Origin of the sequence: Cellvibrio mixtus subsp. mixtus J3-8 (assembly GCF_000766945.1) — a bacterium.
In the GTDB taxonomy this organism is placed as follows: domain Bacteria; phylum Pseudomonadota; class Gammaproteobacteria; order Pseudomonadales; family Cellvibrionaceae; genus Cellvibrio; species Cellvibrio mixtus_A.
The window spans coordinates 459405-517075 of record NZ_KN266207.1 but is presented as its reverse complement, the minus strand read 5'-3'; the positions used below and the strand labels follow the sequence as shown (position 1 = coordinate 517075).

The 57671-nt window shown below is 46.0% G+C and carries 43 protein-coding genes and 2 tRNA genes (2 of these 45 cut by a window edge); 16 read left to right on the top strand and 29 right to left on the bottom strand.

Annotated elements, in window-relative coordinates; translation table 11 throughout:
* A protein-coding gene (locus A596_RS07195; protein WP_039913443.1) for a methyl-accepting chemotaxis protein crosses the window boundary here: on the bottom strand, window positions 1-1085 show its 5' portion. 928 nt of this gene lie to the left of the window's left edge; 1085 of the gene's 2013 nt are visible here — the first part of the coding sequence; the start codon lies at window positions 1083-1085; its stop codon lies beyond the left edge, outside the window.
* 39 nt (window positions 1086-1124) lie between these two features.
* The gene (locus tag A596_RS07190) at window positions 1125-6020 is read right to left on the bottom strand and encodes an NAD-glutamate dehydrogenase (RefSeq protein WP_039913442.1); all 4896 of its coding nucleotides are present in this window, start codon (window positions 6018-6020) and stop codon (window positions 1125-1127) included.
* A 252-nt stretch (window positions 6021-6272) separates the two neighbouring features.
* Here A596_RS07190 and A596_RS07185 point away from each other — a divergent pair, with 252 nt between their 5' ends.
* The 6 genes from A596_RS07185 to A596_RS22010 are packed head-to-tail and all read left to right on the top strand — an operon-like array spanning window position 6273 to window position 13610.
* Window positions 6273-7232, top strand: coding sequence for an AAA family ATPase (locus tag A596_RS07185; protein WP_039914419.1), 960 nt, complete (start codon window positions 6273-6275; stop codon window positions 7230-7232).
* A 54-nt stretch (window positions 7233-7286) separates the two neighbouring features.
* Entirely contained in the window at window positions 7287-8240 is a 954-nt protein-coding gene (locus A596_RS07180) for a DUF58 domain-containing protein (RefSeq protein ID WP_039913441.1), read from the top strand.
* A gap of 27 nt (window positions 8241-8267) precedes the next feature.
* Window positions 8268-8822, top strand: coding sequence for a DUF4381 domain-containing protein (locus tag A596_RS22015; protein WP_160280104.1), 555 nt, complete (start codon window positions 8268-8270; stop codon window positions 8820-8822).
* Complete coding sequence (locus A596_RS07170; protein WP_052417324.1) at window positions 8815-9834, top strand: vWA domain-containing protein; 1020 nt, start codon at window positions 8815-8817, stop codon at window positions 9832-9834. The genes A596_RS22015 and A596_RS07170 overlap by 8 nt, the downstream gene beginning before the upstream one ends.
* Window positions 9834-11822 (top strand): vWA domain-containing protein, encoded by a 1989-nt coding sequence (locus A596_RS07165; protein ID WP_039913440.1) that lies wholly within the window; start codon window positions 9834-9836, stop codon window positions 11820-11822. The genes A596_RS07170 and A596_RS07165 overlap by 1 nt, the downstream gene beginning before the upstream one ends.
* Window positions 11823-11852: 30 nt before the next feature.
* The gene (locus A596_RS22010; RefSeq protein WP_152600122.1) at window positions 11853-13610 is read left to right on the top strand and encodes a BatD family protein; all 1758 of its coding nucleotides are present in this window, start codon (window positions 11853-11855) and stop codon (window positions 13608-13610) included.
* 49 nt (window positions 13611-13659) lie between these two features.
* Here A596_RS22010 and A596_RS07155 read toward each other — a convergent pair whose 3' ends face one another.
* The 7 genes from A596_RS07155 to A596_RS07125 form a co-directional block, all read right to left on the bottom strand.
* Window positions 13660-14451 (bottom strand): nitrate- and nitrite sensing domain-containing protein, encoded by a 792-nt coding sequence (locus A596_RS07155; RefSeq protein ID WP_235425637.1) that lies wholly within the window; start codon window positions 14449-14451, stop codon window positions 13660-13662.
* Between the two features lie 16 nt (window positions 14452-14467).
* Window positions 14468-15601 (bottom strand): methyl-accepting chemotaxis protein, encoded by a 1134-nt coding sequence (locus tag A596_RS07150; RefSeq protein ID WP_039913437.1) that lies wholly within the window; start codon window positions 15599-15601, stop codon window positions 14468-14470.
* Between the two features lie 300 nt (window positions 15602-15901).
* The gene (gene pepN, locus A596_RS07145; RefSeq protein ID WP_052417322.1) at window positions 15902-18637 is read right to left on the bottom strand and encodes an aminopeptidase N; all 2736 of its coding nucleotides are present in this window, start codon (window positions 18635-18637) and stop codon (window positions 15902-15904) included.
* A gap of 33 nt (window positions 18638-18670) precedes the next feature.
* Complete coding sequence (locus tag A596_RS07140) at window positions 18671-18943, bottom strand: YeaC family protein (RefSeq protein ID WP_039913436.1); 273 nt, start codon at window positions 18941-18943, stop codon at window positions 18671-18673.
* 23 nt (window positions 18944-18966) lie between these two features.
* Entirely contained in the window at window positions 18967-19836 is an 870-nt protein-coding gene (locus tag A596_RS07135; RefSeq protein WP_235425636.1) for a rhomboid family intramembrane serine protease, read from the bottom strand.
* Window positions 19815-20825 carry a metallophosphoesterase gene (locus A596_RS07130; RefSeq protein ID WP_052417321.1) on the bottom strand — a complete coding sequence of 337 codons (1011 nt, stop codon included), beginning with the start codon at window positions 20823-20825 and terminating at the stop codon, window positions 19815-19817. Before A596_RS07130 ends, A596_RS07135 begins: the two co-directional genes overlap by 22 nt.
* A 1-nt stretch (window position 20826) precedes the next feature.
* Window positions 20827-21726, bottom strand: coding sequence for an NAD(+) kinase (locus A596_RS07125; RefSeq protein WP_039913434.1), 900 nt, complete (start codon window positions 21724-21726; stop codon window positions 20827-20829).
* Window positions 21727-21833: 107 nt separating this feature from the next.
* Here A596_RS07125 and A596_RS07120 point away from each other — a divergent pair, with 107 nt between their 5' ends.
* Window positions 21834-22841: a DUF1853 family protein gene (locus tag A596_RS07120; protein WP_039913433.1), complete on the top strand. Its 1008-nt coding sequence runs from the start codon at window positions 21834-21836 to the stop codon at window positions 22839-22841.
* Here A596_RS07120 and A596_RS07115 read toward each other — a convergent pair.
* The 5 genes from A596_RS07115 to A596_RS07095 all read right to left on the bottom strand — a co-directional run bounded on the left by A596_RS07115 (window position 22796) and on the right by A596_RS07095 (window position 27203).
* On the bottom strand, window positions 22796-23932 hold the full coding sequence (locus tag A596_RS07115; protein ID WP_039913432.1) for a cyclic nucleotide-binding domain-containing protein: 1137 nt from the start codon (window positions 23930-23932) through the stop codon (window positions 22796-22798). The two genes, A596_RS07120 and A596_RS07115, sit on opposite strands and share 46 nt — an antisense overlap.
* 109 nt (window positions 23933-24041) lie before the next feature.
* Complete coding sequence (locus A596_RS07110; RefSeq protein WP_052417320.1) at window positions 24042-25022, bottom strand: 1-aminocyclopropane-1-carboxylate deaminase/D-cysteine desulfhydrase; 981 nt, start codon at window positions 25020-25022, stop codon at window positions 24042-24044.
* Between the two features lie 67 nt (window positions 25023-25089).
* Window positions 25090-26457 carry a hypothetical protein gene (locus tag A596_RS07105; RefSeq protein WP_039913431.1) on the bottom strand — a complete coding sequence of 456 codons (1368 nt, stop codon included), beginning with the start codon at window positions 26455-26457 and terminating at the stop codon, window positions 25090-25092.
* A gap of 557 nt (window positions 26458-27014) precedes the next feature.
* Window positions 27015-27091: transfer RNA gene (locus A596_RS07100), tRNA-Asp, on the bottom strand.
* Window positions 27092-27127: 36 nt separating this feature from the next.
* A tRNA-Val gene (locus tag A596_RS07095) sits at window positions 27128-27203 on the bottom strand.
* A gap of 229 nt (window positions 27204-27432) precedes the next feature.
* Between A596_RS07095 and A596_RS07090 the strand changes: the two genes are divergently transcribed.
* Genes A596_RS07090 through trmA form a run of 3 tightly spaced genes read left to right on the top strand, consistent with a single transcriptional unit; the run spans window position 27433 to window position 30755 of the window.
* Window positions 27433-28848: a two-component system sensor histidine kinase NtrB gene (locus A596_RS07090; RefSeq protein ID WP_052417319.1), complete on the top strand. Its 1416-nt coding sequence runs from the start codon at window positions 27433-27435 to the stop codon at window positions 28846-28848.
* Window positions 28849-28889: 41 nt separating this feature from the next.
* Window positions 28890-29615: a hypothetical protein gene (locus tag A596_RS07085; protein ID WP_039913430.1), complete on the top strand. Its 726-nt coding sequence runs from the start codon at window positions 28890-28892 to the stop codon at window positions 29613-29615.
* Window positions 29616-29672: 57 nt separating this feature from the next.
* Window positions 29673-30755, top strand: a complete 1083-nt coding sequence (trmA, locus tag A596_RS07080) for a tRNA (uridine(54)-C5)-methyltransferase TrmA (RefSeq protein WP_039913429.1) — start codon at window positions 29673-29675, stop codon at window positions 30753-30755.
* An 8-nt stretch (window positions 30756-30763) separates the two neighbouring features.
* Here the strand turns inward: trmA and A596_RS07075 are convergent, their stop codons facing one another.
* Together A596_RS07075 and A596_RS07070 are read right to left on the bottom strand one after the other, a co-directional pair.
* Entirely contained in the window at window positions 30764-31273 is a 510-nt protein-coding gene (locus tag A596_RS07075) for a GNAT family N-acetyltransferase (RefSeq protein WP_235425635.1), read from the bottom strand.
* 42 nt (window positions 31274-31315) lie between these two features.
* The gene (locus A596_RS07070) at window positions 31316-32839 is read right to left on the bottom strand and encodes a DNA recombination protein RmuC (protein ID WP_039913428.1); all 1524 of its coding nucleotides are present in this window, start codon (window positions 32837-32839) and stop codon (window positions 31316-31318) included.
* A 128-nt stretch (window positions 32840-32967) separates the two neighbouring features.
* Here A596_RS07070 and murI point away from each other — a divergent pair, with 128 nt between their 5' ends.
* Entirely contained in the window at window positions 32968-33837 is an 870-nt protein-coding gene (gene murI, locus A596_RS07065; RefSeq protein ID WP_084128119.1) for a glutamate racemase, read from the top strand.
* A 104-nt stretch (window positions 33838-33941) separates the two neighbouring features.
* On the opposite strand, the gene A596_RS07060 is transcribed toward murI, so the two are convergent.
* The 5 genes from A596_RS07060 to A596_RS07040 all read right to left on the bottom strand — a co-directional run bounded on the left by A596_RS07060 (window position 33942) and on the right by A596_RS07040 (window position 37767).
* Window positions 33942-34253, bottom strand: a complete 312-nt coding sequence (locus tag A596_RS07060) for a BON domain-containing protein (protein WP_039913426.1) — start codon at window positions 34251-34253, stop codon at window positions 33942-33944.
* A 58-nt stretch (window positions 34254-34311) separates the two neighbouring features.
* Entirely contained in the window at window positions 34312-34470 is a 159-nt protein-coding gene (locus A596_RS22640; protein ID WP_039913425.1) for a DUF3309 family protein, read from the bottom strand.
* 82 nt (window positions 34471-34552) lie between these two features.
* Window positions 34553-35311, bottom strand: a complete 759-nt coding sequence (locus A596_RS07050; RefSeq protein WP_039913424.1) for an OmpA family protein — start codon at window positions 35309-35311, stop codon at window positions 34553-34555.
* On the bottom strand, window positions 35308-35715 hold the full coding sequence (locus tag A596_RS07045) for a DUF4398 domain-containing protein (RefSeq protein WP_052417317.1): 408 nt from the start codon (window positions 35713-35715) through the stop codon (window positions 35308-35310). The genes A596_RS07050 and A596_RS07045 overlap by 4 nt, the downstream gene beginning before the upstream one ends.
* A 630-nt stretch (window positions 35716-36345) precedes the next feature.
* Window positions 36346-37767, bottom strand: coding sequence for an MFS transporter (locus A596_RS07040; protein WP_039913422.1), 1422 nt, complete (start codon window positions 37765-37767; stop codon window positions 36346-36348).
* A 392-nt stretch (window positions 37768-38159) separates the two neighbouring features.
* Here A596_RS07040 and A596_RS07035 point away from each other — a divergent pair, with 392 nt between their 5' ends.
* Both A596_RS07035 and A596_RS07030 read left to right on the top strand, forming a co-directional pair.
* On the top strand, window positions 38160-40877 hold the full coding sequence (locus tag A596_RS07035) for a PD-(D/E)XK nuclease family protein (RefSeq protein WP_039913421.1): 2718 nt from the start codon (window positions 38160-38162) through the stop codon (window positions 40875-40877).
* The gene (locus tag A596_RS07030; RefSeq protein ID WP_084128117.1) at window positions 40877-44476 is read left to right on the top strand and encodes a UvrD-helicase domain-containing protein; all 3600 of its coding nucleotides are present in this window, start codon (window positions 40877-40879) and stop codon (window positions 44474-44476) included. Before A596_RS07035 ends, A596_RS07030 begins: the two co-directional genes overlap by 1 nt.
* A 26-nt stretch (window positions 44477-44502) precedes the next feature.
* Here A596_RS07030 and A596_RS07025 read toward each other — a convergent pair whose 3' ends face one another.
* The 6 genes from A596_RS07025 to A596_RS07000 form a co-directional block, all read right to left on the bottom strand.
* Window positions 44503-45339, bottom strand: coding sequence for a lipase family alpha/beta hydrolase (locus tag A596_RS07025; protein WP_039913420.1), 837 nt, complete (start codon window positions 45337-45339; stop codon window positions 44503-44505).
* Window positions 45340-45580: 241 nt separating this feature from the next.
* The gene (locus A596_RS07020; protein WP_039913419.1) at window positions 45581-46165 is read right to left on the bottom strand and encodes an acyl carrier protein phosphodiesterase; all 585 of its coding nucleotides are present in this window, start codon (window positions 46163-46165) and stop codon (window positions 45581-45583) included.
* A 132-nt stretch (window positions 46166-46297) separates the two neighbouring features.
* Window positions 46298-46855, bottom strand: coding sequence for a gluconate 2-dehydrogenase subunit 3 family protein (locus tag A596_RS07015; RefSeq protein ID WP_039913418.1), 558 nt, complete (start codon window positions 46853-46855; stop codon window positions 46298-46300).
* Window positions 46852-48543: a GMC oxidoreductase gene (locus A596_RS07010; protein WP_039913417.1), complete on the bottom strand. Its 1692-nt coding sequence runs from the start codon at window positions 48541-48543 to the stop codon at window positions 46852-46854. The genes A596_RS07015 and A596_RS07010 overlap by 4 nt, the downstream gene beginning before the upstream one ends.
* Window positions 48544-48581: 38 nt before the next feature.
* Entirely contained in the window at window positions 48582-49490 is a 909-nt protein-coding gene (locus tag A596_RS07005; protein WP_039913416.1) for a hydroxypyruvate isomerase family protein, read from the bottom strand.
* Window positions 49491-49738: 248 nt separating this feature from the next.
* The gene (locus tag A596_RS07000) at window positions 49739-51895 is read right to left on the bottom strand and encodes an outer membrane protein assembly factor BamB family protein (protein WP_200882882.1); all 2157 of its coding nucleotides are present in this window, start codon (window positions 51893-51895) and stop codon (window positions 49739-49741) included.
* A gap of 312 nt (window positions 51896-52207) precedes the next feature.
* On the opposite strand from A596_RS07000, the gene A596_RS06995 reads away from it, so the two are divergent.
* Window positions 52208-53836, top strand: coding sequence for a methyl-accepting chemotaxis protein (locus tag A596_RS06995; RefSeq protein WP_039913415.1), 1629 nt, complete (start codon window positions 52208-52210; stop codon window positions 53834-53836).
* Window positions 53837-54052: 216 nt separating this feature from the next.
* Here A596_RS06995 and A596_RS06990 read toward each other — a convergent pair whose 3' ends face one another.
* The gene (locus A596_RS06990) at window positions 54053-54427 is read right to left on the bottom strand and encodes an MAPEG family protein (RefSeq protein WP_152600121.1); all 375 of its coding nucleotides are present in this window, start codon (window positions 54425-54427) and stop codon (window positions 54053-54055) included.
* Between the two features lie 230 nt (window positions 54428-54657).
* On the opposite strand from A596_RS06990, the gene A596_RS06985 reads away from it, so the two are divergent.
* Complete coding sequence (locus A596_RS06985) at window positions 54658-54885, top strand: hypothetical protein (RefSeq protein WP_039913413.1); 228 nt, start codon at window positions 54658-54660, stop codon at window positions 54883-54885.
* Here the strand turns inward: A596_RS06985 and A596_RS06980 are convergent.
* The gene (locus A596_RS06980) at window positions 54867-55679 is read right to left on the bottom strand and encodes an AadA family aminoglycoside 3''-O-nucleotidyltransferase (protein WP_039914398.1); all 813 of its coding nucleotides are present in this window, start codon (window positions 55677-55679) and stop codon (window positions 54867-54869) included. The genes A596_RS06985 and A596_RS06980 overlap by 19 nt on opposite strands.
* Window positions 55680-55995: 316 nt before the next feature.
* On the opposite strand from A596_RS06980, the gene A596_RS06975 reads away from it, so the two are divergent.
* A protein-coding gene (locus A596_RS06975) for a TonB-dependent receptor family protein (protein ID WP_039913412.1) crosses the window boundary here: on the top strand, window positions 55996-57671 show its 5' portion. It continues 394 nt past the right edge of the window; the window shows 1676 of its 2070 coding nt (coding positions 1-1676); it begins with the start codon at window positions 55996-55998; its stop codon lies beyond the right edge, outside the window.

Below are 57671 nucleotides of genomic sequence, written 5' to 3'. Positions count from 1 at the left end.
AAATCCCCTGCCTTCAGCTGCTGGGCCGCACTATTGACTTGCTGCACACTAATATTCAGCGCACGCAAAATACCAAATGCCATGTAACAACCCAACACAATACAAATTAAAGAAAAAATAATAATCAACCACATCCCGTGCAGCTCGTCAGAACGGGATTGTTCCACTTTTTTCAATAACAACTGGCTCGCTTGCTGATCAAAAATACCTAATGCATCGATAACTTCCGTTACGCTGTTGAAAAACAGGGTATTATCAGTCGTGGGCTGATCAACTGTAAGCAATTGTTGATTAAGCACTACATCCAGAGACTGCATGCTGTGCTCAAACGCGGAATAGGAAGTGGAAAAATAATTCTTCAGTAAAGGATCACTGTACAGCATATCCACTTGCTGTTTAACACTCCCCTCAATATTCAATATGCCATAACGCAACCCGGTTAATGTTGCCCGTTCTTCAGGGGTAATATTTTTATCAATTAGCGCACCAGCGCCCTTACCTCGCAATTGGCCCAACAGTTCCTGCAGTTCCGGGACCTGAAATAACACCAACTGCATTAAATAATACTGATCGCGGGTTTCCAGCAATTCAATATCATAATAGTCTGCAACCTGCACCAGAGCTTGATGGACCTCTTCAATTAATTCTGTGTGGGCACTGAAACTTTTTTCCGCATCCGGTGCAACAACAGTTAATTTCAACGGCTGCCAATTGCTATTGATGGTAGCAAATATCCTGGCAGTATCGCCGAGGGATTCTACTTCGGCAGACACCTGTTGCAATTGTTTATCCAGGGCAGTTTCTATCGCACGTAAACTATCCGCTTTATCAGTTGCACCATTTAAATATTGCGCCATCGCCCCCCGGTGCCTGGCTAGATCCAGCGCCAGGGGTTTGATAGCCAATGCCAGAGTCACTCCGTATTCAACACCTTCAGCAGTATCAATTGCTTGCTTGTGTTGGTGTAACTGTTTAATGAGCAGCCATAAAAAAGGCAATAAAAAAATCAATACCACACAAGTGAGTTTGGCCGAAAAAGACATACGGTTTGCCAGGCTAATCGCTGGCTGCAATAACATTGACATACATTAAATCCTTCAAAGAATGAAAAATATTAACCATGCTTATTCGATTGGACATGAGTCCAACCCTTCACAATGCTGGGTCGCTTGCGCGAGATCCAGCAAATCGCGCAAGGCAACGGCAATCATCGCAAAATCGGTTCCATTAACAGCTTGCAACTCGTTGACCATGGATTTCCAGCGCGCAATTAATAATTTATGTTGCTCGCTCCAACGCTGGATTAATTCGTCCAGATTCAGCGTTTCATCTTTAAAGCGTATCAGCGACACACTCAAACTGCGCAATTGCGATTCCAGATCACCAAGATAAGTTTCGCGTGCCATCGCTTGCCAGAAATTATCCACCGGCAAATTGGAAATCTGATTCGCAAACCACGGCAAACTCAAATAATTGCCCAGCGCAAAATAAATTTGCGCTAGCTGGTTGATATCCTGATTAGCAATGCGCGCTGCCTCCACTACGCTCAAACCGGAATATAGGTCGGCAGGATGCGCGACGCGTTTTACCAGCTCATCGGGCAAACCCAAATTGCGTAATTTTTGCGAGTTTGCTAGCCACTCCTCCAATGCATCTCCCACCAACAATTGCGGTAAATGTTCATTAATATGGCGCATACCCGGTGCAAACAATTCCACTTCACTCGCCGGGTTTAAATAACTGCGGCGATTACGCAAAAACCAGCGTGTCGCACGGCGAATTTTGCGCATCATGTCGTTGATTAATTGCAACTGCAATTCACCGGGAATGCGGGTAGCATCATCCAGCGCCCCCAAAAATGCAGGCATCGCATAAATATCGCGCGCGATGACATAAGCCTTGGCAACATCAGCCGCACTGGCACCGGTGGACTCCATCAACCGCTGTGCAAAAGTGATCCCCATGGTATTCACCATATCATTGGCGATTTGTGTCGCGACAATTTCGCGGCGTAAACGGTGGTTACGCAATGCCAGGGGGAAAAGCTGGGCAATTTTGTGGGGAAAGGCAGTTTCAATAAAACTCACCATATATTCATCATCAACCAAATCTGAATTGGTTAGGTCTTCTTTCAACACCGCTTTTGCGTAAGAAATTAAAATGGCTAATTCGGGGCGTGTCAGTCCTTTATTGTGAGTTTGCCGCTCCAGCAAAACATCATCATTGGGTAAAAATTCAAGCTTGCGATCTAACCTTCCCGACGATTGCAACGCATTCATAAACCGGCGATATTCAGCACTGCGTTTTAAGGCTTCCGTTTGCGCCACACTAATCGCCTGGGTTTGTCGCAAATTATTATGCAACACTAACTGCGCAACGTTATCAGTCATATCGAATAAAAGCTGGTTGCGTTGCTTTTGGGTAAGATCACCGTTGGCAACGATTTCATTCAATAAAATTTTGACATTGACTTCATGGTCCGAACAATCGACACCACCGGCGTTATCAATAAAGTCTGTGTTACAAGCACCGCCATTCAAACAATATTCGATGCGGCCGCGCTGGGTCATACCCAGGTTTCCCCCCTCCCCGAATACTTTGCAACGCAACTCATTGCCGTTAACCCGTAGACCGTCATTTGCTTTATCACCAACATCTGCATTGGTTTCCGTGCCAGCTTTTACATAGGTACCAATACCGCCATTCCAAATTAAATCAACCGGTGATTTTAATAATTCATTAATTAATTCGGTCGGTGTGAGGCTGGCTGCATCCAGCGCAAAACGCGTGCGCATTTGCGGGGTGAGAACGATTGATTTAGCGTTGCGATTAAACACACCACCACCTTCGCTGATTAACGATTTATCGTAATCATCCCACGTAGATTTAGGTAGTTTAAACAGTCGTTGACGCTCCGCGAAGCTGGCAACAGGATCAGGATTGGGATCAATAAAAATATGTTGGTGATTAAACGCGGCAACCACTTGAATAGAATTGGACAGCAACATGCCGTTGCCAAACACATCACCGGCCATATCGCCAATTCCCAATACCGAAATAGATTGGGTTTGCACATCAATATCTTTTTCACGGAAATGGCGCTGCACAGAAATCCAGCCGCCACGCGCAGTAATGCCCATGCCTTTATGGTCATAACCCTGGCTACCGCCAGAAGCAAACGCATCTCCCAACCAATGGTTATATTCCGCAGAAATGCTGTTGGCGATATCCGAAAAGCTCGCTGTGCCTTTATCGGCAGCTACAACAAGGTAAGGATCATCATCGTCATAACGCACCACTTTTTCCGGGGCGCGAATGCTGCCATCAATTAAATTGTCGGTTAGGTCCAGCAACCCGCGAATGAATAATTGATAGCAGGCAATACCTTCCGTTTGTTGCTGTTCCCGTGTTGCATTTGCCGGCATTTTTTTACAAACGAACCCACCTTTGGCGCCGCTCGGCACTATCACTGCATTTTTTACTTGCTGGGCTTTCACTAAACCCAGGACTTCAGTTCGATAATCCTGCAAGCGATCTGACCACCGCAAACCGCCGCGCGCCACCTTACTGGTACGCAGATGGACACCTTCCATTCGAGGGGAATAGACAAATATTTCAAATAGAGGCCTTGGTGCGGGTATTTCATTTAATTGACGTGGAGAAAACTTGAGGGACAAATAGGGTTTTGCTTGCCCTTGCACATCGTGCTGATAAAAGTTGGTGCGCAACGTATTGTCGATCAACGCTAAAAAGCGGCGAATAATACGGTCATCATTTAAATTCACTACGGCATCCAGGCGCTGCACAATATCGGCACGCAATTTTTCAATGCGTTCCGGTGTAGTGTCATCCACTAATTCAGGATCAAATTTAAGCCCGAACAATTCCACCAGTTTGTGGGTGAGCGCAGCCTGGTTAGTCAGTGCTACAGCCATGTAACCCGCGCTAAATGGAAACAGGGTTTGGTGCATGTAGCCAGCGTAAGCGCGCAACATAACCACTTCACGCCAATCCAGGCCGGCAGTAGTAATTAATGCATTAAATGCATCGCTATCCGCATACCCATTCCAGATCGCAGCAAAAGCGCTCATAAACTGGTTTTTAATCGCATGCAAATCGATAGTGCTGGAAAATTGGTGCACGAGTTTAAAATCGTGCAACCAGATAACAGCATCTTTTTTCGTGCGAATATCATAGGCACTTTCACTAACAACCCTAAAACCCAGATTTTCCAATACCGGAATCACATCAGACAATGCCAGGGTATGTGTGCGATGAAAAATTTTAAACTGGATAAATGATGCTTTCTCAGTGGTGAGTGAATGGTAAACACTTAATGCAATCGATTGTTGCCCGGATAATTCCGCAATAGAGTGGATGTCTTGCACAGCCGTACGGGCATCGTATTTTTCCTGGTAAGACGGTGAAAATGCGTCGCGGTAGTCACGCAATAATTGCGAACTGACTTCTTCCCCATGCGCTTCCAGCAGCGCCGTGTGTAAATAATCTTCCCATGAGCGGGTGATATTAACGATGCCCGCCTGCAGGGTTTCCACATCAACTTGCGATGGCATGGCACCATCGATTTTAAATACCAGATATACCCGAGCGAGGATGGATTCGGAAAAATACGTCGTGAACTCACACTCATGAGAACCGATCACATCTCCAATTAATTCCTGGATTTGCAAACGTACTTTGGTAGAAAAATAATCCCGCGGAACATAGATAATAAAATTGATGAATTTTCCAAATGGATCGCGCCGCATAAACAATCGCACCATGGAGCGCTCATTAATGCTTGCGGCACCCACCAAGGTTTCATAAAGCTCGGCACCATTACTTAAAAATAACTCGTTACGAGGAAATGTTTCCAGCAATTGACGGAAATTTTTGCCGTCATGGCTGCTTTCATCCAGACCGGTACGAGCAAAGACATTAGCCACTTTAGTTGAAATCAACGGGATATCGCTGGTGTTCATCAAATAGACAGCTGATGTATAGAGCCCGAGAAAACGCGCTTCACCTATCACTTCACCTGCCGGATTAAAGCGTTTGACAATAACATAATCAGAATACGCATAACGATGAACGCGTGCGCGATTGGAAGATTTGGAAAAGGTAATTACCTGCGGCACCAAATGAAAACGCGCCATCCCTTCATTAAAAAATTCTGCCGCTAGTTTTGGCGCCGAACTTGTGCGCAATGAAAATATTCCCAAACGTTGCCCAGGAATTTCAAACAAGGTTTTTTTACCGTCAACTTCACGAAACTCGTATTCCGAATAACCTAAAAAGGTAAAATTATCTTCCGTGAGCCAATGTAAAAACGTTTTGCTTTCCTGAATCGTTGCCGCTGCCGGGGCATGAGCCGCATAATTTAAATTTTGCTCGGCTGCCAATGCCGCAGCACGCATCGGCTGATAATCAGCAACCACGCGCTCTACTTCACGTAAGATTCCACGTAAGCTGGTACTGATAGCCGCTAATTCTTGTGGATTGCTATGTGCACCAATCTCCATCACGATTAACGCTTCTTTGCACGCAACCTGCGCAGAATCCAGTTCGATTCCTTTATCACCATTACCTAATTCAACTAATTGATGGTTAGTATCACGGGCTAAAGTCAGAACAGTGCTTTTGATGCTGTAGATAGCGATATTGCGACGATTTAATTCAATACGAATGGAGTCAACCAGAAACGGCATATCTTTTTGCAACACCACCAACACCGTATGCGGACATACCCACGAATCTTCCGCAAGCGAAGGATTGAACAGGCGCAATTTTGGTTCCTGCCCATCGTAATCCCGGATAAATTGCCACCATTGGTAAAGCGCCCCGAATACATCACTCAAGCGCCGCCCGATTAATTCCTCTAATGGATAATGGCTAAAAAACCGGCGAGCCAGTGTGTGTACCTGCCCAAGTTCCACGGCGGATAATTTTTGTGCCGCATAGCTGTGAAATTCGTCCAAAAATTCGGCAAGTTTGTGCTGGCTGACCAGGGGGCTATTCATCGCCGTGTCTCCTTAGGGAAGAGAAACTCTTTTTTATCGGAACTGATATAAAGATTAGTCGAAAATTTCCGCTAAACAGTTGAAACTACAAGGAACTGACACCAGATTGGGCAGTCTATCCAGCGCACTTTCGCTACCGTTGCAATAGCAAGGCAGCAACGAGTGAAGGTGGGTACCACCAATAATTCAATGACACCGGTGAATCCATTCAATTCATTGCCGGTTTATCAGCTAAAGGGGAATTGCGCGAATATGCAGGCTTACCAACAAATTCAATCGCTTAACACCTGGCTTAACGATCAAATTATCGGCCAGGAGCATTTGATCCAACGCCTGTTGATCGCCCTGCTCGCCGATGGCCACTTGCTGGTTGAGGGTGCTCCCGGCCTGGCCAAAACCAAAGCGATTAAAACCCTGTCGCAAGCCATTGAAGGGAATTTCCACCGCATCCAGTTCACGCCTGACTTGCTACCTTCCGATGTAACTGGCACTGATATCTATCGCCCCGAGCAAAACCGCTTTGAATTCCAGCCCGGTCCTATTTTCCACAATCTGGTCTTGGCCGACGAAATCAACCGCGCGCCTGCGAAAGTACAATCCGCACTGCTGGAAGCCATGGCCGAACGCCAGGTGAGTGTGGGCAGCAAAACTTATCCCCTGCCCGGTCTGTTTATGGTGATGGCGACCCAGAATCCGATTGAACAAGAAGGCACCTATCCATTACCTGAAGCGCAACTTGACCGTTTTTTGCTCCATGTGATTGTGGATTATCCCAGCCTTGATGCCGAACGCCGTATCCTGCAACTCGCCCGCAATGAAGCGGCGGCGATTGCAGTCAGTAAACCTGAAATCATTAGTCAGGCTACTATCGATGCAGCCCGCAAAGAAATTCTTGCTATTCACATGGCGGAATCCGTAGAGGATTACATCGTCCATTTAATTAATGCGACCCGCCGCCCCGGCCAATATTCTGAAGACCTCGACCAACTTATCGAATACGGCGCAAGCCCACGGGCAACTATTGCGCTGGACCGTTGCGCGCGCGCGCATGCATGGTTAAACGGCCGCGATTTTGTGAGCCCCGACGATGTGCAAGCAGTTGCGCACGATGTATTACGCCATCGCCTGATTTTAAGTTTTGAAGCAGAAGCAACCGGCACCACACCGAATCATGCAATTGATAAATTGCTAGCAGCAGTTCCCTTGAGCTGATTTCATTGATGCGGATATCCGATTCAATTGCAAATGAAGGGCGGGCCAATAGCCATGAGTGAATTGCAACAAGATTTAAATCCACGCGGTGCCTACACCGATTTGAGCGCGCTCTTGCGCTGTCGATTTGCCGCGCAGGATTTAAAACTCTTTGCCCATCAACCCGCGCGCAGTTTGTTATCCGGTGGTGACCGCACACGTTTTCGTGGACGCGGAATGGATTTTGAAGAAGTGCGGCTTTATCAACCGGGTGACGATATTCGCTCTATCGATTGGCGAGTGACTGCACGCACACAAGTTGCCCATACCAAAATTTTTCGGGAAGAGCGCGAGCGTCCGGTATTTATGCTGGTGGACCAGCGCTCATCATTATTCTTTGGCAGCCATCGCTGTTTTAAATCCGTGTTGGCAGCGCACATCGCCACGTTATTAAGTTGGGCCGCACTGGCGAATGGTGACCGTTTGGGCGCGCTGGTCTTTGGCGATTACGATCAACGCGATGTGCGTCCTCGCCGCAGCAAACATGCCGTATTGGAATTAATGCATCAGCTGCAGGACTATAACCACCGTTTGAAATCACCGATAGCACCGGACCCCGCAACAAATCAACGCAGTAATGAATTGCATAAAATCCTGGCTGATGCACGCCGCATTGCCAAACCCGGGTGCGCATTATTTATTATCAGCGATTTCCACGATATGAGCGCCGCTTGCGAACAACAACTGTTTGAGCTCGCACGCCACACCGATGTCACGCTCATCCATATTTATGATCCACTCGAGCGCCAATTAATCAGCAATGCACCACTGACCATCAGCAACGGTCGCGAACGTTTGCAATTAGCAGCCAACGAAAAAACTTTTCAACAAGCCTACAAACTGCAATTCGACCAACATCTGAATGAACTGACGCAGGTATGCAAACGCTTGCGCATTCCATTGCTCAGCTACGCAACTGACGATGATATTCAGGATGGGTTACGCAAAGCCTTTGGTCGAAAAAAATAACTCGAATTCCGGATGCAAGAATCATTTATGCAACCCACGCAATCACCATTAGATCAGCTCGCTGATATTCATTTACCAAATACTGTCAGCTGGTGGCCACTGGCACCGGGCTGGTGGGCATTACTGGCACTATTAGCTATCGCGCTCAGCGTATTTTTTTTATGGCGTTATCGCACAAAGAAAAATCATTACCGCAAATTGGCGCAACAGGAACTGGATAGTGCTTATTCCAATTATCAAAATACACAAAATGCCACAGCATTTTTGCATGATGTTAGTGTACTTTTGCGTCGTACCGCATTAACGGCCCATCCAAAAACTTTCAATGCCAGTATTAAAGGTCAGGCATGGCTGGATTGGCTGGATGGGGTTTGTCCACATAAACAAACAAGTACTGCATTGCGATTTAATAGCGAATGCGGACAGCAATTGTTAACCGCAAGCTATCAAAAAAACCCGACGATTGATGCCAATGCGCTTTACGCTGTGTGCAGTTACTGGTTTGCGCAACATCGTAATCACCGCCAGAAATTACCAACGCGTAAACCCATAAAAACCGTTGTGGAGGCCAATCATGTTTGAAATGCAATGGCCTTATTTATTATTGCTGGCCCCCTTACCGTTGGTGATGAAATTTATCGCCCCTAAAAAACGCGTTGAAGCCGCATTACGTGTGCCTTTCTATCAACACGCCAGCCAACTGGAACAACACAACCGTTTAAGCATTGGTAGACGCCCGGCAAAATTATTTGCATTGTGGGCCATTTGGTTAAGCTGTTTATTGGCCGCAACTAATCCACAATGGGTTGGCGAGCCCATGAGCATGCCGTCCAGTGGCCGCGATTTATTAATGGCAGTGGATATTTCCGGCAGTATGGAACAAATGGATATGGCCTTGAATGGCCATCGCATTAATCGCTTGATGGCAGTAAAAAAAGTTATTGGCGATTTTGTGGTTCGCCGCAATGCTGACCGTTTGGGTTTAATTTTATTTGGCGCCCAGGCTTATTTGCAGGCACCGCTCACTTATGATCGCCAAACGGTTAATGAATTATTGCAGGAGGCGCAAATTGGTTTTGCCGGGCGTGAAACAGCGATTGGTGATGCGATTGCACTTGCGGTAAAACGATTGCGCGACCGCCCCAATGCCAGCCGCGTTTTAATTGTACTTACCGATGGTGCTAATACTGCTGGTGCACTCACACCGGATAAAGCCACCGAGCTTGCACAAAAAGCCAATATTAAAATTTATACGATCGCCTTTGGTGCTGAATCCATGGAAGTGCCCGGCTTGTTTGGTTCGCGCACAGTCAACCCGTCGCGCGACCTGGATGAGCCTACGATGATTGCTATCGCCGAAAAAACCGGTGGTAAATATTTCCGCGCGCGCAACCTGGAAGAGCTGGACCAAATCCACCGCGAGCTGGACAAACTTGAACCTATCGAAATTGAAGCGGAAAAATTTCGTCCGGTACAAACCTTATTTTATTGGCCACTGGGATTGGCATTTTTGTTGAGTGTGGCAATTGCAGCCTTGCATTGGTGGCAAGGTCGTATAACCGGACAGCTAACAAATAATGCGGAGGTGAAGTAATGAACAGCCTCAACTTCATCAATAACCAGTTTCATTTTCTGCGCCCCGAGTGGCTATTTGCGTTAATTCCCGTAATCGCTCTCACATTATTGCTGTGGTATCAAAAACACACCGCCCGCCAATGGCAGCAAATGGTCGCCCCCGAATTATTAAAATATCTTTTGGACGGCCAAACTACGCGCATCAAACCCTGGCAATTAATTGCGTTATTGTTCAGCTGGATTATCGGTTGCGTTGCATTGGCTGGCCCCACCTGGGAAAAGTTGCCCGTCTCTGTTGAAAAAAATCAACAGGCATTAGTGATAATGCTGGACCTTTCACCATCCATGATGAGCGAAGATCTAAAACCTTCACGTCTCGTGCGCGCACGTTTAAAAATGATTGATTTGTTGCGCGAACGAAAAGATGGCCAAACTGCATTGCTAGTATATGCCGGTGATGTGCATGTAGTAACACCACTAACAGATGATGTGGAAACTATCATTAATATTATCCCTGCGTTGCACCCCAACGTGATGCCCGCAGAAGGAAGCAATACAGAAGCTGCTGTAGATCGCGGATTAAAATTATTAAAAGATGCTGGAATAACACAAGGCGATTTATTACTGATTACCGATGGCGTCATTGCGGCAGCACAATCCAGCATTATCGATACAATGAATAAAAACAGCCAATATCGCTTGTCGGTAATGGGTATTGGAAGCACAGAGCCTACACCGATTCCCAGTACCAAAGGCGGCTTTGTACGCGACGGCAATCGCAATATTGTTACTACCCAACTTAATGTCAGTGAACTGCAAGCATTTGCCAAACAAACTCGCGGCCGTTATCGCACATTAACGAACAACGCTGGCGATATTGATTACCTGATGGACTTGCCTGCGCCGGAAAAGCAGGAAACCCAAAAAGTAGACCGCGAGTTTGACAGCTGGTATGACCGCGGCCACTGGTTGGTGTTGCTGTTATTACCTATAGTGCTTTATTGCTTCCGTCGCGGTGTGCTATTGAGTTTATTATTGTTACCGCTGCTCGGTTTAACACCATCCAAAAGTTATGCGTTAGGTTGGGATGATTTATGGAAAAATAAAAACCAGCAAGCTTATGAGCAACTGCAACAACAAAACGCTACCGAAGCCGCACAGAATTTTGACGATCCGGAATGGAAAGCGAGTGCCCAATATCGCGCCGGTGATTATGAAGGCGCCGCTCAAAACTTTGCGCGATTCGATACTGCAGATGCCCATTACAATCGCGGCAATGCCTTGGCCAAGGCCAAAAAATTGCCCGAGGCACTCAAGGCTTACGATGAGGCCCTGAAAAAACAACCGGATATGGCCGACGCCAAAAAGAATCGCCAATTGGTTGATGATTTAATCAAGCAACAAAAAGAACAAAACCAGGACCAGCAAAACCAGGATCAAAACGCTGATCAAAATAAACAGGATCAGCAAAACAAAGACCAACAAAATAAAGACAAGCAAGATCAATCGCAACAAGATCAGGACAATCAACAGAATCAGGATGCGAACGATCAAAACCGGGACGATCAAAATAACCAGGATCAACAAAACCAGGCGCAGCAAGATCAGGAACAACAAAAGCAGGATATGAAAAACCAGGCGCAGAAGGATCAGCAAAACGAGCAGCAAGATCAGAGTCAACAATCTGATGAGCAGCAACAAGCTGAACAACAAAAGGACCCGGAAGAGAAAAGCGAGCAGGAAAAAGCAGCGCAAGCAGCCAAACAGGCCGAAGATGACCAACAACAGGAGCAGGCCGAGCACCAGCAAGTGCAGGAAGTAACACCAAAAGACGATAATTTAACCGATGAAGAACGCCAGGCAATGGAACAATGGTTAAGGCGAGTGCCAGATGATCCAGGTGGTTTATTGCGCAACAAATTCAATTACGAGCATTACAAACGTAATCAGGAAATCCTGAATGGCGAATGGTCCGCACCTGAAAATGGTGCAGAGAATCGGTGGTAATTACTCGATGGAAAGTATTCGGTGAAAATTATGAAGCTGACAGATTCAACACTTAAATTGTGGTTAAGCCGCTGCATTGGTTTCCTGCTGGTGGTGACAGGCCTTAATGCGTTCGCCGGCAACCTGACTGCCAGCGTTGATCGAGATACGCTGGGGCTTGAGGAAACCTTTACGCTGGTATTGCGGTATGACGAGCAAATCAACACCACACCCGACTACGAATTGCTGCAAAAAGATTTTGACATTCTGAACACCCAAAGCGGGACGCAGATGAGCATCATCAACGGCAGCATGGAAGCCTCTACCGAATGGAAAATTGCATTAGCGCCAAAACGTATCGGAAAATTATTAATTCCATCATTCAATATTGATGGGGCAGTAAGTGATGCCATTGAAATCACCGTCGAAGGCAAAAGCCGCAAACCAAAAGATAGCGACAATAATGTCAGTGTAGAAATAGAAACCAGCACTGATGCAGCCTACGTTCAACAGCAAATTATTGTTACTTTGCGGTTGTACACGACTGTGGGTTTATCCGGTATTGATTTACAACCGCTGCAAGTAAAAGATGCATTGGTAGTGCAACTTGATGAAAAACAGTACCAGACCAAAATCAATAATCGCCCCGGCGCTGTAGTGGAAACCCGCTATGCAATTTTTCCGCAACAGAGTGGTGAGCTGGTTATTCCCAGCATGCTCTATCAAGTGTCAGTAAGCAGCGGCTCACGAGACATTTGGGATAGGTTTTATGGCAATAATCAAAATAATCTTTTGCGTTTGCGCACGGATGAGCAACGCATCAATGTACTCCCTGCCCCTGCAACCGCCGCCGGTAGTAGCTGGATGCCCGCTAAAAGCCTGGAATTAAGTGAACACTGGAGCACCGATATTAATTCGCTGAAAGTCGGTGAACCTATTACTCGCACTATTACGCTAAAAGCGGATGGCCTAACTGCCGGGCAAATCAGCCCGCTGGAAGTGAGCAATGTCGATGGCATTACTTTCTATAAAGACCAACCGCAAACGGATGACCAGAAATCGCCAAATGGTGTTGTAGGCACGCGCACCGAAACGATTGCAATAGTTCCAACAAAAGAAGGGACATTTACCCTGCCCCAAACAGAGGTACGTTGGTGGAACACGCATAGCCAGATGATGGAAACAGCCTATTTAAATGCAGTTACGTTGAAAGTTGGTGGCGGTGCAGCCAGCACGCAAACACCTCACTCGGCAGCCGCTGCAAACATTGACGAAAATATCAGTGAAGAACCAACAGGCACTACCGTAAACATTGATCCGGCAAATAACCCCGCGCAAATCCAGGTAGTGGAAAAAATACCTGTATGGCTATATGTCACAAACGTTATTTCCCTATTAATTGCAGCATTTTTTGCTTTTAAATTCTTGCAGCAATCGCGCACAAAAGAATCAAGCGGCCTCTCACGCAATGACAAGATCCATTCACAACAAGAAACAGAAACCAATGCCTGGGCGAACGTAAAGCGCCAGCTTGCCGAAAAATCCCTCACAGGGTTACGCAAGGGGATAATTGAGTGGGCCAGAGTTTATTGGCACGCACCGGCAATAAATGGTTTACAGGCAGTGGCAGAGCGCGCAAAAAATATCGAACTCAGCGATGAATTGCAAAAATTGGACGAAGCCATTTTTGGCAACCAAAATGCCATTCCTGACCTTGATAAGCTCCTGCAAATCCTTGCCAACCTTCGCCGTGACAAGCAACAGCAAAGCAATGAAGATGAGTTACTAAAACCGCTCTATCCTTACTGATGTTATGAATAAAAATGCCGGCAAACGCCGGCATTTTTTGCGCTAAGTATTAATTCCGGTAGTACTGTAAACGATCAATTTGCCGATCAAATTGTTCAAGTACATGTTCGATACAACGAGTGGCCAATTTGAAATATTCGCTTGCATCAATGCTAGGCTTATCCACAATTAATTGCGACTCAATACAACGCAATAAATAATGAATTTCAACACGTGATTTTTCCGGCCAGGATGCATCCACACTGGAGGCGATTTTATTGCGCAGATGATTTAATTGAATACGCAACACACTGGAACATTCACCTTTTGCTGCAACGCCGGTCCCCAATGCCCGGGCTTGTCCAATATATTCGGCGATGGACAATAAATATCGCCAATCGGTATCCATTGCATCCCCGGTGAGTTTGGATAAATGATGAGCATCAGCAACATCATCAATTAGATACAATAAATTTGCGATGAGAATATTATGCTGCTTAAAATTTTTGTCCGCATCACCTTGTAAATACCCCATTCCCAGGCGGGCCCAATGATCGATAAGGCTCGACCATTTAACATTTTCTGCCATCCATTCGCCAGTAGTTTCTACGTCGGCAATAACATGTTTGATACGCGCTCCCAAGGCCTCAATATCCGGCTTGGCGGAAAAATTGCCGTTGATAAAGCCGGTAGTTAATCCCCGATGTTGCTGTACATATGTCAGGAGGCTGCGCAGCAATTTAATGTATTCAATTCCGCGCGCAAACAACCTTGTGGCCTGACGTTTTTTATGGCGCAACGAGAACATCAGGAATAATAAAAAACCTACCGGAAAAGCGAGCAAAATTATCATTAAAGACATTGGAGTTTCCATAGTGTTACTCCGTGCTGTAGGTCAATCTGTGCAGGTGTTCGGCAATTTCTGCCGCTTGCCCGGCGCGAAAGCTATTTTGGTTCGCCAGGTCTGCAACTGTTTCTATGTGTTTTGAAATTTCCCTTGCCGCAATACTTTGCTGCCCTGCGGCCACGGCAATTTCGTCGATCAATCCAAAAACATCATCCGTTGTAGTTAAAATTGCTGTTAATGATTCATCGGCAATAGCAACACCCTGCATGGATTTTTCCGTCTTTTCCACTACCTTTGTCATACTGAGCAACACTTGCTGCATGCTCTCCTGCACACGTGCAATATTCGTTGCAATTTCACTGGCGGAGCCCTGGCTGCGTGCAGAAAGGGCACGAACTTCATCGGCTACCACTGCAAAACCTCGCCCATGTTCGCCGGCGCGCGCAGCTTCAATAGCAGCATTCAATGCAAGCAAGTTGGTTTGCCCCGCGATGTCGCTAATGACTTGCGACATTGCAGTAACATTCCGCATTAAATTTTCCAATTGACTCACCCGCTCTTCAGTTTCGCGCGCAAGACTCGCCACCGTATTTACTTCCTTGCCAGCTTCATTTAATGCACTTCCACCTTGTTTGCTTAAATCGCAGGATCTTGTCGCAGCATCGCGTGCCGCTACGATACGACTACTAATATCATCAATGCTGTGACTTATTTCCGTGATCGCCGCCGCGCTGGATTGTGTTGCGTTGGATTGATAAGCTGCACTTTTGGAAACCTCTTTCGCATTGGCTGCCAATTCAAATGAAGAATGCCCCATTTCTTTAACAGCATCCCTATATTCAGCATTACGCCGTTGCCGCGCTTTGAATACATCGGTGAATGTATTATGCAAACAATGCAATGGCCCATACACCAAACGGTTCCAATCAACTACCGTGTCTTTATCGACTGCGGCTAAATAAAGTTTTATTCCCTCAATATCCCTGCTGATACCACCAATAATGCCTAATACTAAAATGACAACCAGCGCTAATGGCATCACCAGCCAATAACTAATGACTTGCAGTAAAATTGCAATAGTGACCAATAACAAACTGCAAAAAATCGCGGTTAGCAATACCCACAATTTCACCGAGGCAACTGCTTGCCCCAAAAAACGCACCATTGCTAAACCTCCATCCTGGTCAAAAAAAATTGACCAGCAAAATAGCGCACAAAATCAGTGCATCTAAAAAACCACAACAGGAATCAAGCAGTAAAAGAGTGCACAACCAAGAGTGATTATTCATTTTCATTCATCCTGTATTACAACTATCAACTTTCATGCCACAGAACAAACACATGAATGGCCAAACCCATGATTGCTTTATCAATAAAAATGGATAGGGCATGGCAAATAATTGCCAAAATAAAAAACCCGGCGATAGCGCCGGGTTTTAGTGGGGTTAAGGTAATTGTTTTAACGTTAGACCAAACTTTTACTTACCACTTCAAATACATCTTTGGATAAATCCGGTTCAGCCAGGATTCTCTCCAATTGTTTTTTCATTAGCGCCTGGCGCTGCGGACCGTATTTTTTCCATTTAGTTAACGGTGTTAGCAAGCGGGAAGCAATTTGCGGATTTTGAGTATTGAGGTGAATAATTTGATCCGCAAGGAATTGATAACCTGCACCGTCATCCGCATGGAAATTAATTGGATTGTTATTGCAAAAAGCGGCAATCAGCGCACGAATCTTATTAGGATTCTTGCCATCAAATGCCGCATGGGATTGCAACGCCTTTACTTTCTCCAGGGTGCGCGGTAATACACACATGGCTTGTACACTGAGCCATTGGTTAACAACCAATGATTCTCCCTGCCAGCGCTGATAAAAATCTTCAAGGGCAGATGCGGCATATTGTTGCGCAAGCGGCGCATCGCTATTCACTAATTGAGTTAAAGCGGCCATCACATCCGTCATGTTATTTGCAGTGCGATATTGCTGCTCACAACGTTTGATCAGGGTCTCATCATTTAATAGCGTTAAATAACCCAAAGCCACATTTTTCAAACTGCGTGCTGCAATTCCATCGGCTGTTGCAGCATACGCTTGTTGATGATTGTACGCGCGATAAAGAGTTTCAAATTCATTGCGCAATGCATTAGCCAATGCCCTACGCACAGCAACACGCCCATAGTGAATTGCTTCCACGTCAACAATATCAGCCAACTCACTTAAATATGCTTCTGATGGCAGGCTAAGCATATAAGCGACCATAGCTTTATCGAGGCTTTCGTTTTGCAACACACTGCGATAAGCCTCAACCAACTCAGCATCAACTTGCCAATTACTGAGCGAGTTGCCTTGCTGGTAAGCTTCCATCGCCTGCTCGATCGCTTGCAAACCTAATTGCTGGCTTGCTTCCCAGCGATTAAAACCATCGCTATCACGGCTCATCAACAGGATTAAATCGTCGCGCGTATAATCGTAATCCCATTTCACCGGCGCAGAAAAACCGCGCAATAAACTTGGCACCGGCTTTTCCTGTACGCGACCAAACACAAACGTTTGTTCGGTTTCAGTTAGTTCCAGGACTTTATAAGTGTTGTCGCTGGTTTCAAAATCCGGCTCCGCATTTTGCAACACTAGTGGCAAATCCCCTGCACTGCCGATTAACCCCACGGCTACAGGAATATGGAATGGCAACTTATTTTCACACTCCGGTGTCGGAGGGCAAGTTTGTTTAATGGTCAGGGAATATTCCTGCGCGTCTTCATCATAGGAATCGGTAATGTGTAAACGCGGTGTGCCGGCTTGCGAATACCAACGCTTGAATTGCGTAAGGTCGCGCCCCGATGCATCTTCCAATGCTTTTACAAAATCCTCGGTGGTCACTGCCTGCCCATCGTGGCGATCAAAATATAAATCAGTACCTTTACGGAAATTTTCCTTGCCAAGCAAGGTCGCAAGCATGCGAATAATTTCTGCACCTTTTTCATAAATAGTCATGGTGTAGAAATTGGAAATTTCGATATAGGATTCCGGGCGAATGGGATGCGCCATAGGACCTGCATCTTCCGCAAATTGCGCAGTGCGCAGCAGGGTAACATCCTCAACGCGTTTTACGGTGCGTGAGCCCATATCCGCTGAAAATTCAGAATCGCGGTATACCGTAAAACCTTCTTTTAAACTTAACTGGAACCAATCGCGGCAGGTAACACGGTTGCCACTCCAGTTGTGGAAATATTCGTGGGCAACAACACCCTCAACACGCTGGAACCCCGCGTCGGTGGTAGTTTCCGGTTTAGCGAGCACGCAGGAGGTGTTGAAAATATTCAGGCCCTTATTTTCCATAGCGCCCATGTTGAAATCATCCACAGCGACAATCATAAAAATATTCAAATCGTATTCGCGGCCGTAAACTTCTTCATCCCAACGCATGGAATTTTTCAGCGATTCCATCGCGTGGTCACATTTATCAAGATCTTTGGGCTCTACAAAAATTTTCAGGGCGACATCACGACCAGAGCGGGTGGTGAATTTATCTTCAATATGCGCAAGATCACCAGCAACCAACGCAAACAGGTATGCGGGTTTTTTAAACGGATCATGCCAGGTTGCGTAATGGCGATTACCATCTAATTCGCCCTGGTCAATAAGGTTTCCGTTCGATAACAAAACCGGGTATTTTTTATCAGCAACCACAGTGGTGGTAAATTCACTCATCACATCCGGGCGGTCCAGATAATAAGTGATTTTGCGAAAGCCTTCGGCTTCACACTGGGTGCAATACATAGTGCGCGAGCGATACAAACCTTCCAGGGACGTATTTTGTTCAGGTTTTATTTTAGTGATAGTAATCAGGGTAAATTCTTCCGGCGTATTAAAAATGGTGATGGACTCTTCACCAAATTGATAATCGCCTTCGCCCAGCACTTTTCCATTTAGCGCAATAGAAACCAATTCCAAATCAGCACCGTGCAAGGTTAATTGCGTGACTGCATCAGTTGCTGCAGGGTTGCGATAAAACTGCAACATTGCACTGACAATTGTTTCACCATCGCGCCCCTCGCTTTTTTCATCCTTTTCATTTCTATCATAAATGTCAAAACGCAAATCTGTCGTTTTGATTAAATAATCCGGTACGCGATAATCCTTGAGGTAAATTGTTTTTGGTGCGCTATCTTTGGCAGGCAAATTTTGTTCTACGGCTGTCATGGCGAAATCCTGATTCACTAAAAGGAAAAATAATTACTCGACCCACTTGATGGGTTTGTCGGTATGCGCATGATCGTGGTCGTGATCATCATCGCCGCAATAAGTGTGAGGCTCAGGCGGGATATAACCTGTGTGTTGGTCAGGCGGTAAATTCTTATGTTCGTAGGCGATAACAGCTTGCATACATAACTGGCGTTGCTCCGCCGATAAACGATTGCCATCCGGCCATTTACCCAGCTCTACAGCGCGTTTTAAATTCTGGTAAATTTCCGGCGTGAGGCTGGAAAGCAATTGTTGTAAATCCATAGTGCTACCTAAATCAATAAAACTTAATGGCGATAAAAATGTTTGGTGGCGAGCGCATAAACAGCACCGGCAATTAATCCCCCCAAATGCGCAGCATTCGCTACCGAGCCGTCAATAAAATAATCCACGGCACCGCTCATACAGAGCACCAGCCAAAACAACATAAAACCGATTAATGCACGCGGGACTTGCATTAACGGGTGATGATCAAATTGTTGACGCACGGCAATAAACCCGACCAGTGCGTAAATAAATCCTGACATGCCACCAAAATTGATAGTGCCACTCCACGCAAATTCAGCGAGGTTCGCTGCAACCGAGGTGATTACAAAAAAGATCAGGAAGTGTAATTTTCCCTGGAAATATTCCATGCGTCTTCCCAAGTCCCACAACCAAAGGCAATTGAATAACACATGGAAAATAGTGAAATGCAAAAATGCCGGCGTTAATAATCGCCAGATTTCCCCACTGCTCAGGGCAAATTTCAATGGTGTAAATTTGAATTCATTAAATAATGCCTGGCCGAAATAACCATCTACCAGAAAATACCCGAATACACTCAATGCAATCAGGCATAACACGATGGGAACTTGAATTGCCTGCTGGAGCAACGAGGGTGGCGAATAACTAACCACGCCTGCTGCAGGTGCAATCTCCAGATTAACAGCGCCTTGGGAATACTGCGCAAGGAATTCCTGTAATGCGGGAATTACCGCTTCATCCAATACCCAGAGACACTGTTGGCCCTGTTCTTCAGTAATACGGTGTTGCAAACCGCGCGCGCGCAAATAATTGCTCAACTCGCGCAAATCCTGATCCAGGGAAAAATATTTAACGGCTATCCAGTTCAAAATAACGTGACCATGATTAGTTAAGGATCTACATAGACCCATACAAATTTATCCGGTTGCAATTGTGCCTCACCGTCCATGCGATAAGCCACCAATCGCCCGAATTTAACCGCACTATAATCCAGGCAAGCCAGGTTGTGGGCCAAAGGGCTGGGAGTGCCTTTCAACCAATAATGGCCGATAAACAACGGCGGCTGGGAGCTGTCGTAATACACCATTTGCGCGCGATGTTCAGCGCTGATCGGCGACCTGGCGATGTGATCAGGAATGGGATCAGGCTGGAATAGCAGTTGACCGTAAGTTTCAGCGGTATGCCCCCAGAATTTGGTGCGAAATGCACGCCGCTGGTAGCCATCGGCCGAGACCATGATTTCGCCTTCCGGCAATGGCAAATCTACACCACCGGTCAAGCGCTGTTTGGTAATGGCTTCGAGACTGCCTTTTTGTGCCGAGTTGATGACGAAGGGCCAATCGATATGCCCATCGCCATAACGGCGGCGATGCTGGTCGATCAAGGCATGATCCCAACAGGCGTGGACCGCGCGAAAAACCTGGCGGGTGAGCGGATGTTCAATCTCAAGAAAAAGCGGCAATTCAACAAACCACCGCACGAATGCCAGCCACTCTTGCAAGTTGTTACTAAATTGTTCGAGGGTTTCAGCGATCTGGCGCGCGTTGCCAGGCGTATGGGGCCGCAGATATTCGCAGGAACCGGGGCCAGCGGGTGTTGTGTAGGTAATCGCATTGAATTCATGGTTGCCCAGAACCATCAGCGCGCTGCGCGCTTCCACCATATCGCGCGCCAAATGCAGGGCTTCGCGAATACGGGGGCCGCGATCTACCACATCCCCCAGGAAAATAACCTGACGCCGGGGGTGGCGATAGGTACCGCGCTGCTTTTTGTAGCCCATTTGCTGCAGCAAGCGCTCCAGGGTTTGGGCGCAACCGTGAACGTCACCAATTAAATCGTAGCCGTAAGCCTCGCCGGGTTGCGGCTGGAGGATCGATTTAAAGGGTGAAATTTCGGTCATATCATTCCTTTAACAGGTGACCACCCCACCCCAATTTGGAGCGGCAGCGCTCATAAAAGTTGTAATCCTGTGGATGCAACAATTGCAACAACTGCGGCTTTTTACGGATACGGATTTCGTCACCGGTTTGCACATCCACATGGGAATGACCATCGCAGGTAACCATAGGTTCAGCACGGTTATGCTCGCCGACGAGAATGGTGATTTCGCTATCTCCCGCAACCACAATCGGGCGACTGCTGAGGGTGTGCGGGTTCATAGGCACCACGACGATGGCATCCAGCGTCGGGTGTAACAACGGCCCGCCACCACTTAATGAGTAAGCGGTAGAACCTGTGGGTGTAGACACAATCACCCCGTCAGAGCGTTGGCTGGTAACGAATACGCCGTCGACACAAATTTCAAATTGCAGCATGTGGATGAATTGGCCAGGGTGAAGCACAACATCATTAAATGCATCGGCGGTAGCAATAATAGCGCCGTTACGTTTCACTTCCATATCCAGCAGGAAACGCAATTCCGCTTTGTAGTTTCCGGACAGTACCTCATCGACTTTGAGTTCAATATCTTCCGGGGTAATGTCGGTTAAAAAACCCAAGCGACCGCGGTTAACCCCCAACAATGGCACATGGTATTTCGCCAGTGCACGTGCCGCACGCAGCAAGCTGCCATCGCCACCGACGACAATCACCAGATCGCACACCTGCCCTATGCTGTCCATATCCATAATACGCCGGGCGGCTTTCACCATGCTCGCATCGCGAATGAGCGCGGCAGTTTCAGCCTCCAGTACAAAGTTCTTGCCGCGTTGCTGCAAGAAACGAATGAGGAGTTTAATGGAGTAAACCGCGCGCTCGTTATTGAGATGGCCAATCAGGCCAATCGTTGAAAAATGAGTCATAAATCATCCACTGCGTCTGCGGTTGCATTTTTTGGTTGCGGTCATTTGCCTGACCACCCTTTGTTTCAGGCTATTATAGCCAGCGAAGCTTGCAAGGATTTAACTTTATGCAACCAATCCCCCCTCATGATGACAAGATTGCCCTGCATCAACTGCAGCATCAAGCAGTTCGCGATTTGGCCTGGTGCTGTTTTAGCGCGCCAATGATGAATGAGCTACCTGGTACATCAATCACCATCCTGCCCTTTGACAACCATTCATGGTGGCCGTGGTTGCACGCACTGGATCAGGATCCGCAAAAATTACTGGATCATCTCAGCCAAATCAAAAGCACACGCCTTGGAATTTATTACGAAGCATTGTGGCATTTTTATTTTTCCCATCATCCTGATTGGGAGCTTTTGCACCATAACCTGCAAATAGATCGCAATGGCATTACATTGGGGGCATTTGATTTTTTGTGTCGTAAAGGCGATGAATATTGGCATATAGAAACAGCGGTGAAATTTTATTTATCCAATGCTGCCAACCCATTGGCCGCGCACGACTGGAAATTTTGGGTAGGGCCTGAAGGTAAGGATCGCCTGGATTTAAAACTGAATCATCTACGCCAGCATCAATTGCCGTTGCATCAAACCGACGAAGCAAAACTACAATTAAACCAGCACTATCCCCAGGTTAAGACCTGGCAGACAGGGCTGTGTATGCAGGGCTATTTGTTTTCACCTTCACACCTTCAGCATCAACCCGCCTTTAGCAATGCACAACATGGTCGCGGCACTTGGTGGCATTTGGGTGAGTTTTTGCAAGGCGCCTTAAACTCGGCTGATCAACGCTGGCTGGTTCTTGAACGCCAACACTGGCTGTCTCCTGCGCAGCGAACTGGTGAAGATGAATTACTGACAACAGAACAATTAGCAGAAAAATTATTGCGGGAAATTACAGAAACAAAAAGGCCGTTATTAATCGCGGCCATGAAGAAAAAATTGCTTCCGATAAATAGCAAAAATCGACGTGAAATCTGGATGGAATCCGCACGTACATTTATTGTTGCCGATGATTGGCTGGATCACCCGGTGCGCCCCGGCAATGCGGCACCGTCACGCAAAACATAATTTCGCCGATCCACCATCAATTCCTTACCCGCGTTACCGAACAGGCTGGCGCAATTTTCCAGCGCCAGGGTTTTATAACCATGTTCCGCCAATAAATAGGCGGCAGCCCGACTGCGACGACCGGTATCACAATAGAAAATATACAGGTTATCTTTATTTAATAAACGGGATTTGATCGCCAGAATATTCAATGGAATATTCACCGCTTTGGGAAGGTGGACCTCACTGTATTCGTCTTCGCTGCGCACATCGACCGTAACCACACCTTTCGCGATCTTTGCTTCCAGCTCATTAAAGTGCAATGTGGAAACGCTTGGCTCTTTCAGCAAACGATAAAAATCCTGCTTCTCCAGACGCATGAGCACACCATCGGTGCGCATCATTACCGTCGCATTGCGCACAGTTTCATTTACCAATGCATCCTCACCGAAACAGCGGCCTACGCCAATTGTTGCCAAATGTTGCCGTTTATTGTCAGAGTGACTGGTTACATCCGCCTCACCTTCTTTAATGAAATAACACTGCTCCCCCATCTCACCTTGACGAATAATGACATCGCCGGCATAAACGACTTGCGGTGTTAAGCGCGAAAAAATTTGCTCGACATTCAACGGCGGCACTTTGAAAAACAGGTTGGATTTCAATACCGTCATCATCCAATCGACGTCTTCATCCAGATCCCGTTCGCGGGAAATAATCAATTGTAAATAATCAGCTACCTGGCTCCAGGTGAGCATTTTATCCAGGCGCTCACTATCGATGCGCAACACACTGCAATCTGTTTCAGCGATAGCAGTCACCTGGCGCGGCTGTTGATGAGCAATGGGAAAGAGTGAGCTACGACCCTTAATACGGGTGCGATTACCCGCACCATCAACCAATGCAACATCACCATGCAGCAGATAGACATGCCGGGCATCATATGAGCCGGCATTGAATACGGTTTGTCCTGCGCAAACGACTTCAATCAAAGCATCGTCAAGCAGCGCTAATAAATGGCTTTCACTCATATCCTTCAAAGGAACGAGAGTGCGTGTCAAATTCAAATCAAATTCAACCGGTGCGATTTGAACACTTTTTTGAGCTTGCATAACCACTTCCTTCAAGGAGAGAGCCGATTCCGGGGTTTGGTAAAGGCGAGATAAGCAATACCAACACACCAACAACTTTTATTTTCCAGCTATTCATCCATGAGCCTGATCAAGGGCAAACAAAACCTCTTCGCCCCTGCAAACCACCGCTGTGAATAGCAACAATACGTGAACCGCGAGACCAATATCCTTGTTGTGCCAAACAGTGAATTCCCCAGATCATTTTCAAGGTATATACCGGGTCCAACGGAATTCCGGTCTCACGCTCAAATGATCGCCAGAAATCAAACAAGTAAGCCGGGTGCTTTTTGCCATAACCACCGGCATGGAACCCAGAAATCAGACGCCAATTAGCAGCAGATTTCACACTCTCAGCCTCGCCTAATCCCCTGCTGGCACATAAATCCGTATAAGTCTTTGCAATGCCCGTACCTAAATCACCATCACCTTTAAGCACCGAGAAACCAAGTGCCGGTTTATCGCTACGGCCGGCAGCAACCAAACCGGCAGCTAAACCTGCGAGGCTGGTTCCAGTACCGCAAGCGACGCATACCCCAGTATAGCCACCCTTAAGTTGAGCCTCTAAGGCTTGCGTGGCCAGGCTCATACCGCGCGCACCGAGCAAACCCGCACCACCCTCGGGAATTAGATAGAAATCGCCAAATTGGCGACGCCAATCGCCCAGCAAATGGGTCAGTGTTTTTTGGCGATACTCATCGCGACCAATAAATACCAGTTGCATCCCGGCCTGTTCTGCATCAATCAGGGTGGGACTCAACAGCGTCGGACGCGCCCCACGGACAATACCAACGGTAGAAAAACTGTAACGTGCACCCGCCATTGCCAGCGCGTACAAATGGTTGGAATAAGCACCACCGAAACTCAGCAATCGGGTATGCCCTGCCTCGCGGGCTGCACGCAGGTTATAAAACAATTTGTAGGCCTTGTTACCCGATAACCCGTCATCAATCAGATCATCGCGACGCACCAGCAACTCTATACCACGGTTCGCCAGCTCCGCAGTGGTCCCAATATGCAGTGGGACTGCACATGCAAGCCTATAAAAATCACTATCAGAATCAATTACCACTACTTACAAAGCCTGTCTCATTACTGCATATTTGCGGACAACTTTACATCAGATCACCAACCTGTCTTTAGCGGCGTTCAGCGACACGAGAATAAACCATAGACTGATGCTGGCTACAACGATCGCTTTCACCAGGGTGAAATTCAAAAGGGGTCTCAATCAACGATATACTGCGCCCGCAAGCATGTCCTTTAGGATCAACCGCATTGCAACATGGCGATTGATGATGTTCCAACCAGGCCAAATAAATGGCTTCACTGACACCAGCCTTATTCGCCGCATAGCCCTGGGGATCTTCCAGATAAACTCCAATATCATCCAGCGGAACTGCCGCCTCACCCAACCCTGGCATGAAGGTCACCAGATTAACGCCGGCTTTGGTCAGGCGCGCAAGCAATTGATCACCACTGTTTTTCAACATTTGCTGTTGTTCGCGCTTTAAATTAACAATTTCTTCTTTAAGGGCAGTTTCATTTTGGTGTCGATAAAATAATTCCACCTCACGCATATCCAGCATTTCGCGCAGCTCAGCAGTGGCCGCTCGAATTTTAGCATCCATTTCCAGCGCAAAATTCTCCTGCAGCATCTGGATTTGATTGGACTCGCCCGATTGCGCCGCTTTCAATTTATGTGCGAAATATTCGCGCATACCTTCTATCTTATTCGCTTGCGCATCCAACCCCTCCTTGAAAGTGCGGTTACGCTCTTCCAAATCGCGATTTATTTGCTCATATTCCTGGCATTTTTGCTGATAGGCCAATACCCGCTGCTGGTGTTCATGCTGCATCCCGTGGACTTTGGCCTGATGCTGGTTCATCAAAGTAGCAATACGCAAACGCTGCTCCTTGATTAACAGCGCCATCTTGTCACGCAACTCCTGGGTGTAATGGTCATGGAGCTTTTTCTCAAGCACCGCCTGTTCACGCGCGTGATCCACTACCGGTTTTGCTGGTTGCTTGCCAGCTTTGGCTTTTTCAACGTTTGCAGGCTGCTTTACTACCAATCCCAGGCGATTACTTTTGGCGGCTTTGCGCAGGGCAACAAAACTACTGCCACCACTCTCCATAATCGGATCCCACAGATTTTTCTGATGCCAGGCAATAGGACATTGACTGTAACAAGCCAGCTTAATCGCTCCGGCCCCCATATCAGGACCAGTCCCAGTAGCATCTATTAACTGGCGCAAAGGCACATTCCAGCGGCGATCCACCATACCGGCAGCATCAAAGGAAATCAGAAAAAACACAGCACCAGTGACGCGCAGCGACTGGTCAATCTGCACATATACCGCCCTGGCAGTGGCACTGGCGAAATCGGGAAAAGGGATGAAACCATCCAGAACGGCCTCAAATTCGGGGTAGAGTAACTCGCGGGAAATCTGTGCATCCTGAAACAGGAAAACCGCTTCATGTAGTTCTGCGGTAGGGTTGGGCATAAGTAATCATCTCAAGCCAAGCGGAAGAATACTGTCAGTATAAAAAAGCACTTAAGATGAAAACGTGAACAACTACCAGCAATGATGACTTTCGCGCAAATTTGCGGTCCATTCGACGAAAAGATAATCAAACCATACAGATATCAAAACCTATGGTTATCAATTTTTGAAAAAATTTACAGGGGAGTTATGAAAAATGAAGGTTAATCAGAGGGAAAGCACCACGAGCCTGCAGCAAATTGCTGCATAAGCCCGGGTTAGATATCAGAATAATCATCAACGGCGTCATCATCGCTATCGTCGTACAGATCATCCAGCAGGTCTTCAACATAGTCTTGCATAGCATTACTCCTTTAAGTTAATAGAGAGGAAATAAACCTCTTCTCGACAGACAATCTAATTGACCTGTCGTTCCGGAACTTTACTCCCTGATTCCTAAATTACCAATCGCAGATGACAATTTTATGTATATCGTTTTTTATTAGCTAATGCCCCAAAAGCCAACCAAAAAATATATGCAAATAAAAAAGCCCGCACAAGTGCGGGCTTTTGAATAGTGGCGGACCGGACGGGGCTCGAACCCGCGACCTCCGGCGTGACAGGCCGGCATTCTAACCGACTGAACTACCGGTCCGCGAATGACTCTCTACAACGAATAACCAAAAATAATTGGTGGGCGGTACAAGACTCGAACTTGTGACCCATGCCTTGTAAGGGCATTGCTCTACCAACTGAGCTAACCGCCCCTCGTTGAGAGGTGCGCATTCTAACGAATCTGGCTGATGTGTCAAACATTTTTTAGCGAGAAATTTAAACTTTTTCGAAATTGCCTAAACCTTCAGCAATATCGGACAAAAAGCCAACAAAAATGCGAGCAATCAACTAAAAATTTAGCGGTACCGTCAATCAATCGATATATTGCGTTATAGCGACTACATTATTAATCCAACAAAAAATCGTCTCACTGAATCTGGTATGGCCCCAAACACTGTCACCGAAACCCTGGCTACCACCCTGCCACCTAACGAGCCGGGCTCATGGATGGGAATGCTGGTAATTTTTTTGCTGATCCTGCAAACCGTATTAATTATCGGCTTGCAGCGCAGCCGTTTGAGCAACAAACGAGCACGCAAAGCCCTCAAGGAATCACAAAAAGCACTCGAAGAAAAAATTCAGGACCGCACCAAAAGTTTGCATCGCATCAATGATTTATTAATTGATGAAGTCGCCCGGCATGAACAAACCGGTCGTCAATTACGCGAAACCAAGCTCTATTTACAAAGCATGATTAACTCCATGCCCTCAATTATTATCGGTGTAACACTGGATGGAGAAGTTACTCACTGGAACGCCGCCGCCGAAAATACTTTCGAAATTTTTTCCAATGAAGCATTGGGCCGCAACATCACCGAGCTCCTTCCGTTATTTCCGGTGACGATTAATGTCATTCGCGGTTCAATTCGTGGGGGTGAGCCTTACTCCATTCAGCACACACAACATCAGGAAGATGAAAAAAAACGCTACTTTGAAATCACGATTTATCCGCTCATCTCCAGCAGCGAACAAGGAGCTGTAATTCGCGTTGATGATGTCACCATGAAAGTCACGATTGAAAATTTAATGATCCAGAATGAAAAAATGTATTCGCTGGGTGAAGTCGCCGCAGGCATCGCACATGAAATTAATAACCCTCTCAGTGTTATTTTGCAAAATGTACAGAATATAGTGCGCCGCACTGATAGCCATTTTGGAACCAATCGCGAACGTGCCAATGAATTGGGAATTGATGTTGAAAATATTGATCGTTATCTAAAAGCGCGCGAGATTCCAGCCATGCTCGATTCAATTCGCGAAGCGGGTGAGCGTTCAGCAACGATAGTGCGCAATATGCTGGAGTTCTCACACAATTCACAACGCAAAACCAGCCTGATAGATGTAAAACATTTAATAGAGCAAACCATCGCCCTTAGCCGCAGTATTCAACTTAAAAATTCAGAAAAAATGGGGCTGCAAGTCATCACGGAGTTCAGCGAGTCCTTGCCTGCTATCAGCGCGTCTGCACCTGAATTGCAACAGGTGTTACTCAATTTATTGCGCAATGCAAAACAGGCATTACAAGGCCATAATACTGAAAATCCCAGCATATGGGTTCGCACTTATGCGCAGGACAATCAACTTGTGATCGAAGTACAGGACAATGGGCCAGGTATGAACGATACTATTCGGCAGCACATCTTTGAACCTTTTTTTACTACTAAGGATGTGGGCTCGGGAACAGGCTTGGGACTCTCCGTTTCTTATTTCATTATTACTGAACGCCACCAAGGAACGATTGATGTAAAAACCGCCCCCGGTAAAGGTAGCAATTTTATTATCAAACTACCCATTTAGCCGGCACAGGCCATTAACAATTTTCAATCGGAAAAAAATAAATGAAAACCAAGGTAATTTTATTATTAGGCAGTGCCCTATTAATTCAGGGATGCGCAACACAAACACCAGTAGCCGATAAAAATAGCCTGGAAAAAGCAGCAACCCAGGTGTTAAGCGAAACCGTTTATTACTCGCATCTGTTTTCGAGTTGTGCTGCACTGGGTGGCGAGATAGAAGTTGACGCCATCAGCAAACAACAGGATTGGCTCAACACCAATAACCAACTTATATTGGCAGCAGATCAATACTACAGCCAGCAACAAGCGGCCAGTACTTTTGATTACCAGGGAAAAACACTTGCACCTGCCGCAATTAAACTTGCATTGGAATCAAGAAAACGCGCAATTGATGAGCTATCCCTTGCGCAACGTACGCCCGCGAACAAAGTCAAAACCTGTGAATTCCGGTTAAATAAAATAAATAACCAAACGATCAAGCTAACGCAAAATCCAGCCATAGCGGCCACGGAAGCGGAACTATTAAAACACCTTCCATTGAATCAATCGCCCGGCGATATACCAACCCTTGCCGGAGGTATTTCCGAAGTCACTCCTGGCGCCACCTATTTTCAATTGGTAAAAGCCCATGAATCAGCCTGCGCTGCCCCCTACACCCTCACCATTGCAAACCAATGGCCGCGGGAAGCCTATGCTTATTTTTGCGGGGATGCAGCCATGGAAGTATTGACCTGTGAATGGGGCAAATGCGAGTCGAAGAAGTTATAATGGGCGCAAACGGGCTATGCTGATGCGTAGCCCGACTTGCTATCTGATGAGCCCGCTATGACCGTTAATGATTTTTCCGCTGCAAGCTACCAACAACAACTCCACGACAAACTTTCCCGTATCCAGAAAGATTTTGCCGAATTTTCCCTGCCTGAAATCCAGGTATATCCCTCTGCGGAAAAGCACTATCGCATGCGTGCCGAATTTCGCGTATGGCATCAGCAAGACGTTACCAATTACGTCATGTTCGATGAAGCCAAGCGGCCCTACGCTATCCACGAATTCCCAGTTGGCTCTGCCTTGATGAATCAATTAATGCCTAATCTGCTTGCGGAGATTAACGCGAGCGAATTGCTTCGCCACAAACTTTATCAGGTGGATTTCCTGACCACTCAACGCGGTGAAGCATTAATCACATTGATTTATCACAAACCATTAACCGACGAATGGCTTGCAAAAGCAAAGTCAATCAAACAAAAACTTGATGTCGATATTATTGGCCGCAGTCGTAAACAACGCTTGCTGGTAGAACGCGATCACGTCATTGAACGCATGCACGTGTTGGGGCGCGATTATTTGTATCAGCAGGTAGAAGCGAGTTTTACCCAACCCAATGCCGGTGTGTGTGAGTCCATGTTGAGCTGGGCAGTTAACAACAGTAAAAATAATGGTGGGGATTTATTGGAACTTTATTGCGGCAATGGCAACTTCACGCTGCCGCTATCGCAAAATTTTTCCAAAGTGTTAGCGACCGAAGTGGCAAAAACGTCTGTGGAATCAGCCCAATTCAATATTGCAAAAAACAATATTGAAAACATCCAGATCGCACGTATGTCGAGCGAAGAATTTTCGCAAGCAATGGATGGTGTACGCGAATTTAATCGTTTACGCCATGTCAACCTGGCGGATTATCACTTTTCAACGATTTTTGTAGATCCCCCGCGCGCTGGCCTTGACCCTCATACAACCAGCATTACCCAACGCTTCGACAATATTATTTATATCTCCTGCAACCCGGCAACACTACGTGAAAATTTGCGAACAATAACCGAAACTCACACCATCAAGGCATTTGCGCTTTTTGATCAATTTCCCTATACACATCACGCCGAGTGCGGCGTGATATTGCAGAAAAAATAATTGTTATTTCACACAAAATCTTGTGTCATATAAAACGCCGGCCCGGCATAGGTAGCCAAATGCTGCTGTTGGGCTGGCGTCAACATCAGAAATTCCCTGAACCCCAATTTTTGCCAAAACCCTTTTGAATCCTGTACCGAGACCAGAGTTGCACCGCGTAACGCGCGCCGTTGTGCTTGCTCTAACGCATATTTCACCAACCTGGGACCGAGGCCAAAACCCGCAGCGGTTGTGCTGATTGCCAAATCATGCAGATACAAATGGTCAGCATTTAACTTATGCGAAAAAGTTTCACCCCACGGCGTTACATAACCATGATGAGATAAATAACCTACCAAATAACCGCACACGCCTTGTTTACCCTCTACAACCCAGGAGGTATCCGGCACTGCATTAAAACGTTCAATGATTACATCGTCAGTTTCCAGAATCTCATCAACATACGCCTCTGCTTGAATACGTATTACGCAAGCAAGATCACTGTATTGCATAGCGCGGCAAAAAAAATCGTTACTCATTACTGCATTGTCCGGGTTTGATAACATGAGGCGTTAAGGTTTTCACGGATTAGGATCTTCAGGGCTCTCATCCGGTAATAACTCTTCGGATTCAACACCTGCATCGTCCAACAAATGACTGGCAATGGATTTTTTTGTTTTTGCACCTAATCGGCGAATATCATCCACACGCTTCACCAAATTACCACGGCCGGAATGTAATCGTTCACGTGCCTTGGTATAAGCTTCCTGGGTTTTATTAAGGGAATTGCCAATCGCGTCCAATGAATCCAGCAGCAATACAAATTGATCATGCAAAGCCCCTGCTTCTTTGGCGATGCGCTCGGCATTTTTATTCTGCTTTTCATAACGCCAGATATTTTCCACGGTGCGCAACGTCGCCAACAAGGTGGTCGGGCTTACCAGTACGATATGGCGATCATAGGCTTCGCGATACAACGCAGGTTCATGCTGTAATGCCAGCATGAACGCAGCTTCAATAGGGATAAAAATAAATACAAAATCGAGCGCCTTGATACCTTCGATTCTTTCATAATCTTTAATGCTCAAACTTTTGATATGATTGCGCAGCGACTGAATATGTGCGGCCAGATATTGTTTGCGCTCGACCTCATCGTCGCTACTGCAATATTTTTCGTAATCCACCAGAGAACATTTGGCATCAATCACAATGTCTTTGTTTTCAGGCAAATGGATAATAACGTCCGGCATTAAGCGGCTGCCATCAAAACGGGTAAAGTTCACCTGGGTATCGTACTCACGGCCTTTTTGTAACCCGGATTCCTCCAGTAAGCGTTCCAGCACCACCTCACCCCAATTGCCCTGGGCTTTGGTGTTTCCTTTTAATGCCTGGGCAAGATTCACCGCATCTTCACCAATTTTTTGTGCTTGTTTTTGCAGCTCCTGTACTTGCCCTGCCAGGCGGTTACGTTCTGCATTTTCTTTTTCGTAAACGTCTTCCACTTTTTTTCTGAATTCATTGAGCTGGAGCTTTAATGGGTCCAATGTGCCATCCAGCAGGGTTTTACTATTCGCGCTAAATTGTTGTTGTTTATTTTCAAAAATCCTATTGGCGAGATTTTCAAATTCTTTCGCCAAATCCGCTTTGGCATTTTGCAACAGCGCAAGCTGCTCGGCAAAATTTTTACGCTCCTGCTCAAGGCGGGTCTGTAAACCGGTTGCATTTTTTTCCAACACAGTGAGTTGTTCATCTTTACGCAAGGATTGTTGTTGTAACAATTCGAAATGACGGGTTTTCTCGCGCAAGCTTGCAGCCTCCTGGCGAGCATCGCCCAATGCATGTTGCAACTCCTGCACTTGTTGCTGGCTGCTGTGAAATTGATTTTTAAGCTCAGCAATATTCAGCTTTAGCTGGCCATTCTCATGTTGCAATACGGATTCACGTAGCTCATTGGCATGCTGTAACTGTTGGTGCGAAGCCTCCAATTGGTAGGTCTTGGCCAAGATCGCTTGATCCTGGCGACGCCCAAGCAACCAATAGACGATAAGCGCCCCAACCACCAACCCTGCCAGACCGGCAACAAGCACGATAAAAGATGAATTCACAAGCACATTCTCCCGCTCAATCACAAAGCAGCTAGGCATTATCAGGCCGGGCCGTTAAAATCGCGGCCATTTTAGCAATAGTTGCTGACTTACAGGCTATTGGATTCCCCTTTTCCATGAGTAAACCCATGAGTAGTGCTACTCAAACGAACAAACCGCGCGTTTTGGTATTTGATTCAGGTGTGGGCGGCTTAAGTGTTGCCCGTGAAATCCAGCAACGATTGCCCGGGTTACCGCTTGTTTATGCCTCGGATAATGGCTTTTTTCCTTATGGCACCAAAGGGGAAGCCGAGTTGATTGCGCGGGTGGATCTGGTCATTCGCTCATTACTGCAACGATATCCAGTCGATATCCTTGTAATCGCCTGCAACACTGCTAGTACCCTTGCTTTGCCCTATTTGCGCAGCCACTTGGATTTACCCATTGTAGGCGTTGTGCCGGCGATAAAACCTGCAGCAAAATTGAGTCGATCCGGTGTGATTGGCTTGTTAGCAACACCGGCAACAGTAGCACGGCCTTATACCCATGAATTAATTCGCGAATATGCACCACAATGCGATGTAATTTCTTTAGGGAGCAGTGAGCTGGTACAAATTGCAGAACAAAAATTACGCGGCGAAATTATTGACCATAAACGTATTGCACACATAACACTGCAATTAATGGAACATGAAAAAGCAACACAGATGGATGTTCTGGTTCTGGCTTGCACTCATTTCCCACTGCTTAAAGAGGAATTATCAGTTTACTTGCCGGAGACGGTTCAATTGATCGATTCGGGGGAAGCCATTGCCCGCCGGGTAGAATCATTATTAGGGAATACTGTTCCTAACGATAATCACTTTATCGAAAATGACTTTCCTGAAAACAATTCCATTGAAAATACCTCCATTGAAAACATTGCCGTTTTCACAAAAAAGACAACTGAAGCTACACGCCTTGTGCCAGCGCTCATTCATTTCAATATTCATCAGATAGATTATCTGGACCTTCAATAAAACAAAGAGTCGCCATATCCTATGACGACTCTTTGCGGGTGAATTCCTTCTACGGATTAACTCCTTTGCATGACAACCTACAACGGTATTGTGTTAAATCAATATCACTTCACACGAATATCATTTTTTACTGATTTCACACCTCTGACATCGCGTGCAACTTGCTCCGCTTTGCCAATATGTGAACGATCGGCAACAAAACCACTCAGTTGCACCACACCTTTAAACGTTTCCACCTGGATTTCAGTCGCTTTAAGCTCATCATCTTCAACAAATGCTGCTTTCACTTTGGTAGTGATTACCGCATCGTCAAAAATTTCCCCAGTACTTTTTTCTTTGGAAGTTGACGCACAGCCCGTAACAGCCAATATAAAAGCCAGGAAAATAGCAGTGATAGAATAATTAATTGCTTTCATAATAAACTCCTTATTACCCATAGATGGTTTAACAATAAAATATAAAAATTAGTTTATGTCAGACATACCCCAGTAGGACCAGTATCAACAAGATGACCACCACCAAGCCTAAACCGCCACTTGGACCGTAACCCCAATTTCGGCTGTGCGGCCATGCCGGGATGGCACCAATCAGAATGAGGATTAAAACAATTAATAAAATTGTACCTAGTGTCATGACAATCTCCTTCGCTCAATTAAAGGTTAAAACCATTTTTCAAAAAATCCTTTTAGGATTACTACCTTGTTAAACATCAGGATTAATTTGCAATAACAATTTCAACCCTTCTATTCATCTGACGCCCGGAAGACGTGTCATTACTGGCAACAGGTAAACCTTCACCCTTACCAACGGCGGTGATTCTGGTGGGGGATACACCCGCGCTAATTAAAAACGCTTTCACTGAATCAGCGCGACGTTGTGACAATTCCTGGTTATAACTATCACTACCCACACTATCGGTGTGCCCCTCAATAACTAGCGCGCGTTCAGGCTGCTGATTAAGAAATGCGGCCAATTTTGAGAGGTTTGCACTGGCACTGCTTTTTAAATCGGATTTGCCCGTTTCAAACAGTACGTCCCCCAATGTCACAATCAAACCGCGTTCAGTTTGTTTTGCATTGAGCTCTGCAATCTGACGACGCAATGCTTCTGCTTCCTGCGTACGCGCATCCAATTGTGCAGCGGTAGCCTTTTCACCTAATCCTTTGCGTTGGTCTTCCAGGTAGCGCGCTTGTGCCAATGCTTTAGCAGTATCCACCTTGCGATCAGCCAGGTAAACAAAATGCTTACTCAGTTCTTTGTCATCGAGTGGTTCTTCCGCTAAGCGCACAGCGGCGTCTGCATCTTTAATAGCAACAGGGGCACGCGTGGCCAGCTGTGGATCCGACTGCAATTGCGTCAACTTGCTACGCACTTGGGCTGCACCATCGGGCACTTTTGGCCCGGCACATCCAACGATTAACATTGCCGAGAACAACAGTGAAATTGGCGCTGCAAACGAATTTAGCGGTTTCATAGTGTGCCTCCTGAAGTAGAGTTGCGTTGCAATTCCTGCTGAAGTGTGTTGATGTTTTTATTCAACTCATCATTCACTTCCTGTGCTTTTGCTGCCTGCGCCTTGGCGCTTGCCAACTCAGCATCTACACGTGCTTGCTCCGCTAACCGCGCTGCACGCACCATTTCTTTTTCCACTACTGCTACACGAGCTGCTGTTAGCTTTTCGCGTGCTTCACCTAATTCCGGTGAGGCATAATCGGCAACACGTGCTTGCTCCGCATTGGCAATTGCTGATTCAGCAGCTTGCAATGCTTCATTAGGTGCCTTGGGAGTGGAGGCACAACCAGCTAAAACACCGCAAAAAACAACTGCGGAAAGCAATGGTAGATATCCTCTGTTCCCATGAGTAGAAAATTTATTCATGGTGATATTCCTCTTGAAATTAACCTGCTCAGTAGAATGACAGTCGTGTTTTACGCGAGTTCCAGCGACTAATGGCTCGAAAGCAAGCTCCGGAGACATACGAAAATGCAAAATAAACAAAGCGACATGAAAATATTTATTTTTATTGAGTCAACGCACTGAATAACGCTATTTTTTGAAATGTAATTTTTACAAGGATAATAGGACGCACCAAAAAAAATACGCAAAAAAAATTTCGCGGACTTTGTGCTTTCAGGAAAATAATTTGAAGGAAATGGTAATCGCGAGCATTTGAGGTTATCCCAATAAACGCAATTCATTCTCGCAAAGCCGGGGAATAGTCCACTCCTCGTATGCGCCCGGCAGGGTTTTACCCATCATGGTTTTGGCAGTCATCTTGTTATTATTACTTAACGAAATATCACGCTCGTCATATAAGAAATGAAAATGCCTGTTAATTATTGAGCTGGTTAATAAAGCGAAAAACTGAATTGCACAAAATCCCGGTCACTGATGAAACTTTTTGCAGTAAAAATTTTTATCAAAACAGCGGGAAAGCAAACACATCCACATAAAAAAACCGCCACCATTTCACTGGCGGCGGTTTTTTGACAAGTAATCCGATACGGATTAAAGATCAGTAATCGGTTTGTATTTAGGTACCAATAAACGCATCACGAACCAGGCGATTAAATAGGCAGTTGCACAAATAGCAAACATAATCGTGTAACCCATTGCGACATTACCGGCTTTTTCAAAATGGTCGAATAATCCACCACCCAATTTATTGAGCAGTACACCACCCATACCCCCGGCAAAACCACCGATACCCACTACCGAGCCCACTGCCTTTTTGGGAAACATATCAGACACCGTGGTAAAAATATTCGCTGACCATGCCTGGTGGGCAGAAGCGCCCAACGCGATCAACAAAATTGGAATCCAGACAGAAATGTGCCCCAAAGGCTGTGCCAGCAACACCACTAATGGCACCAGTGCAATCACAAACATTGCTCTGCGACGCGCATTAAATACATCCATGCCTTTCTTGATGAAATAGCCCGGGAAAGCACCGCCGCCGATGCTGCCGAACATTGTCAAGGTATAGATAAGTGCAATCGGCAACGCAATTTCGGTTTTTTCCATACCGTGCTGGGCACTCAGGTAAATAGGCAACCAGAACAGGAAGAACCACCAGACGCCATCCGTCATAAACTTACCAAAGGCAAATGCCCAGGTTTGTTTGTAACTCAGCAAAGTGAACCAGGACGTTTTCACGCCATCATCAACCGCTTCAACCGCTTCCACATCGGAGTTGATATAAGCGCGCTCGGAATCGCTCAGGCGTTTTTGTTCGCTGGGCTTGTCGTACCAAATCCACCAGAAAGCAATCCACGCAAAACCGATAATCCCCACAATAATAAATGCCCATTGCCAGCCCCAAATCACGCCAATCACAGGCACGGTCAATGGAGCCAGGATCGCCCCCACATTTGCACCGGAGTTAAAAATGCCTGTTGCAAAGGAGCGCTCTTTCTTGGGGAAATATTCCGCCGTCGCTTTGATTGCAGCCGGGAAGTTGCCCGCCTCACCAAAAGCCAATACCGCACGGGCGATCATGAAACCGGCTACTGAATAAACAGTAATGGCCGCCGCACCATTCACTGTGCCGTTGGTTTGATCGATATCCGCCAAACCAACCCAGCTCAACAGGGTATAAAAGCCGGCCCCCATTTCGTAAGCAAATGCATGGATTGCCGCACCAAAAGACCAAATTGCAATGGCGATGATATAGCCATTCTTGGTGCCGAATTTATCGATAAAACGACCTGCAAAGATCATTGAGATCGCGTAAACGAAAGTGAAGAGCGCAGTGATATTGCCGTAATCGTTGTTGTTCCAGCTGTAAAGGTGCATCAGCTCAGGGGACAACAGGCTTAAAACCTGACGATCAAGATAGTTAACAGTAGTGGCAAAAAACAACAGACCACAAATGGTCCACCGGTAATTACCAACACCAACAGATTGCTGGGGAATCGTTTGCTGGTTCATAAGGTCACTTGCTTATAGTTATTGAATACAAAGGGAATCATAGCTGCACGACGCAATAATGCTAAAAGATGCGCTGATGAAACACTCACCTGTTTGTATTGACCCTGGGTGCCGCGGGTATCCGCGTCCTTACCGATGAAATTCTGGTGTCGCTTATTATGGAGCGGAAAATTAGCATGTTTCCTTTGCCCAAACAAGCCACAAGGGGTGTAAAGTCTTTATCAAACAATCACTTATACAGCGGCTTATAACCAAAAAAGTGTTGCATCGACAACAACTGTCCATCGCGTTCAGGGCGCATACAATAGGGCTTAACATCAGGGGAGGAGTGAAATACCGGAGAGGGATTTAAGGCATAATGCCCAACCAATTCCCTGCAATTAAAAATCATTATGGTTGATACTTATTTCGACATAACCCCCTACCTGCACGCTATCCGCAATGGCGAATTAATCATCACTGCCAACAACCGGCTGCGCAACCATATGTTGCGCGCCTATGGTAAACAGCACGAACAAAACGTGTGGGCAAGCCCGCGCATTTATTCACTGAGCCAATGGATCGAACTGAACTGGTCACAATTGCAACGCCGCGCTTATACACCGGCAGCACAGCAAATTATTAATAACCTGCAACGCCAATGTTTGTGGGAAAAAATTATCAGCCAATCATCCCTGGCTGCCGCACTGTTGCAGGCGGAACCATTAGCACAAGCTGCTGATAGTGCTTTGCGCAACCTGGAACTTTGGCAACTAACAGATGAAGATGTACGCGTTGCCGAGCCACAATTAAATGTAGCCAGTAACAGTTATTGCTGGCTCACCTGGTTAGGTGAGTTTCGTGCGACGCTCGCATCGTCAGGTTTCATTACCCGGGAAAATGCCATCGCCATTGTGGTGGAAGCGTTTAAAGAATTTTTAATTCCGCAGGAAGGCATTATCCATCTCACTGGTTTCGATGATATTCCCCCGCTACACCAGGATTTGATCAACAGCGCCTGCCAGCAATTAAATACCATTAAAACCGAAAATCATTCGGCAAAACTATTGCGCACTGAAACCAATACCAGTGAACAGGAGATTCGCACTGCAGCCCTGTGGAGCAAAAACCAGCTGGAGCAAAATCCCGAAGCGATGATCGGGATTATCGTGCCCAACCTCGGTCAATGTCGCGACCAGGTGGAACGTATTTTTGTGGAAGTATTTGAACCACTTGCCTTATTACCTGATCAGCCGCGCTACACCCTGCCCTTTAACTTTTCCGCCGGTACACCACTAGGTACCACACCCATTATTGTTGCAACCCTGGATTTACTGGAGTTGCAAAAATCCAGCTGGGACCTGGAATCCATTTGCCAGTTATTGTTATCGCCTTTTTTTGGCAAGGCCGATGATGAATTGGTATTGCGCACCCACTTAATTACCACCTTGCGCAAGCTGGGAAAATTTACAGTTAGCCTGAGTGATATTCGTTACCACTGTAAAAAAATTTCTGAACAATTAAATATCACTGAAAGTGATGACAGTTTAAGCAGCCGCTTGAATCAATTGGAAAATTACCGGCGCCAAACCTACGGCAATCACACTGCGCAATACTGGAGTGATTTTTTTCAACTGCATTTACATTTACTGGGCTGGCCGGGCACACGCCGGTTGGATAGCCAGGAGCACCAGCAGCTCAGCCAATGGAATAGTTTGCTGGAAAATTTTGTGCAGCTCGATAACACCGGCGTCCAATTTTCATACCTCGCCGCGGTTCAGCAACTGCGTACCATCGCCGGCAAAACGCCGTTCCAGGCACAAACTCCGCACTCTCCGATTCAAATCCTCGGTGCACTGGAAGGTGCCGGTTTGCAATTCAGCCATTGTTGGGTAATGGGTTTACACCATCGCCAATGGCCGCCGGTTCCTGCACCCAATCCATTATTACCAACCAATTTACAGCGCACACACAAAATGCCCCATGCCAGCGCGGAACGCGAATTGGAATTTGCGCGTGCGCTCACCGCACACTATCGCCAATGCGCGCCCCTGGTGATATTCAGTTCGGCACACAGCGATGACGATAGCGAACTCAGCCCCAGCGCATTAATTCGTGGCTGGCCATTAACACCGGTTACCCGATTAATTGCCAATGAACAGACCGCCAGCAGTCAAAACTATCAGCAAATAGCAGCCCGGCAATCGTTACAAATGGTTAGCACAGCCCAGGCACCGGAATTAAATATCGCACATGAACCCGTGCGCGGTGGTGCAAACTTATTTAAAGAACAAGCCGCTTGTCCATTTAACGCGTTTGCGCGTTTACGGTTGGGCGCAACACGCATTGATGACCCTGTTTCGGGCTTTTCACCCATTGAACGCGGAAATTTATTGCATGATGCCTTGGCAATTATTTGGCGCGAAATAAAAACCCAGGCGAATTTATTAGCAATGGATGAGGTTTCTCTAATCACCCTGGTGAATGCTATTACACAGGCGACTGTCGATAGCATTAAACAAAAACGCGGTACCAGCATTGGTGTTGTATATGCGCAACTCGAACAAGAGCGTTTGCACCACTTAATTCTGGAGTGGCTCGCGCTGGAAAAAATGCGCCCGGCTTTTAGCGTTGTTGCAATTGAACAGGACGTTGAAATTACCTTTGCCGGATTACCCTTGAAATTACGTATTGATCGCATTGATGAGCTTGAACACAGCGGCGAATTAATTTTGATCGATTACAAAACCGGTCAACCCGGCATTAAAAGCTGGCAAGGCAATCGCATGGACGAACCGCAATTGCCCCTCTATGCCGTTACCGCCAGCAATCCAGTAGCGGCTATCAGTTTTGCGCAAATTAATGCAAAGGCAATGAAATGGCTTGGTACCGGTGAGTTGCAAATCCAGCACCCCGGAATTGACACCGGGAAAATCAGTTGGCAGGAACAAATCGATATCTGGTATCAGGATTTACAACAACTGGCCCAGGCATTTATTCATGGCGATGCCCGTGTGGATATGAAAAATGCAACAACAGCCCAGTATGCAGAAGACTTATTACCGCTCAACCGCTTGCTGGAACAGGATGCCCTAGAAAATTTCCTGCGCGCTAACGGAGGAGCAAAATAATGTCGCAATCAAGTTTTGATTTTGATTCATCCGTGGGCAGCTCGCCGGCAATAGCAGAGAATCAACCCATAGACCAACAGGTTCGCTTCGATGCATTAAATCCACACAAATCATTTGCGGTATCAGCACCTGCCGGTTCCGGTAAAACCGGTTTGCTTACGCAACGGGTACTGACGCTACTTGCTTATTGCGAACAGCCGGAAGAAATCCTGGCGATTACGTTTACACGCAAAGCTGCAGGTGAAATGCAGGACCGGATCATCCACGCACTCTGGCAAGCTGCCGAGCAGCCACAACCGCAAGACCCTCATGCTGTGCGCACCTGGCAGCTCGCACAAAAAGTATTGGAACGCGACCGCGAACTGCAATGGAATTTATTACAAAGCCCACAGCGTTTACGTGTACAAACTATCGATAGCCTTTGCCGCTCCATCACCAAACAATTGCCACTTGCCAGTGGTATAGGTGCTCAACCGGATACGCTCGAGGATGCAGACCAGGCTTATCGCCTGGCCGTGCGCGAATTATTTAAATTACTCGAACAGGATTCGCCCTTTCGCGACGATTTAATTCGCTTGTTGCGCCATATGGATAATAACCTCGGTGCAGTAGAAAATTTATTAACCAGCCTGCTCGCCAAACGCGAGCAATGGCTAAGTGTGTTACTGCAAGCACGCCATGAAGATGCACGCCGCTACCTGGAAAATGTATTGCAATCAGTTATTCGCGAGCACCTGGAATTAGTTGAAGCAGCATTGTTATTACACAGCAGCGAAATCAGTAGCATTGCCGACAGTGCTGCCAATAATTTACAACAGGAAAGTGAACGTAAAAATCGCATTCATGAATTGCTTGGCCTGGACGGTTTACCTGCAACAGAACCTGAAGCAATTCCGGAGTGGCTGGCAATCGCAGATTTACTGCTAACCAATAGTGGCACCTATCGCGCACGCTTGACCAAAGCCGAAGGCTTTCCCGCTGGAAAAGAAAATGCAGAGCTAAAAAATCGCTTTAGCAATTTAATCGCTGCGATTATGGATACCTCGCCCAATGCCGAACAATTGCTGCAAGAAATTCGCTCCCTGCCCTTGCCCCGCTATGCGGAACACCAATGGCAGTTACTGGATAGCCTCACCAGCATCCTGCCCATTCTCGCCGCGCAACTTACATTGGTCTTTAAACAGCTCAGTGCAACTGATTACACCGCCATTAGCCAGGCAGCATTAATTGCATTGGGCGATGAAGATTCACCGAGCGATTTGGCGTTACAACTGGACTATCGCATTCGCCATATTTTAGTGGATGAGTTCCAGGATACTGCCAGTCCGCAACTGGAACTGTTGCGAAAATTAACCAACGGTTGGCAAGCAGACGATGGGCGTACACTTTTTATTGTGGGCGATGGCATGCAGAGCTGTTACGGTTTCCGCAATGCCAACGTGGGATTATTCCTGGATGCACGCCAGCAAGGCATAGGTTCTGTCGCATTAGAAGCGTTGGATCTGCGCGTAAACTTCCGCTCCCAAGCTGGTGTCGTAAATTGGGTAAATACTATTTTCCAACATGCATTTCCCGCACAGGATGATATCAGTCGCGGTGCCGTAAGTTATTCCCCTTCTGTCGCATTTAAACCTGAGCTTGATCGTGAGTTATACGGCGATGCGGTGCAATTTCATATCAGCAGCTATTCATCTGAAAAAAATGATGATGAAGAGGATGAAAATTTTTCCCGCTATGCAAACCCGCGGCAGGATGCCCAGTGGCAGGAAGCAGAAAAAGTCGTTGCGTTAGTGCAACAAGCACGCACGCAAAATCCGGATGGCAGCATCGCCATATTGGTGCGCACTCGCACCCATTTACAAAAAATCCTGCCAGCGTTAAGCGCAGCCGGATTAAGTTATCAAGCCACGGAAATTGATCGCCTTGCCAGCCGTATGGTAATTATGGATTTATTATCGCTGACACGCGCCTTGCTCAATCCGGCAGATCGCATTGCATGGCTCGCTGTATTGCGGGCCCCCTGGTGTGGATTGGATAACCATGATTTGCATCACCTCACCATTACACCACTAAATGAATTAAATCCGCGCGTACATGAAACTGCTTTTGGTGTTATCTGGCCACAAATACAGCATTACGCAAAAATCCCCGGCATTAGCAATACCGGCCAGCAAATACTCAAGCGTGTTGTTCCGTTATTGCAACAAACACTGGCGGAGCGTTATCGCAAACCGCTACGGCAATGGATCGAAGGAATATGGCTGGCGCTGGGAGGGCCTGCCACATTACTGGATGAAAATGATCGCGATAATATCCAGAGTTTTTTTGCGCTACTGGATAAACACCAACAAGGTGGAAGCATTGGCGATTGGCAAGTATTCCATCAAGCCATTGAACGTTTATTCGCGGCCCCCAGAGCTGATGCCGATGCACGTTTGCAAGTAATGACTATCCACAAATCCAAAGGCCTGGAATTTGATACGGTGATTATTCCCGGCCTGGACCGTAGCGCGCGCAAAGACGACAAACAATTATTGCTCTGGCAAGAACGGATTAACCATCAGGGCGAGAAACAATTGTTACTCGGTTCACTCGCACCTACGGGTAAAGAAGAGGATAGCCTTTATACCTTTATGCGTCGCGAGCACGAAAAACAACAAGCGTTTGAATCTACTCGCCTGCTCTACGTTGGCTGCACACGTGCGATTAAACAATTACATTTAATTGCGTGCATAAACACCAAAGAGGAAGAGCTGCAAGCGCCGGCAAAAAATTCCTTGCTGCATAGTATCTGGCCGCTGGTAAAACCACAGGCAATTATTTCTATCAGCGATACCATTGCATCCACAACAGCCGAGCGGCAAGATTCAATCAATACGACACAACCGGGCTTGCAGCATATTTTGCGTTTACCTCCGCAATGGCAATTACCTGAATTGCAAGAAATAACACTATTAAAAAACTATCGCGGTCATGAATATAATTTGGATACAGGTGAAGGTGGCAGCCCAGACCCACAAGAAAATCCACTCAACCTCCCTGACCTGGAAACCACTGCCGCACGCCTTGCACGCCATACGGGGACAGTGATTCACTCAGCCCTGCAAGCACTCGTGGAAAACAAATTAGTCACCACAACCGAACACATCCAGGCAACAACCTTTATCAACCAGCAAACGCCTTTCTGGAAGGTCCAATTGCAGCAGCTCGGCTGGAATGGTGAACATTTAAACCATGCCCTGCAAAAAATCGCAGCAGTAATCACCAACACACTCAATAGCGAAACGGGCCGCTGGCTTCTTAATAGTAACCACCAACAAAGTGCCTGCGAACTATCGCTAATGCAACGGGATCAACAAGATGTGAAAGAATCCATTATTGACCGGACTTTTATCGCCGATGGAATCCGCTGGATTGTGGACTACAAAAGCAGTGAACCGGAAGCAGGCCAAACGATAGAGGATTTTTTTGCACGGGAGCTGGAAACTTATAAAAGGCAGCTGCTACGGTATAAAAAATTAATCACAGCAACCGAAACATTACCGATTAAAACGGCGCTTTATCTGGTAAGTTTTGGAAAACTGCTTGAGATCGCATAAAAATACCCGGGCCATGCCTGGGTACTTCAATCTAATGGCAATACTTTTCTTGCCAGATCGTTATATCTTTTAATGTGGGCCTTTTTTAAGGTTCTGAAGTTAAGTATCGATTCAATTCCAAACCAACCTACCAAACCTGCATGGTCAACATCCCAGTTACCTAAATGATTCCACCCATCTTCTTTATTTTTGGTAGCCGAACTAACAGCAACAACACCATCATTCGGTTCATGTATTTTTTCTCCCAGCTCGTTAAAGAATAGCGAATAATTGTTTCTATCCTTTGCCTTATCAATAACGCCCGCAATTGAATAATATTCAACATCGCCTGCGTTTTTTGTTTTTTTATCAAAATCCTTGCAAAACTCGGGAGTCAAATCCTTAAGGGCACCAATAGAATCACCGAAAACAGCCAATGCTTTTTTGTATAGCGAACTGGTAATAAAATTCTCATCGTTCAATAGCTTGGCAACAGGAGAACCAAGATGAGGTGTACCAATCGTAACAAGGCATTTAACATATTTAACCAAATCCTGATCCCTTAAAAGGAGCGCTTGCCTTGCATCCAGGCCGCCCATGCTATGGGCAAAAATGGCTATTGATTTTTCGGGTACATTGTTTTCAATTATGAACGCATGTAATTTTTCATAAAAAGATAGGGCGCGGGTATCTATTGATCCAACAGGTGCCACAGCGGGAGCAACAACCTTATAATTGTTAGCACCTTCCAGGCTCGACTTCACACCGTTAAAATAATTCAACAGATTAAATTTACCAACTTTAAAAATAGCTAAATCAATTCCACCAACATCAACAGAACTAAACCCCAGAACCCCGTGCGCCAATACAATATATTTCGCCATAAAAGACTCCTTCAATATAATAAATTTTATTCTGTTGCTGATTTAGCCAGATGTTAACGATCTTCCAGGATCATTAATATTACACAACGTTATCAACTTTTCCCCACCCAAATGGGTGGTTATTTCAAATGTTAGTAACATGCTCTATTGGCGTTAGGTTGAAAAGGATTGGTTTATTATCAGAGAAATTACTGGTTTGCGAACTCATAGAGAACACCTCCAACGACTGAACCCATGGCTATCAGGGCTTTTTTATATAAGGTTCTATGTGCCTTTGCAATCCGGCAAAGAACCTGGTGAACTCCGCGTCATAAAGATCGTAATATTCTTCCAGTATGAACGTTGCGCTGCCCAGGTTGGCCGGCTTCCGCAAGCGCAAATCAATTCGTTGTAACGCTACATGAATACCGGAAATATCCTGGTAGGTTTCAAAAATATTGTGCTCAAAAATCCTTTTGAATTTGTAGAGGATATCTGCCGGTATTTCCCGCTCTATAAAATCCAGGTCACGATAAAAATGCCGTGAAAATTCATTCAAACTCAACGCGGAATACAGCTTCCAGTTTTTTGCAAGGAAATGATCATAAAACACATCAGTCAGTATTCCACCATACCGCTTATAGTGGGCTGGCATGCGTTTTATACTGTTTTTGACGATGGGGTGAGAGTCAGTAAAAACATCGATGGCCTTATGGCAAGCAATGCCTTCCTGATAGGGAGGGGAAAAGTTTTTTAACTCAGTGATTGAAACCAGATCAGGCAATATATTACCCACCCGAAACTCTATATTCGGTTTGGATAAATATGCGTGGGCCAGCCAATTCATAGGAGCTGTATCCGTAGTTAATTCATTGAATAGTTAATTCATTGAATAGTTAATTCATTTGGCAGTAAATTAACTACGGATATTAAAGCGCATTACCAGCAGATTAAAGATAATTTTGTAGCCCGCTCCAATCTACCTTGTAGCCCAGGCGCGATCACCCGGCTTATAGGGTAACTCGCCGTCAAATCGTCCGGGAATGGCGACATGACGCAATACTTGCGTGCCACCAACTTCCGAGGTGAAAAAACCAAACAGCGTTAATTGTTTGATCATGGTGAAGTAATGCATTTTACCGGCAGCGATTTCTGCTTTTGCATGCTTATCCAGGTGACTAACAAATTCTTCACGCTCAGCTGGCTGCAACGCCATAAAACCATGCCCGTAGGTCTTATGGCAGCGCTCTTCTAATAACAATAAACCTTTGTGAAATGTTGCCTGTTCTTCCCGGGTGTAGCAATCATTCACATACACAGTCATAAACTGGCCGACTTTTGCATCTTTTGCACCCGGTGTTTGGGTGCGAGGCAAAATGGTTTCTGCAATTTCGTCCAGCAATACAATATCGTCCGGCGAAAACGTGAGTGCAGTTTGTGTTGATGACGTGGCGCAACCCGTTAGCAATCCACTACCACCAATCATTGCTGTGCCGGTGGTGGCAGCAATCAGTTTTAATAATTCGCGGCGATTCATTTCAGGTTCCCCTTTCTCAATTCTTTTACCGCATGGTCTACAGCGCGCGCAGTTAACGCCATATAAGTAAGCGATGGATTTACACACGATGCCGAAGTCATGCACGCACCGTCGGTAACAAATACATTGGGTGCATCCCACACCTGATTAAATGCATTCAGTACCGAGGTTTTTGGATCGCGCCCCATTCGCGCCGTACCCATTTCATGAATACCCATGCCGGGTGAATATCCCCAATCGCCACCGCTCACATTTTTTACCCCCGCAGCTTCAAATATATCAATCGCATCCTGCAACATATCTTTGCGCATCGCCTTTTCGTTCTCGCGAATTTCAACATCCATTGCCAACACCGGCAAACCCCATTTGTCTTTGACCGTGTGATCGAGATAAATACGGTTGTCGTGATGGGGTAACATCTCACCAAACGCGGTCATACCGATAGTCCAGGCACCCGGTTCGGCAAGTGCATTTTTAAAATCTGCACCAATACCCATTTCAGCCACACTCCTGTTCCAATCTTCACGACTGGCGCCCCCTTGATAACCAAAGCCACGCACATAATTGCGTGGCGTGTCATCAAGATTACGGAAGCGCGGAATATAAAAACCGGCAGGACGACGGCCGTAGTAGTACTTATCTTCAAAGCCTTCCACTACACCACCAGCACCGACACGGAAGTGATGGTCCATCACGTTGTGACCCAACTCCCCACTACTGCTCCCTAAACCGCCAGGCCAAATATCGGTAGCGGAATTCATCAAAATCCAGGTGGAATTAAAACTGGATGCATTAAGGAAAATAATGTTTGCGGTGAATTCGTAAGTTTGATTGGTTTCTGCATCAATTACTTCTACACCGCGCGCGCGTTTATTATCTTTGTCATACAACACCTGGCTCACAATTGAAAATGGGCGCAAGGTTAAATTGCCGGTTTTCATCGCCGCCGGCAGCGTAGATGATTGGGTACTGAAGTAAGCACCGAACGGACAACCCAACCAACATTTATTGCGATACTGGCAGTTTACCCTGCCCTGTTCCGGTTTGGGTTGTGTGATGTTAGCGGTGCGGCTGTTAATCATTAAACGTTTTCCGCCGTAAGCTTTTTTAATGCGTGCCGCAACATCTTTTTCAACACAATTTAATTCGATAGGCGGTAAAAATTTTCCATCGGGCAAATGGTCCAGGCCTTCGACAGTACCGGAAATTCCAGCAAAGGTTTCTACATAGTCATACCAGGGCGCAATATCCTGGTAACGAATGGGCCAATCAATGGCAATACCTTCGCGCAAGTTAGCTTCAAAATCCCGCTGGCTTAATCGATAACTTTGGCGACCCCATAACAACGAGCGCCCCCCCACGTGATAGCCGCGATACCAATCAAAGCGCTTCTTTTCAACGTAGGGGCTTTCCTGTTCGTTGGCCCACATCCCATTGGTTTCTTCATTCAATACAAAGTCCCGTTGCAACACCGGGTGATTGCGTTTCATTTCCTGTGTAGGACGGCCGCGATGTGGATAATCCCATGGGTCTTTGGATGCATTCACATAATCTTTAATGTGTTCAATATTACGCCCGCGTTCAAGTAATAAAACTTTCAAACCTTTTTCTGTTAATTCTTTTGCGGCCCAACCGCCGCTAATACCGGAGCCAACAACAATGGCATCGAAGTGTTGTGTAGTAGACATAGCAGTACCTCTGGGTAAACGCACTTCTTGATAGGATATTAAACGTCGCAAATGCGGATGGCCGCTTGCAATGATTCAATTTTTTCTTTGTCCGTTGCGCGCCTGGGCATAAATTCTTGCGCAACATATCCTTTGAAACCGGTTGCCTGGATTGCGCGAACAATCGCGGGGTAATAAAGCTCCTGGGTATCATCAATTTCGTTGCGGCCGGGAACGCCCGCTGTGTGATAATGACCAAAATACTGATGATTATTTTGAATGGTGCGAATAATATCGCCTTCACTGATTTGCATGTGGTAGATGTCGTAGAGCAATTTAAAATTGGGTGAGTCGAGGCGCTTGCATAACTCAATACCCCATGCGGAGTTATCCGCAAAATAATCCGGGTGATCAACCTTGCTGTTGAATAATTCCATTTGCAAAATTACACCGCGTTTTTCTGCTTGCGCGAGAATTTTTTTCAATCCTTTGGTTGCGTTTTTTAAGCCCTCCTCTGGATCTTTCCCGCGTTTATTGCCGCTAAAACAAATCAGGTTTTTATAGCCGGCATCGCTCACCAGATCGATATGTTTTTGGTAGCGCTCAATTAACGGTTTATGGAATTTTGCATCCCCCCAACCATCTTCCAGATTCAATTCAGCACCGTTGCACATGGAGGAATTTACACCGTGCTGCTTGAGAATATGCCAATCATTAGGGCCGACCAGATCAATCGCCGAAAACCCGAGCCGCCGCACCAGCAAGCACAATTCGTCAATTGACAGGAAACCAAAAGTCCAACGGGCCACCGAGTGGTGAATATTGCCCTTCAACGCAGCGGATAAAGCAGTGGTTGATGTAGCAGTGGGGGAAGCGAGTCCTGCCCCAAGCGCGGAAAGGCTGGACAGCCCCAAAGCACTAGCGACAGCGCCGCGCATTAATGCACGGCGATTTACGGAATGGGTCATGGTTGCTCTCTATTTTTTTATTGCGGAAGTAGTGCATGGTTTTCCTCAAAACCATTATTGAAGGTTAGCTTGCGTCAAATGGGTTATCCATGCGGTCAACCGATCTTTACTTTTTATGACAATAACGTGCACAACTTTCTGGTTATTGACTCAACATAAAAATTGCAAAACAGGAATAAAGAACAATAAACACCAAATAAAAAAGCCCGGCAATTGCAGGGCTTTGTCGTTATGATACAAGTCGTTGGTTATGGAAGGCTAAAAGTAACTATGCTGCCACCAGGCCGGCCCTTTGGATTTTTTCCACCACCCGCACCAATAGAAATAAATTGCTTTCCATTGACTGAGTAGGTTGCCGGCGTTGCAATTCCTGCTGCGGGCAATCTGGTTTGCCATAACAATTTACCGTTACTTTTATCAAATGCCCGAAATTGATTGTCGTATATCGTTGCAGCGATAAATAATAATCCACCTTTGGTAACGACAGCACCGCCATAATTTTCGCTACCGGTATTGGTAATTCCCTGCGCGGCTAATTCAGGATATTCACCAAAAGGTTGTGTCCATACAATTTCACCTGAATTTATATTAATTGCGCTTAGCGTCCCCCAGGGCGGAGTTATGGCCGGATAACCTTCTCTATCCAGAAACCGGGTGTAGCCGCCAAACACATAAGGGTCACCATCAGTCGATGGATAATAAGGTGTGTCTTTTTTCAATGCCTGTGCGGGATCTTCATTTAAATAGCCAATGATTGCCTCGACATCAGCTGTAGATAGCAGCTTGCCAAAACCTGGCATCCTGCCGTTACCCTTTATAATTTGGCGAAGTAATTGCGTTTCTCCCAATCGTTCATTCACACCAATGAGTGGTGGGAATTCCGGTGGGCTACCTTTGCGTTCAACGCCATGGCAAATAGAGCAATGATTCATATACAACGCTTCTCCACTATTACCAGCAAGCACAGGTGGGCGCTCTTTCACTTTTAAAATCCAGGCCATTTCGTTGGCATTCACGTACAACATTCCGCTATCAGGATCATAAGCTGCGCCACCCCACTCCGCTCCACCATCCATACCGGGAAATAAAATTGTTCCCTGAATTGATGGTGGATCAAAAGGCCCGCGCGAACGCAAACCGGAGAATATTTTTTTTGCATTCGCATGTGCTTCAGGAGTACGTGTAGTCAGCAAATTTTCCGTCAAATATTGGCGAGCAAATGGTTTGGGTAATAATGGGAGTGTTTGCGATTCTGCCGAAAATTCGCCAGGAATATCTGAAGCCGGTGGGGTTAAGCGGGTTAATGGGAACAGCGATTCTCCCGTCGTGCGATCGAGAATATAAATCACGCCCGCTTTTGTTGTTTGCGCTACAGCAGGAATTTTTTTCCCGTTGCGATCTACTGTAATGAGCGTCGGTGGAGTTGGGGGATCCCTATCCCATAAATCGTGTTTTACTAATTGGAAGTGCCATACACGTTTGCCAGTGTTAGCATCAAGTGCGACAAGGGATGTTCCGAAAAGATTATCGCCTGTGCGATCGCCGCCATAAAAATCTTTATCGCCCATTCCTGCAGAAGCAAGAGGTACAAACACTAAACCACGCTCAGGATCAAGCGTAAGGCCAGACCAGGCATTTGCACCTTTCGCAGTTTTCCAGGCATCTTTAGGCCAGGTTTCATAACCAAATTCCCCAGGGTGGGGAATAGTATGGAAAATCCATTTTTGCTCACCAGTGCGAACATCGTACGCACGAATGTGACCGGGCGTATTACCCGTTGAGCCCATTACAATAAAATTTTTGTACACGACACCCGGTGAAACATTTCCAACATTGACACTATCAGGCTCACGCCCTAATCCCTCGCGCAAATCCACCGAACCATTGCGACCAAAAGTTTTTATTAATGCGCCAGTTTTTGCATCAACTGCCATCAATAAACCGCGAAACGTGAACAGGATGCGCTCATCATCACCATCGCGCCAATAGGAAACCCCGCGCAGTCGCTGTCTGGTATTTATCGCCTCGCCAAATGCCGGATCAAACACCCATTTCTTTTCACCAGTCGCGGCGTTCAAACAAAATAACCGCCCTTTGGGGGAAACAAAATAAAAAGACCCGCGGATAATGAGCGGGTTACTTTGCATATCGGATTGATTACCGCCTTCACCAAATGCATCGCCCGAATCAAAAGTCCAGGCGACTTTCAAATTGTTAACATTATCGTTGTTAATTTGGTCCAGGGTTGAATAGTGAGTCCCATGGGGATTGCCATGATACCAGGGCCAATCCGCACCGGATTGAAACGTGCGGGTGTTATGTACATATTGCCCGCAACCTGCAAGCACGCCAGCCATGATAGTAACGACAGTAAAATAGCGGATGAAAGTAAAACGCCACTGCATAATAACCCCGGATTTGATTTTTTATTTTGGTATGGCTAAAAAATCATTCTAGGTGTTAGAAACCATGACGTTTAATGTTTTAACGAATCCTTACATGAAAGCTCGATATTACTTTCCCTCGACATTTCACACCCGGTAGTCTTAAGATTACCTAAAAGCAGGTTCAGGAATTCTTCGGGAACACCCAATTGCAAGGACGATCAACAAAATGCACCGGGATTTCAAACGACAACCCGGATTTATTTTTTATTAACTGTTTTTATACCCGCACAATTCCACAGCCCAACTTATTCTATTGACCACGGATAAATCATGAAAATTTCGCATAAATTAATCGCCATATTAGTAGTATTGTGCCTGTTTTTATTATTGATGAGTTCCATGGGATGGATGACATTCAGAGCCCAGCACGCCAGCCTTGAAACTATTTATAAAGATAGGGTGATTCCGCTGCGCGATTTGAAGGTAATCGCAGATGCTTATGCCGTTTCAATCATCGATCTGGTTAATAAAACCAACGCCGGTTTAACAACTGCTGAAGATGCACTGACTGAAGTAGATACAGCAAGTCAACTTATCGAGAAAAAATGGCAGGCCTACATAGCCACTCACCTGATCCCCCCGGAAGAAAAACTGGCAAATGAAGCAAAACAACTTTTTCAAGCCGCCAATAAAAGTATCCAGGAGCTGCGCACCGTTTTGCAGGGCAAAAAAGGCTTAATTCCGGGCGAGCTGGATAACTTTGATGGCGAGCTCTATAAAACGATAGATCCCATCAGTAATAAAATTACGCAACTTATTAATTTGCAACTTGATATTGTTGATAGCGAACATAACAGCTCTTCCGCCCGCTATGAACATATTTCATTGCTAAGCACGGTTGGTATATTGACAGCGATCCTTGCCAGTATTGCCAGCTTTTTTGTTGGATCAACGATTATTTCGCAACTGTCAAAATTAGGAACCGAGCCATCAGATTTAGCAGTAGCGGTTAAAGCCATTGCCGATGGTGATTTATCATCACGGGTCAATGAAATATCCGCAAAAGAAGGTAGCGTAGCGCGAGAAACCAACAAGATGGCGGAAAAGCTGCACAGCGTTATCCTGAATGTTAACCACGTTAGCGATCACCTTAAATTAACAGCTGAGCAATTAAAAAAGGGAAGTGAAAAAACCCTTTCAGATCTGGACACTCAACATCAACAAATTGAACAGGTTGCGACGGCCATGAATGAAATGACTGCAACCATTGCTGAAGTCGCGCGCAATGCGCAAGGAGCAGCACAAAGTAGCCTCTCTGCTGACAAGCAAGTTAATGAGGGAACACAATTAGTGGAAAACTCCCTCACCTCAATTATTAATTTGACCAACGACGTTAGAGAAGCTGCTGCAGTTATTACGCGCTTAAAAACAGATAGCGCCGAAATTGGAAAAATTCTGGAGGTGATCCGGAGTATTGCGGAGCAAACCAATTTACTTGCACTTAACGCCGCCATTGAAGCTGCGCGCGCTGGAGAACAAGGCCGTGGGTTCGCGGTGGTTGCTGATGAAGTTCGTACCCTGGCGAGTAAAACCCACACATCCACCCAGGAAATCCAGGAGATGATTGGCCGTTTGCAAGCAGGCGTTACCAACGCCGTGCAGGTTATCGACAAAAGCCTGGGGAACTCGCAGAGCACCGTATCTTATGCGGAAAAAATTCGGCATGCACTGGGCGAAATCAGCACATCCGTGTCGGAAATTAATAACATGAATATCCAAATTGCTACAGCGACAGAAGAACAAACCATGGTAGCTGAAGAAGTGAATCGCAATATTATCAACATTAATCAATTCACCGCCCAAACCACCGTGACAGTCAATCAAGTGGAGGCATCCAGTAAACAACTCTCCACCTATGCAACTGAACTTCAGAAAAGGATTAGTTATTTCCAGGTGTAATTCATAAATTCTAAATAACGCAAAAAATAAAATATCCGTGGCCGTTTTTAACTAACGGCCACGCCAATATCACCGTATAGGACATTTCAATAATAAATTTACTTCGATCATCCAACGGAGATTTTGGAGGTGTACGCTCTCCCTTATTCAATGCACTTATTATGGCTCGATATAAGAAAGCTGCTTGATATATTTTCAAACAAGCAATACTACGCTTTAAACTCCCAAAACCAACCTCACCCACATCGCAAAGACAGCCAGGAAATTGATTGTAAACACTGCTCCGCGCAAGCGGATGTTGCTTGTAAGAATCTGAACTCCGCTGTGGATGACTCGCCCGATAACAAAAACCCAGGCCAATCCAAGTTGCACATCATCCCTTGCTGCTCCACTTATGATGATCAAAATGCAGCACGTATAAAACAGCAATGGCCATTCAAATTGATTGGATAAATTAGCACTGATACGAGGTTCCAAAATTCGCTGCTTGGCAATTTTGCCCGATTTGGTATCGAGCCCCCAAATCACTGGAGCGCGTACAATTGTCAAAAGAGAATAAAGAAATACTGCCCAACACACATGGAAAAACATCGCATATACCAAAGGAGATAACACCATAAATCTATGCTCCAAAACCAATTACTGTGAAGGTTTTATATCTGCTATTTTTGAAAATCAACATTCATATATTTCCACGGATATAAAGATAGGCCAGATTACCGACTATAGACGCCCACAACAATCAGGCTTTGTTAAAAGTAAATGTGAACGTTCGCCGTATCCCAGCCTCTAACATGGAAGCAACAAAACTGGAGTTAATTATGGCAGACCAATATCGATTTCTTATTAGTTTCATTGTTGATAACGAACCGAAAACAATTGAACACTATTCCAACAATGACACCCTATCAGACGAGGAAGCAGAAACACTGGTTCGTAAATCTGTTGAAAAATCCGATGCACGGATAACAGATATTCGGGTGACAGGAATTCACCATCCTAAAAATCCAAAGGTTCATCCGGGGCACTATCAACAACCCGAGGGATAATATGGTTCCACGCGCAGTAATTTTCCGATTATCGTTTTAGCATAAAAAATAAATGCGGCGAGCTTGCCGGGGTAGTCAGAAATAATGTCGGTGTTAACCCCCAGATACGCGTCCCTCGCCTCTTTCACCACTACTTGATGTTCTTCAGGCAATTGTTTCAAGATCCATTCGGCTGCAACATCTTTGGATGCAATTTTTCCGGTAGATGCACTGAACCAAATACGTGCAAGCGCAAGCACAATATTACGCTCGTCTCCGTCCCAATCTTCCGGTGAATTCCATAATGCGATGGTATCCGCGAGTGCAGCAATAAAATCTTGCTCCGGTATCGACGGGAATAATAACTCCGCCGATAGCCCACGCAACGCAATACTATTATGCGTTGTCTTGGTGAGGATTATCGCCAGATCATGATCTACAAGTGCCGGCTCAAAAATTCCTCGCAAAAGATCTTCACGCAACCACTCTCCAAATTGCAATTCACGCTTTGCCGGATAACGCCATGGAATTATTTCATTAATTGCAATCACAGTAACTTCCAGTGGCCGCCATAGCTTACTTCCCGGCGGAACAGAAACATTTAATAGATCAAGCATTAATGCGCGCCGTACCCCGTCCTCAAGGGGAACCGTGACTGTGACTAGCAAATCAATATCGCTATGTGGTTTTAATCCTCCATCAAGTGCAGAGCCAAATAAATGGATTGCTTGCAGCCTGTTGCCCAGATGCCGATCAAGCACAACAAGCGCATGGTCAACTTGCTCAACAATTTCAGCAGGAATATGTTTTAACATCATACAATTCTCATTAAAAAAAATGGGAAAATAAAAACAGAGATGAATGACTCACCTCTGTTTTTATTGCCATAATTTTAAAAACTATCAAGGCCTATTGCATTTTGCAAGTAATGCGACTGTTACACACAAGGGGAAGCAACAATTTTTTCCCATTTTCAGTTTTAATTGAACACGTGTATTCACACAAGCTCCGTAAAAATTACTGGTAATTTAACAACGCGCCCTGCGACCTTTTGTCACATCCTTGTGTATGGGTGTATGTAGTAGGCTTCTGCGCCATAAAATTCTACAATTCAATCTGAAGGATACTATCGTGCACTCATCCAAGCGCAAACATATTGTTGTGCCCCTTGTTTTATATTGTCCCCTTGCTACGTTTGCCAATACAAATCCAGTCGCCGCCGATGACCGGTTAGAAACCGTGCTGGTAATTGGTGAACAAATTAAAGCAGCGCTTCAAGCCGAACAGGCGCTTACTCCCGGCAACGTGACAGTCATTGACAGTGCAGATCTGTATCAACGAAATATCGCAAACCTAGGCGATATGTTGCGTTATGTCCCCGGTATCTGGACAGCGAGTGGATCAACGGGAGACTCCACATTTTTCTCGAGCCGCGGCTCAAATCTCGATGCTACAAATTATGATGGGAACGGCATTAAATTATTACAGGATGGACTACCTGTAACTGCTGCTGATGGCAATAACCATAATCGCATCATGGACCCGCTGGGCGCACGTTATGCAACTATCGCACAGGGTGCCAATGCATTGACTTACGGTGCCAGCACACTTGGCGGCGCTATTGATTTTACTACGCCTACTGCGCGCGACACTGAACCACAAATTTTCCTCAATGATGGTAGCCATGGTCAATTACAAGGCCGCGTTACCACTGGTTTGGTGGCTGGTGCGTTCGATGGATTAATCACCATTGAGAGTAAAGAATGGGATGGATTTCGTGATCACCATCAACAGGAACGCAAAGGTGTTTATGCAAATGCCGGTTGGCAATTTGATGACGTAGTGAAAACCCGCTTCTATTTCACTTATCTTGATAATGATCAGGAATTACCGGGTGCATTGACAGCAGAACAGTTCGATGAAAACCCTTATCAGGCTCAACCTGCTGCTGTTATTGGGCACTATCAATACAATGTAGAAACCTGGCGAGCTGCAAATAAAACAATTTTTGATATCAATGAAAATAGTAGCTTATCAGTAGGTTTTTCCTATGAAGACCAAACCCTCTATCATCCGATTGTTTACAGTCCATTTTTCAGTTTGCTAATCAACACCGAACAAAAAAATGCCGGCACGTCATTGCGCTACAACCTGCATGTAAATGATCACGATTTACTTGCAGGTATTAATTATGGTGAAACAACCGTTGATGGAGGCAATTACAGCCATGAAGCTGGCCGCCGTAAAAATATGACGACGCACGTAAAGAATAATGCAGATAGCCTGGAAATATTTTTGGTAGATCGCTGGCAAATCGCCCCGCGATGGAAATTAATCTACGGTGTACAAGCAGTTTCTGCAGGACGTGAAGTAAAAAATATTACCGTTGCAGATGGAACACTTTATAACCCCGGAGCGGACTATGACAGCATCAATCCCCGCGCCGGTGTCATCTATCAATTCAAATCAAACAACGAGGCATTTGCGAATGTCAGCCGCCTTTACGAAGCACCAACCAATTACGAACTAGAGGATGATTCAAGCCCTGACAACAAAGCGCTGGATGCAATGCATGGCAGCGTAATTGAAATAGGTGCAAGAGGGAAAAGACCACTGGGTACACACAATAAATTGCATTGGGAGTTTTCAATTTATTACGCGCAATTGCAGGATGAAATTCTTTCGATAGATAATCCGACTGCTCCGGGCACCAGTCTTTCCACTAATGTGGACGATACTATTCACGCAGGTATTGAATCGCTATTGGGAGCAAGTTTTTCATTAGATGCAAATAACAATCATCGTAT

Coding starts and splice junctions, on each gene's coding strand:
- A596_RS07190 (WP_039913442.1), bottom strand. CDS start 6,020: ATGAATAGCCCCCTGGTCAGCCAGCACAAACTTGCCGAATTTTTGGAC.
- A596_RS07185 (WP_039914419.1), top strand. CDS start 6,273: ATGCAGGCTTACCAACAAATTCAATCGCTTAACACCTGGCTTAACGAT.
- A596_RS07180 (WP_039913441.1), top strand. CDS start 7,287: ATGAGTGAATTGCAACAAGATTTAAATCCACGCGGTGCCTACACCGAT.
- A596_RS22015 (WP_160280104.1), top strand. CDS start 8,268: ATGCAACCCACGCAATCACCATTAGATCAGCTCGCTGATATTCATTTA.
- A596_RS07170 (WP_052417324.1), top strand. CDS start 8,815: ATGTTTGAAATGCAATGGCCTTATTTATTATTGCTGGCCCCCTTACCG.
- A596_RS07165 (WP_039913440.1), top strand. CDS start 9,834: ATGAACAGCCTCAACTTCATCAATAACCAGTTTCATTTTCTGCGCCCC.
- A596_RS22010 (WP_152600122.1), top strand. CDS start 11,853: ATGAAGCTGACAGATTCAACACTTAAATTGTGGTTAAGCCGCTGCATT.
- A596_RS07155 (WP_235425637.1), bottom strand. CDS start 14,451: ATGTCTTTAATGATAATTTTGCTCGCTTTTCCGGTAGGTTTTTTATTA.
- A596_RS07150 (WP_039913437.1), bottom strand. CDS start 15,601: ATGGTGCGTTTTTTGGGGCAAGCAGTTGCCTCGGTGAAATTGTGGGTA.
- pepN (WP_052417322.1), bottom strand. CDS start 18,637: ATGACAGCCGTAGAACAAAATTTGCCTGCCAAAGATAGCGCACCAAAA.
- A596_RS07140 (WP_039913436.1), bottom strand. CDS start 18,943: ATGGATTTACAACAATTGCTTTCCAGCCTCACGCCGGAAATTTACCAG.
- A596_RS07135 (WP_235425636.1), bottom strand. CDS start 19,836: ATGGGTCTATGTAGATCCTTAACTAATCATGGTCACGTTATTTTGAAC.
- A596_RS07130 (WP_052417321.1), bottom strand. CDS start 20,825: ATGACCGAAATTTCACCCTTTAAATCGATCCTCCAGCCGCAACCCGGC.
- A596_RS07125 (WP_039913434.1), bottom strand. CDS start 21,726: ATGACTCATTTTTCAACGATTGGCCTGATTGGCCATCTCAATAACGAG.
- A596_RS07120 (WP_039913433.1), top strand. CDS start 21,834: ATGCAACCAATCCCCCCTCATGATGACAAGATTGCCCTGCATCAACTG.
- A596_RS07115 (WP_039913432.1), bottom strand. CDS start 23,932: ATGCAAGCTCAAAAAAGTGTTCAAATCGCACCGGTTGAATTTGATTTG.
- A596_RS07105 (WP_039913431.1), bottom strand. CDS start 26,457: ATGCCCAACCCTACCGCAGAACTACATGAAGCGGTTTTCCTGTTTCAG.
- A596_RS07090 (WP_052417319.1), top strand. CDS start 27,433: ATGGCCCCAAACACTGTCACCGAAACCCTGGCTACCACCCTGCCACCT.
- A596_RS07085 (WP_039913430.1), top strand. CDS start 28,890: ATGAAAACCAAGGTAATTTTATTATTAGGCAGTGCCCTATTAATTCAG.
- trmA (WP_039913429.1), top strand. CDS start 29,673: ATGACCGTTAATGATTTTTCCGCTGCAAGCTACCAACAACAACTCCAC.
- A596_RS07075 (WP_235425635.1), bottom strand. CDS start 31,273: ATGAGTAACGATTTTTTTTGCCGCGCTATGCAATACAGTGATCTTGCT.
- murI (WP_084128119.1), top strand. CDS start 32,968: ATGAGTAGTGCTACTCAAACGAACAAACCGCGCGTTTTGGTATTTGAT.
- A596_RS07060 (WP_039913426.1), bottom strand. CDS start 34,253: ATGAAAGCAATTAATTATTCTATCACTGCTATTTTCCTGGCTTTTATA.
- A596_RS22640 (WP_039913425.1), bottom strand. CDS start 34,470: ATGACACTAGGTACAATTTTATTAATTGTTTTAATCCTCATTCTGATT.
- A596_RS07050 (WP_039913424.1), bottom strand. CDS start 35,311: ATGAAACCGCTAAATTCGTTTGCAGCGCCAATTTCACTGTTGTTCTCG.
- A596_RS07045 (WP_052417317.1), bottom strand. CDS start 35,715: ATGAATAAATTTTCTACTCATGGGAACAGAGGATATCTACCATTGCTT.
- A596_RS07040 (WP_039913422.1), bottom strand. CDS start 37,767: ATGAACCAGCAAACGATTCCCCAGCAATCTGTTGGTGTTGGTAATTAC.
- A596_RS07035 (WP_039913421.1), top strand. CDS start 38,160: ATGGTTGATACTTATTTCGACATAACCCCCTACCTGCACGCTATCCGC.
- A596_RS07030 (WP_084128117.1), top strand. CDS start 40,877: ATGTCGCAATCAAGTTTTGATTTTGATTCATCCGTGGGCAGCTCGCCG.
- A596_RS07025 (WP_039913420.1), bottom strand. CDS start 45,339: ATGGCGAAATATATTGTATTGGCGCACGGGGTTCTGGGGTTTAGTTCT.
- A596_RS07020 (WP_039913419.1), bottom strand. CDS start 46,165: ATGAATTGGCTGGCCCACGCATATTTATCCAAACCGAATATAGAGTTT.
- A596_RS07015 (WP_039913418.1), bottom strand. CDS start 46,855: ATGAATCGCCGCGAATTATTAAAACTGATTGCTGCCACCACCGGCACA.
- A596_RS07010 (WP_039913417.1), bottom strand. CDS start 48,543: ATGTCTACTACACAACACTTCGATGCCATTGTTGTTGGCTCCGGTATT.
- A596_RS07005 (WP_039913416.1), bottom strand. CDS start 49,490: ATGACCCATTCCGTAAATCGCCGTGCATTAATGCGCGGCGCTGTCGCT.
- A596_RS07000 (WP_200882882.1), bottom strand. CDS start 51,895: ATGCAGTGGCGTTTTACTTTCATCCGCTATTTTACTGTCGTTACTATC.
- A596_RS06995 (WP_039913415.1), top strand. CDS start 52,208: ATGAAAATTTCGCATAAATTAATCGCCATATTAGTAGTATTGTGCCTG.
- A596_RS06990 (WP_152600121.1), bottom strand. CDS start 54,427: ATGTTTTTCCATGTGTGTTGGGCAGTATTTCTTTATTCTCTTTTGACA.
- A596_RS06985 (WP_039913413.1), top strand. CDS start 54,658: ATGGCAGACCAATATCGATTTCTTATTAGTTTCATTGTTGATAACGAA.
- A596_RS06980 (WP_039914398.1), bottom strand. CDS start 55,679: ATGTTAAAACATATTCCTGCTGAAATTGTTGAGCAAGTTGACCATGCG.